General features: G+C 43.3%; 42 protein-coding genes, 2 tRNA genes, 5 pseudogenes and 2 riboswitches (1 of these 51 cut by a window edge). Of the genes and pseudogenes, 26 read left to right on the top strand and 23 right to left on the bottom strand.

All coding sequences use genetic code 11. From position 1 onward, the window contains the following. From BQ8014_RS14345 to BQ8014_RS14320, 7 genes are all read left to right on the top strand, one after another. A protein-coding gene (locus BQ8014_RS14345) for a TQO small subunit DoxD (protein WP_080904944.1) crosses the window boundary here: on the top strand, positions 1–429 show its 3' end. Its footprint begins 600 nt before the window's first position; only the last 429 of its 1,029 coding nucleotides appear in the window; its start codon lies off the left edge, out of view; it ends in the stop codon at positions 427–429. Positions 430–439: 10 nt separating this feature from the next. Next, a complete protein-coding gene (locus tag BQ8014_RS14340) occupies positions 440–811 on the top strand; it encodes a hypothetical protein (protein WP_080904943.1) in 372 nt (123 codons plus the stop codon). An 11-nt stretch (positions 812–822) separates the two neighbouring features. After that, positions 823–1,029 (top strand): DUF6132 family protein, encoded by a 207-nt coding sequence (locus BQ8014_RS14335; protein ID WP_080905980.1) that lies wholly within the window; start codon positions 823–825, stop codon positions 1,027–1,029. 37 nt (positions 1,030–1,066) lie between these two features. Then, positions 1,067–1,561 (top strand): thioredoxin, encoded by a 495-nt coding sequence (gene trxA, locus BQ8014_RS14330; RefSeq protein ID WP_080904942.1) that lies wholly within the window; start codon positions 1,067–1,069, stop codon positions 1,559–1,561. An 86-nt stretch (positions 1,562–1,647) separates the two neighbouring features. Next, on the top strand, positions 1,648–2,226 hold the full coding sequence (locus BQ8014_RS19560; RefSeq protein ID WP_200814402.1) for an AraC family ligand binding domain-containing protein: 579 nt from the start codon (positions 1,648–1,650) through the stop codon (positions 2,224–2,226). After that, complete coding sequence (locus BQ8014_RS20105) at positions 2,180–2,548, top strand: helix-turn-helix domain-containing protein (RefSeq protein ID WP_200814401.1); 369 nt, start codon at positions 2,180–2,182, stop codon at positions 2,546–2,548. Before BQ8014_RS19560 ends, BQ8014_RS20105 begins: the two co-directional genes overlap by 47 nt. A gap of 151 nt (positions 2,549–2,699) precedes the next feature. Beyond that, positions 2,700–3,092 carry an OsmC family protein gene (locus tag BQ8014_RS14320; protein ID WP_080904941.1) on the top strand — a complete coding sequence of 131 codons (393 nt, stop codon included), beginning with the start codon at positions 2,700–2,702 and terminating at the stop codon, positions 3,090–3,092. Positions 3,093–3,262: 170 nt separating this feature from the next. On the opposite strand, the gene BQ8014_RS20100 is transcribed toward BQ8014_RS14320, so the two are convergent. The 4 genes from BQ8014_RS20100 to BQ8014_RS14310 form a co-directional block, all read right to left on the bottom strand. Then, positions 3,263–4,027, bottom strand: coding sequence for an RHS repeat domain-containing protein (locus tag BQ8014_RS20100; protein ID WP_369808802.1), 765 nt, complete (start codon positions 4,025–4,027; stop codon positions 3,263–3,265). Positions 4,028–4,153: 126 nt separating this feature from the next. Next, complete coding sequence (locus tag BQ8014_RS20095) at positions 4,154–4,351, bottom strand: hypothetical protein (protein ID WP_369808801.1); 198 nt, start codon at positions 4,349–4,351, stop codon at positions 4,154–4,156. Further along, the gene (locus BQ8014_RS20090) at positions 4,348–4,671 is read right to left on the bottom strand and encodes a hypothetical protein (RefSeq protein ID WP_369808800.1); all 324 of its coding nucleotides are present in this window, start codon (positions 4,669–4,671) and stop codon (positions 4,348–4,350) included. Before BQ8014_RS20090 ends, BQ8014_RS20095 begins: the two co-directional genes overlap by 4 nt. 193 nt (positions 4,672–4,864) lie before the next feature. Next, positions 4,865–5,266, bottom strand: coding sequence for a hypothetical protein (locus BQ8014_RS14310; RefSeq protein ID WP_080904940.1), 402 nt, complete (start codon positions 5,264–5,266; stop codon positions 4,865–4,867). A gap of 363 nt (positions 5,267–5,629) precedes the next feature. On the opposite strand from BQ8014_RS14310, the gene BQ8014_RS14305 reads away from it, so the two are divergent. The 4 genes from BQ8014_RS14305 to BQ8014_RS14290 all read left to right on the top strand — a co-directional run bounded on the left by BQ8014_RS14305 (position 5,630) and on the right by BQ8014_RS14290 (position 15,706). Beyond that, positions 5,630–7,078 (top strand): DUF3945 domain-containing protein, encoded by a 1,449-nt coding sequence (locus BQ8014_RS14305; RefSeq protein WP_080904939.1) that lies wholly within the window; start codon positions 5,630–5,632, stop codon positions 7,076–7,078. A 151-nt stretch (positions 7,079–7,229) separates the two neighbouring features. Continuing rightward, positions 7,230–9,323, top strand: a complete 2,094-nt coding sequence (locus BQ8014_RS14300) for a type IA DNA topoisomerase (protein ID WP_080904938.1) — start codon at positions 7,230–7,232, stop codon at positions 9,321–9,323. Between the two features lie 253 nt (positions 9,324–9,576). Continuing rightward, positions 9,577–10,017 carry a DUF1896 domain-containing protein gene (locus tag BQ8014_RS14295; RefSeq protein ID WP_080904937.1) on the top strand — a complete coding sequence of 147 codons (441 nt, stop codon included), beginning with the start codon at positions 9,577–9,579 and terminating at the stop codon, positions 10,015–10,017. Beyond that, a complete protein-coding gene (locus tag BQ8014_RS14290) occupies positions 10,004–15,706 on the top strand; it encodes a helicase-related protein (protein ID WP_080904936.1) in 5,703 nt (1,900 codons plus the stop codon). The genes BQ8014_RS14295 and BQ8014_RS14290 overlap by 14 nt, the downstream gene beginning before the upstream one ends. Before the next feature lie 20 nt (positions 15,707–15,726). On the opposite strand, the gene BQ8014_RS14285 is transcribed toward BQ8014_RS14290, so the two are convergent. Together BQ8014_RS14285 and BQ8014_RS14280 are read right to left on the bottom strand one after the other, a co-directional pair. Continuing rightward, positions 15,727–16,104, bottom strand: coding sequence for a helix-turn-helix domain-containing protein (locus BQ8014_RS14285; protein ID WP_234998053.1), 378 nt, complete (start codon positions 16,102–16,104; stop codon positions 15,727–15,729). A 65-nt stretch (positions 16,105–16,169) separates the two neighbouring features. Beyond that, the gene (locus tag BQ8014_RS14280) at positions 16,170–16,508 is read right to left on the bottom strand and encodes a helix-turn-helix domain-containing protein (RefSeq protein WP_080904934.1); all 339 of its coding nucleotides are present in this window, start codon (positions 16,506–16,508) and stop codon (positions 16,170–16,172) included. A 346-nt stretch (positions 16,509–16,854) separates the two neighbouring features. Between BQ8014_RS14280 and BQ8014_RS14275 the strand changes: the two genes are divergently transcribed. Continuing rightward, positions 16,855–16,938 (top strand) — tRNA-Leu (locus BQ8014_RS14275). Positions 16,939–17,161: 223 nt separating this feature from the next. Here the strand turns inward: BQ8014_RS14275 and BQ8014_RS14270 are convergent. The 3 genes from BQ8014_RS14270 to BQ8014_RS14260 all read right to left on the bottom strand — a co-directional run bounded on the left by BQ8014_RS14270 (position 17,162) and on the right by BQ8014_RS14260 (position 24,194). Continuing rightward, positions 17,162–22,780 (bottom strand): alpha-2-macroglobulin family protein, encoded by a 5,619-nt coding sequence (locus tag BQ8014_RS14270; protein WP_080904933.1) that lies wholly within the window; start codon positions 22,778–22,780, stop codon positions 17,162–17,164. A gap of 112 nt (positions 22,781–22,892) precedes the next feature. After that, the gene (locus tag BQ8014_RS14265) at positions 22,893–23,381 is read right to left on the bottom strand and encodes a dihydrofolate reductase (protein WP_080904932.1); all 489 of its coding nucleotides are present in this window, start codon (positions 23,379–23,381) and stop codon (positions 22,893–22,895) included. Between the two features lie 18 nt (positions 23,382–23,399). Further along, positions 23,400–24,194, bottom strand: coding sequence for a thymidylate synthase (locus tag BQ8014_RS14260; RefSeq protein ID WP_080904931.1), 795 nt, complete (start codon positions 24,192–24,194; stop codon positions 23,400–23,402). 306 nt (positions 24,195–24,500) lie between these two features. Between BQ8014_RS14260 and BQ8014_RS14255 the strand changes: the two genes are divergently transcribed. After that, positions 24,501–25,634 carry an aldose epimerase family protein gene (locus BQ8014_RS14255; protein ID WP_080904930.1) on the top strand — a complete coding sequence of 378 codons (1,134 nt, stop codon included), beginning with the start codon at positions 24,501–24,503 and terminating at the stop codon, positions 25,632–25,634. Positions 25,635–26,072: 438 nt separating this feature from the next. Here BQ8014_RS14255 and BQ8014_RS14245 read toward each other — a convergent pair whose 3' ends face one another. The 3 genes from BQ8014_RS14245 to BQ8014_RS14235 all read right to left on the bottom strand — a co-directional run bounded on the left by BQ8014_RS14245 (position 26,073) and on the right by BQ8014_RS14235 (position 29,866). After that, entirely contained in the window at positions 26,073–26,771 is a 699-nt protein-coding gene (locus BQ8014_RS14245) for an ABC transporter ATP-binding protein (RefSeq protein WP_080904928.1), read from the bottom strand. Positions 26,772–26,784: 13 nt separating this feature from the next. Further along, positions 26,785–28,263: a DUF5687 family protein gene (locus BQ8014_RS14240; RefSeq protein WP_080904927.1), complete on the bottom strand. Its 1,479-nt coding sequence runs from the start codon at positions 28,261–28,263 to the stop codon at positions 26,785–26,787. 85 nt (positions 28,264–28,348) lie between these two features. After that, complete coding sequence (locus BQ8014_RS14235) at positions 28,349–29,866, bottom strand: hypothetical protein (protein ID WP_080904926.1); 1,518 nt, start codon at positions 29,864–29,866, stop codon at positions 28,349–28,351. Positions 29,867–30,260: 394 nt separating this feature from the next. Here BQ8014_RS14235 and rbsK point away from each other — a divergent pair, with 394 nt between their 5' ends. The 5 genes from rbsK to BQ8014_RS14210 all read left to right on the top strand — a co-directional run bounded on the left by rbsK (position 30,261) and on the right by BQ8014_RS14210 (position 35,442). Further along, positions 30,261–31,184: a ribokinase gene (rbsK, locus tag BQ8014_RS14230; RefSeq protein WP_080905979.1), complete on the top strand. Its 924-nt coding sequence runs from the start codon at positions 30,261–30,263 to the stop codon at positions 31,182–31,184. Between the two features lie 17 nt (positions 31,185–31,201). Next, positions 31,202–32,755, top strand: a complete 1,554-nt coding sequence (locus BQ8014_RS14225) for an ADP-ribosylglycohydrolase family protein (RefSeq protein ID WP_080904925.1) — start codon at positions 31,202–31,204, stop codon at positions 32,753–32,755. Positions 32,756–32,766: 11 nt separating this feature from the next. Then, complete coding sequence (locus BQ8014_RS14220) at positions 32,767–33,789, top strand: nucleoside hydrolase (protein WP_080904924.1); 1,023 nt, start codon at positions 32,767–32,769, stop codon at positions 33,787–33,789. 3 nt (positions 33,790–33,792) lie between these two features. Further along, entirely contained in the window at positions 33,793–34,794 is a 1,002-nt protein-coding gene (locus BQ8014_RS14215; RefSeq protein ID WP_080904923.1) for a GRP family sugar transporter, read from the top strand. A gap of 204 nt (positions 34,795–34,998) precedes the next feature. After that, on the top strand, positions 34,999–35,442 hold the full coding sequence (locus BQ8014_RS14210; protein WP_080904922.1) for a cold-shock protein: 444 nt from the start codon (positions 34,999–35,001) through the stop codon (positions 35,440–35,442). A gap of 43 nt (positions 35,443–35,485) precedes the next feature. Here BQ8014_RS14210 and speA read toward each other — a convergent pair whose 3' ends face one another. Together speA and BQ8014_RS14200 are read right to left on the bottom strand one after the other, a co-directional pair. Next, the gene (speA, locus tag BQ8014_RS14205; protein ID WP_080904921.1) at positions 35,486–37,381 is read right to left on the bottom strand and encodes a biosynthetic arginine decarboxylase; all 1,896 of its coding nucleotides are present in this window, start codon (positions 37,379–37,381) and stop codon (positions 35,486–35,488) included. Positions 37,382–37,752: 371 nt separating this feature from the next. Then, positions 37,753–41,043 carry a TonB-dependent receptor gene (locus tag BQ8014_RS14200; RefSeq protein ID WP_080904920.1) on the bottom strand — a complete coding sequence of 1,097 codons (3,291 nt, stop codon included), beginning with the start codon at positions 41,041–41,043 and terminating at the stop codon, positions 37,753–37,755. Positions 41,044–41,451: 408 nt separating this feature from the next. Between BQ8014_RS14200 and BQ8014_RS14195 the strand changes: the two genes are divergently transcribed. Next, positions 41,452–41,538 (top strand) — tRNA-Ser (locus BQ8014_RS14195). A gap of 101 nt (positions 41,539–41,639) precedes the next feature. On the opposite strand, the pseudogene BQ8014_RS20085 reads toward BQ8014_RS14195, so the two are convergent. From BQ8014_RS20085 to BQ8014_RS19550, 3 genes and pseudogenes are all read right to left on the bottom strand, one after another. After that, positions 41,640–41,708: pseudogene (locus BQ8014_RS20085) on the bottom strand ((4Fe-4S)-binding protein); the annotation flags it as partial. Between the two features lie 40 nt (positions 41,709–41,748). After that, positions 41,749–42,468 carry a pirin family protein gene (locus BQ8014_RS14190; RefSeq protein ID WP_080904919.1) on the bottom strand — a complete coding sequence of 240 codons (720 nt, stop codon included), beginning with the start codon at positions 42,466–42,468 and terminating at the stop codon, positions 41,749–41,751. Next, positions 42,449–42,721: a hypothetical protein gene (locus BQ8014_RS19550; protein ID WP_080904918.1), complete on the bottom strand. Its 273-nt coding sequence runs from the start codon at positions 42,719–42,721 to the stop codon at positions 42,449–42,451. The genes BQ8014_RS14190 and BQ8014_RS19550 overlap by 20 nt, the downstream gene beginning before the upstream one ends. 332 nt (positions 42,722–43,053) lie before the next feature. Between BQ8014_RS19550 and BQ8014_RS14180 the strand changes: the two genes are divergently transcribed. Genes BQ8014_RS14180 through BQ8014_RS14160 form a run of 5 tightly spaced genes read left to right on the top strand, consistent with a single transcriptional unit; the run spans position 43,054 to position 50,614 of the window. Next, positions 43,054–44,331, top strand: a complete 1,278-nt coding sequence (locus tag BQ8014_RS14180; RefSeq protein WP_080904917.1) for a TolC family protein — start codon at positions 43,054–43,056, stop codon at positions 44,329–44,331. Between the two features lie 5 nt (positions 44,332–44,336). After that, positions 44,337–45,428 carry an efflux RND transporter periplasmic adaptor subunit gene (locus BQ8014_RS14175; protein ID WP_080904916.1) on the top strand — a complete coding sequence of 364 codons (1,092 nt, stop codon included), beginning with the start codon at positions 44,337–44,339 and terminating at the stop codon, positions 45,426–45,428. Positions 45,429–45,432: 4 nt separating this feature from the next. After that, complete coding sequence (locus tag BQ8014_RS14170) at positions 45,433–48,531, top strand: efflux RND transporter permease subunit (protein ID WP_080904915.1); 3,099 nt, start codon at positions 45,433–45,435, stop codon at positions 48,529–48,531. Between the two features lie 35 nt (positions 48,532–48,566). Then, complete coding sequence (locus tag BQ8014_RS14165) at positions 48,567–49,259, top strand: response regulator transcription factor (protein WP_080904914.1); 693 nt, start codon at positions 48,567–48,569, stop codon at positions 49,257–49,259. Then, positions 49,256–50,614 (top strand): HAMP domain-containing sensor histidine kinase, encoded by a 1,359-nt coding sequence (locus tag BQ8014_RS14160; protein ID WP_080904913.1) that lies wholly within the window; start codon positions 49,256–49,258, stop codon positions 50,612–50,614. The genes BQ8014_RS14165 and BQ8014_RS14160 overlap by 4 nt, the downstream gene beginning before the upstream one ends. Positions 50,615–50,744: 130 nt before the next feature. Here BQ8014_RS14160 and BQ8014_RS14155 read toward each other — a convergent pair whose 3' ends face one another. Next, on the bottom strand, positions 50,745–51,950 hold the full coding sequence (locus BQ8014_RS14155; RefSeq protein ID WP_080904912.1) for a clostripain-related cysteine peptidase: 1,206 nt from the start codon (positions 51,948–51,950) through the stop codon (positions 50,745–50,747). 525 nt (positions 51,951–52,475) lie between these two features. Beyond that, positions 52,476–52,676, bottom strand: a riboswitch (cobalamin riboswitch). Between the two features lie 246 nt (positions 52,677–52,922). Here BQ8014_RS14155 and BQ8014_RS14150 point away from each other — a divergent pair. Beyond that, entirely contained in the window at positions 52,923–53,180 is a 258-nt protein-coding gene (locus BQ8014_RS14150; protein WP_139785133.1) for a hypothetical protein, read from the top strand. A gap of 57 nt (positions 53,181–53,237) precedes the next feature. Here BQ8014_RS14150 and BQ8014_RS14145 read toward each other — a convergent pair. Both BQ8014_RS14145 and BQ8014_RS19765 read right to left on the bottom strand, forming a co-directional pair. After that, positions 53,238–53,798 (bottom strand): annotated as a pseudogene (locus BQ8014_RS14145) (DUF1080 domain-containing protein); the annotation flags it as partial. Beyond that, positions 53,764–53,893 (bottom strand): annotated as a pseudogene (locus tag BQ8014_RS19765) (AGE family epimerase/isomerase); the annotation flags it as partial. The pseudogenes BQ8014_RS19765 and BQ8014_RS14145, both read right to left, overlap by 35 nt. 826 nt (positions 53,894–54,719) lie before the next feature. Beyond that, a riboswitch (cobalamin riboswitch) is annotated at positions 54,720–54,920 on the bottom strand. 246 nt (positions 54,921–55,166) lie between these two features. Between BQ8014_RS19765 and BQ8014_RS14135 the strand changes: the two are divergent. Next, positions 55,167–55,424: a hypothetical protein gene (locus BQ8014_RS14135; RefSeq protein WP_139785133.1), complete on the top strand. Its 258-nt coding sequence runs from the start codon at positions 55,167–55,169 to the stop codon at positions 55,422–55,424. A 57-nt stretch (positions 55,425–55,481) separates the two neighbouring features. On the opposite strand, the pseudogene BQ8014_RS14130 reads toward BQ8014_RS14135, so the two are convergent. The 3 genes and pseudogenes from BQ8014_RS14130 to BQ8014_RS14120 all read right to left on the bottom strand — a co-directional run. Continuing rightward, a pseudogene (locus BQ8014_RS14130) lies at positions 55,482–56,042 on the bottom strand (DUF1080 domain-containing protein); the annotation flags it as partial. Beyond that, a pseudogene (locus BQ8014_RS14125) lies at positions 56,008–56,767 on the bottom strand (AGE family epimerase/isomerase); the annotation flags it as partial. The pseudogenes BQ8014_RS14130 and BQ8014_RS14125, both read right to left, overlap by 35 nt. Before the next feature lie 39 nt (positions 56,768–56,806). Further along, a partial coding sequence (locus BQ8014_RS14120; protein WP_139785167.1) for an MFS transporter occupies positions 56,807–57,671 on the bottom strand: 865 nt, incomplete at its 5' end.

Raw genomic sequence — 57,671 nt, 5'->3', positions numbered from 1 at the left:
ATGACACTGTTTACTAACCAATACTTTCATAATGGTGTATGGGGTAAGCTGCATAATAAATCGGTAAAACCTATTGTCGAAATTTCGGATGCAAAGTTAGATGATGATAAATTATCATTCACCGTTTTCAGAGTCGAAGGAGCCGATGTATATGGATCTTTTCTGATTGGTATTCAGTTAAAAGACCAAGAAGGGAATGTAATAATGGATAAAGATGGTAAATCTTTGTCACAATTTTCGAAATCTGACATTGACAACTATTATGTAGCAAAGGTAGTACCGGGTAAACATAGCCTTGTCATTCCATTGGGAAGTAAAGCTGCTTTAGCTCTAAAGGAGGATAATTTACAAAATCTCCCTAAAGGAATCTATGATTTAACTCTTACCGATATCAGCGGTATTACATGGACACAGAGTATTCATCATTAAACTATCTGATATGATAAAAATGATTTTAATCAGCTCTCTGTTTTTTTGCTTTTTTAGCTGTCAAACATCTAATCTGGTTACAGAAACAGATCTGGCACATACTCCGGCTAGAAAAGGAGGAAAACATTATGTTCTACAAGTAAAGGGAGGGTATGACGATCTATATCAGGATGAGATTGAACGGGCTTCAAAATATTTACCGGGTGTCCGTTTTGCCTATTGGTTGCAGGGAGAGCAAATGTTACTTGTGGATTTTGATGAATCGAGAACAAACATTGATTCAATCAGTATTGCTATAGCCAGACATGGATATGATACGGAAAGGCATAAAGCTGATGACTTTGTTTATAAACGATTGGCATTTCAGTGCAGATACAGATAATTTATAATAATATGAAATATATAAAAAACAATTTAGCCTACATCATAGGCGGTATTATTGGAGCCATAGCCGGTTATTTATACTGGCGATATGTAGGATGTTCTACCGGAACATGCTCTATAACTGCATCTCCAATCAATAGCAGTATATACGGAACTATAATGGGAATTTTAGTAGGTGGATTTTTTAAGCAAAAGAACCAATCACAAGAACAATAACAAATACTTAAAAGATAAATAATTTAAAATTTACGATATGAAATCAATTATAATGACAATAGTATTTACTGCATTATTTGTAACATCTTGCAGTGCAAAAACAACAAAAGAAGAACCTGTATCAGATACTAAAAATGTTGAGAATAAAGTGAAAACAATTCACTTAACAAAAGCCCAGTTCTTGAAAAAGGTAGCGAATTATGAGACAAACCCAACGGAATGGAAATACCTTGGCGATAAACCTGCTTTGGTCGATTTTTATGCAGATTGGTGTGGTCCATGTAAAGTAGTTGCACCAATTTTAGAAGAGCTGGCAAATGAATACGATGGTGAAATATATATTTATAAAATAGATACAGAACAAGAGCAAGAGTTGGCCTCTTTCTTCGGAATAAGAAGTATTCCTTCATTATTATTTATTCCTATAAACGGGCAACCACAAATGGTTGCAGGAGCAATGCCCAAAGCTAACTTAAAAGATGCCATAGAGACAGTTCTATTAAAAAACAAGACTGTAGAAAATAATTTATAATAGGAATAATAAAGTGATAGAGTTGTGAAATTGGGCAACTCTATCATTTTATTCTCGAGATTAACTTAAATATTCACTGGTAAGAGATGTCTGCTAAATATATAAATAAAATAAAAGAACATCACCTTAATCTTTATCAACCTGATAAGCCTCAGTTTGAAATTCTTGAATTAGGTAATTATCTCAAAGAGCAAGGAGAGCATGCAACAGAAGCCCACATTCAAAGTTTTTATCAAGTTATTTGGTTTAGATCTGGAGATGGTAACCATACTGTTGATTTTAAGGAATATCCTGTTTCGGAAAATTCTATATTTTTTATTTCTAAAAATCAGGTACACTACTTTGATAAATATTCTGATTACACAGGAGTGTTGATAAATTTTAATGAGTCATTTCTCATACAACAAGACAGTGAAATTGAGTTCTTTCTCAGATGTAGTTTATTTAATAATCCTTATCAGCAACCCTTGTGTTGTATCCAGTGCAATATGGATTCTATTCTCAATGAATATTTGAGACAGATAGAGAGAGAACTTGCCTGTGAAAATAATTTTGGAAAAGAAGAATTATTACGGTCATATCTCAAATCATTTCTGATACAAATTCAGCGTAGAAGAAATGAATTTGAAAAAAAATGGAGAACAATCGTTTTTTCAAATAAATGAAAAACGGACTCAACTCATTCGATTTATTAATCTAATTGATGAGAATTATCAAAAGGGATTGACAATCACTGAGTATGCTCAATTGTTACATATTTCAACCCGTACATTGTCTGATCTGACCAATCAATTGTTAGGTAAAAGTCCTTCATTAATGATACAGGAACGCATTATCTTGGAAGCGCAGAGGATGTTGCTATATTCAGAACTCAATGTAAATCAAATAGAATATAGATTAGGTTTTGATGATCCGTCTTATTTTGTGAAATATTTCAAAAAGCACACAAAAGTATCTCCGTCCGAATTTAGAAAGTCAATCAGTTAAAGTCCCGTTCTAAGCACTTTAACGTACCCTTTTTCTATAAATATTTTATAGAATAGCTGGTCTGGTTTCTTGATTTTCATTTTCTTGAAATCATAAATTCCAGACCTTTGTATAACTAATTTTTTTAATAAAAGCAGTAAAAAAGAAAACTATGTCAGCTATAATTAAAACGACGTATGAAGGAAAATACCTTTCAACAACCAAGTCTCCTTTAAACAAAGAGCCTATTGCTGCGAATGCAGTTCAATTTACACCAGTCGATTTATTAATAAGTGCTTATGGAAGTTGCTTACTCGGCACAATTGACTATGCAGCTCACCTAAGACATTTTGAGATAAAGGATGTCCGAACAGAAATAACATATGAAATGAGTGAAGATAAATCAAAAATAGGTAGTATTCATATTAAAGTTCTTTTCTCCGATGATTACGAGGCAGATCAAAAAAACACCATAGAATTTGCTACAAAGGATCAATGTCATGTAGATAACAGTTTAGATAGTAACATTACCAAGGTATACGAATTTTTATATAACAATAAATAAATAGATAAATGAGAACAAAATTATTATTTTTATTATTAGCAATGTCTTTCTTGGCTTTGCCATATAATAGCATTTCCGCACAAGAACCCATTAAAAATGAAGCGACTTATACAGATAAATCAACCAAGTTTGCTCTAATGGTGAGTAATGTCGTACATTTCCAATCAGCTTTAAATACAGTTGAAGCAATGAATATTAAAAAAAATAATTTCACATTTGAAATAACTTACCTTCGGGTCATAATACCTCGCACCGTAATAGTACAAACCCGTTTCTTCATCCAACTCTTTGGCATTGAATAGGTATGGAGTGTTCCATTTATTGTTGCGTTCTTCGATGAACACTTCCCCGAATGGTACATACTCGATATGCTGTACTATCTCGCCATCTAAATTAGTAATTAAACTTGCGCTACCCAAATGATCGGAATGATAATAATACTGGAATAATTCAGGATTATCATTCTGGCTTGGATTGAAAGATTTCAGTTTCGGACTGTCATCACAGCAGAATCTGCCGCCATTCACGTAGTCATCATTATCCTTGCCATAATACGGTACTTCAAATGCAGCATAATTATCTTTTATCTGCTGCTGCGAAGACGTATATTTGTTCTTATAGTCTACCGTAACATTGCTGATACCTGCTCCTGCATATTCTATTCTTCTCGGGTCTTGCCCGTAAGAGTCCAAATCACCCAGCTTAGATACAATACGTTGGCTGCCTATATAGATATGTTTGGTGTACTGCCCGCCTTTGCTGACTACCAGATACGGATTGATATAAGCCGTAAAATTATTGGTCTCAGTTCTGGCATCGCTAAACACGTCATTCACATAGATCCCTTCGTCGTCACCGCTGGCTTTGACAACACGTTCGCCGGAAGCATCGTACCAGTAACCCGAAATAAAGCCGTTGTCGTTAATAGCCTGCAAACGGCTTTTTTCGTCCCGGCGCAGTTTGCGTTCATTGGCTTTTTCTTCTGCCTGCCCGTCCTGTTTCTCCCTTGCGGTATTTATATAAATCAGATTACCGTTAGCATCATACTCATAAGCATGGTCTTAGGTTATCTTATCCTGAGCTGCATCGCCTTCGGTACGGTAATTTTCGTCTTTCAGGTTGGCTATCTGATGAGGTTTCTGACTGTTGTAGTTATAGGTCAGGTCATAACCTGCTTTCAGGATTCCGTCAAACTGGATGCCTTGCTGCTGCACATGCTGTTTCTTGTCTGTAATGTTATGCAGGTTATCATAGCTCATGGCAAGGGTATAGGATGCCGATTTGTTTTCTGCTCCGCTATAAGTACCCGTTGCACTTTGCAGGCGGTGCAACCATCATAGTTATAGGTATGGTTCATTTGCCCTTCCATGCCTGTAACGGGTGCAGGTGCGGTAATGGTCTGAATACGTCCCAGATGGTCGATTGTGGTTTCCATCGTATAACCGTTCATATCGGGGGTAACGAGTGGAATACCATACCGGTAATCGTAGTCTTCCATTTCGGAGCGGTAGCCAAAGGCATCTTCTACACGTTCTACATACATTTCGTAGTCGCGGTCATACCTGTACGAAAAATACATACGCTGTCCTTTGCTGTTGGCAGGCAGGGTCTTTTTAGTGATATTACCGTATCGTATGTAATGTCGATTTCTGCTTTATTGCCTGCTTCATCGAGGGTCTGGATCACTTTGGTCAGGTGGTTGGCATAGGCAAGATCGTAAGCTGCTTCTGTCTGGCGGTAGAGTTTGCCATCCGAACCTTTGACCTGTACTTTTACAGGAAGTCCCAGTATATGCTTGGCTGTATTATTGGTATATTCAACCGACGTCTGGTAGTTGAAGCTCCTGTGCCCGTATTACCCAAAGTTCCCTTATCGCTGTACTTATAGCTCTTAAGATCTCCGAAATAACCGTTCAGATAATATTCGTAGTAGCTTTCATTGGCTGTCATACCGTCTGCCTGTCCTTCGTGCACTACTGATTTGGCATATTTCAGAGGGGTAAAGGCTATGGCACGGTCGGAACAGATAGAGTTATCCGAAACGAAGCTGTACGTATCTGCTGAAGCAGTTACTTTATAGCTGTGGTATTCGTTGACACTTTCTGTAAATTTATTGCCCGATGCATCTTCTACAACCGAATGTATTTGATTGCCTGTGGTATAAACCGAATTCACATCGTATTGCTGGATAGCTTTACGGTATACTTTATCCAGATCGGTAGATTCTGTATCGATGTTTCTTGGTAATCACTTTACTGAAACCTAAGAACTCGCGTTCGTGGCGTTTTATTATTTCTCCGTCAAAGCTCCCACAAGTGTTTGTTAGCTGAATTTGGCTTTCAGTGACAATATCAACTACTGATTCGCATTAGTTATATTCTGTTTTATCGAATGTAAAATAGAAAATATATTTTAATGCCACTTCCTGCCATTTCGACGCCACTGGCTGCCACCCCATTAATATATCGGATAAGCTTAATCTGATCTGACTATTTTCGTCCTGCATTTATATTGATGCAATAATTTAATAATTAAATTATGGACGAAAAATTAAAAAACAAAGAAACGCTTTTGGTCGTCGATAAAAGTGACGGCAATAAAGTAAAAGCAGTAAAGGGAGTAGATAATCAGGGTAATCTAGAATCTGTTGATCCAAAAGTAACCAATCAAGGTGAATTTATTCAAATTGATGAAAAAGCGGGTATTCTGGAAAACTTTTTCTCTAACCTCAAAAGGGAATTTCAAGACCCGACTCATTTCAATTTCTTCCGTTCTCCGATTGAGAAGATCGAGAATATTGCTTCTGCCTTAAAGGAAATGTTTAAAGATGAAGATGGTAATTCCGTTTTTTTATCCCAAAGCCGTGTCAATCCGGAGGACTTCAACAAACAGCAAAAGACACAAGACCAATCCCAAGAGTACAAACCTGTGGATGAAAGCCGTATCAATTGGGGACAGTTGGAAAAACTCGGCGTTACCCGCGAGATGCTGGAAGAGCAGGGAAATCTTAAAGCCATGCTTAACTGGCATAAATCACCGAACCTGATACAGGTAAACCCAACTTACGAAGGTATTGCATTTCAGGTACAAGCACGATTATCCTTTGAGGAAAACCCAGATGGCAGTATCCGTCTGAAAGCGGACAGTTATCAACCGGCTCCTACTTTGGACATTCCTTTTCATGGAGCGACATTGACCGACCAAGACAAAAAGAACCTGCTTGAAACTTCCAATGCCGGAAGAATCATTGAGCTTACAGGAAAGAACGGTGAGCAAATACCATCCTTCGTATCTTTGGATAAACTGACGAACCGACTCGAAGCGATACCTGTAGCCAACGTCGCTTTTAAGGATACACTCAAAGAATCCCCTCTTTCCTCGGAACAACTACAATCACTGTATGAAGGCAAAAAGACCTTAGTCGAAGGCATGATCTCCAAGAACGAAAAACCCTTCGATGGCTATGTCCAGTTCAATGCGGCAAAAGGATCTCTTGATTTCTCCTATGACGGACTGGACCGGAATAAATACAGACAGGATAACAGACAAGAACAACAGCAATCCCAAAACCAGGATTCTCAACAAAAAGTCCGCATTCCCACAAAACTATTGGGGGTGGATCTGGATGAAAAACAACAAAACTCACTTCGTGAAGGAAAAGCTGTATATGTTCAAGGCATGATGAAAGACGGGCAGGACCAACCTTTCAATGCCTATGTAAAAGTAAATGATGAAAAGGGCAAGCTCGACTTTTTCAGATGGAATCCGGATAAAGCACAGAAACAGGGAGCCGAGGTGAAACCTGCCGAAGAAAGCAAAACACAAGTTGCTGTCAATTCACAGGGTAAGACCAGCGAGAACCTGAAAAATGTAAAAGAACCTATAAGGCAGGGCCAAATCTCTCCGACACAACAGCAGGCAGAGAAACAAAAGGAAACGCAGCGTCCTACCCGCACTGTAAAAAAGAGTGGCGGAGTAAAGATGTAAATTTCAAGTTCTGCTATAAATCAATTTATAATTATAATAAAAGGTTCCACAGGTCATAGTGACCAACGTATAAATAAGTTAGGATATTTAATCTTGTCTTTTTCATTAATAAAACGGTCTGTGACCGCCACTAAAAATCCATAATAAAAAAATGAAAGTAGTCATCGCAGAAAAACCATCAGTAGCCCGTGATATTGCGGCTATTGTTGGAGCTACCAGCCGTAAAGACGGCTATCTAGAAGGAAATAACTATGCCGTAACCTGGGCTTTCGGCCATCTGGTCGGGCTTGCCATGCCCGAAGAGTACGGTATCAAAGGTTTTCAAAAGGAGAACCTGCCCATATTGCCGGACGACTTTAAGCTAATCCCCCGCCATATAAAAGAGGGTAAAGAATATAAACCCGATCCGGGGACAATGAAACAGCTCAAAGTCATTCGTGAATTATTTGATAAGTGCGAACGTATCATTGTCGCTACCGATGCGGGACGAGAAGGTGAGTTAATATTCAGATACATCTATAATTATTTGGCTTGCAAGAAGCCCTTCGACCGCCTTTGGATCAGCTCACTCACCGATCAGGCTATCCGTGGTGGCCTGCAAAGCCTGCGGCCGGGATCGGAATATGATCATTTATATTACTCAGCCAAAGCCCGTAGCCAGGCGGATTGGCTTGTGGGTATTAATGCCTCACAAGCTTTGTCCATATCCGCCGGATCGGGTGTCTGGTCTTTAGGCCGTGTCCAAACACCGACATTGGCAATGGTCTGTTCACGCTATCTTGAAAATAAAGATTTTGTATCGCAGAAATACTGGCAGCATAAACTCAATCTATCTAAAGAAGGAAATGTATTAAGTCCTGTTTCCGAGGATAAATATAATGACCGTATGGAAGCGGATAACATAGCCGGACAGATATCTCAGAATGGAATAGCGACAGTAAAATCCGTAGAGAAAAAGACGGTAAAACAGGAACCGCCACTTCTGTATGACCTGACGGCTTTGCAGAAAGAAGCCAACAGCAAACATGCCTTCTCTGCCGATAAGACCCTATCCATTGCCCAAAAGTTATATGAGGGAAAGCTAATCACCTATCCCCGTACCGGGAGCCGTTATCTATCGGCTGATGTATTTGAAACTGTTCCAACATTACTATCTGGTTTCAATGAACACAGCTTGTATGGTGAAACGGTAAAACAACTAAAAGACCTGAATAACCGCAGTGTCAACGATGCAAAAGTAACCGATCATCATGCCATTATCCTGACGGGAAACAAGCCCGGCAATTTATCAGGCGATGAAAACTTAATTTTCGATATGATTTTCTGTCGCATGCTGGAAGCATTTTCTACCACTTGTATTAAAGAACAGACAACTGTCCGTTTCGAAGTGCAGGAAAAGATATTTTTAACCAAAGGAGCGATTATCAATCAGGCAGGCTGGAGATCGGTAAGCGGCGTAATGGCTGACGAGAACGAAAAAGATGACAACAATACCCTGCCACCACTTAATGAAGGCGACCAGTGGAATATAGATTCAACTGACACTCTCGAAAAGCAAACTAAGCCACGACCGTTACACACGGAGGCCAGTTTACTTTCAGTAATGGAGACCTGCGGAAAAGAACTTACGGATGAAGCCGAACGCGAAGCTCTTAAAGAATCAGGCATTGGTACACCCGCTACCCGTGCGGCTATTATTGAAACGCTTTTCTCCCGTGAATATATTGTCAGGGATAAAAAATCCCTTGTCCCGACCAATAAAGGATTGGTCGTCTATCTGGCTGTCAAAGACAAGAAGATTACTGATGTCGCCATGACCGGATCATGGGAGAATGCCTTAAACAAGATAGCTACAGGAGAAATGAATGCCGCCGACTTCCACAAAGGTATTGAGGTCTATGCCGGACAGATCACAGCCGAACTTTTGGCTATGCATCTGGAGCATAAAGACGAAAAAGTCAAATACATCTGTCCCAAATGCAAAAATGAGAGTGTCGTATTACTGCAAAAAGTCGCTAAATGCAAGAATGAGGATTGCGGCTATGTCATTTTCCGCAATAAGAGCGGCAAAGACCTGAGTGATAAACATCTCATCGACCTGCTGACCAAAGGTAAAACCTCCCTGATTAAAGGCTTTAAGAGCAAAGCCGAAAAAACCTTTGATGCCTGTTTACGGCTGGATGATACGTTAAAACCCGTATTTGAATTTGATAATACGGGTAAAAAGAAGAGCGGGAAAAGATAAACCGATGTGCATATTGTTATCAACTATTTGTAAATAACATTATCTTTGCCACTAAGAATCATAGTCATTACGAAATTGTTTTTTGTTTTAACTATGGATTTTTAGTGGTGCACTCGGAGAGGGATCTCCGGGTGCTTTACATTTTACCCTCTTCTCTTTGTCGTAAATTACAATTATCTCCTTCTACATTTTTTGTAATCGTAAATTTTGTATAACAAAAGAGGCTGTGCCTCCCACTAAAATCCATAAACATATGAAACAAGAACAATCCCGCGGCTTGTCTTATTACAGGCTGTCCCTACTTTCCTTTTTAAAAGAATCTCACCCTGAATTATTATCAGATTCTGATTTTATCACAACCAGAAGCGATTCGGCAGCCGAAGCTTACAGCCAGGCTATACAATCCGGGCTCAGCCATATCTATGCGGAAGAGACAGCTAATCATGTCCTCTATGAAGGCTTACATTTCTCCCTGCTCGATACATTAATAACTATCCTGTGGAATGAATTTTCCGTCGAAATCCCTGAAGGTGAAGCCAGGGACTTCGCCCTGTTGCTATTGCCACGCTGTTCTGACCTACAGGAAAAGTATGCCTTACCCGATGACTTTCTAAACTCTCCCGATTTTGATCTGCTGTACACAGAGTTAACCGGTTTTATCTCACTCTATATCGAAGAAAATGGCTTACAATAAGAAAGAACGACTGAGAGCCAATATAGATGCGATCAAAACCGTATTCATATTGGAAAAGGAAGGACGTCAGCCAACCAAGGAGGAGCAATCTTTATTGAAGCAATATGCGGGATTCGGAGGACTTAAATGTGTCCTGAATCCTGCAAACTCCCTGGCTGATACAGCGTATTGGGCAAAATCGGAACTGGAGCTGTTCCCTTTAGTGGCAGAGTTGCACCGTGTCCTCAAAGAGAACACCGCAAACGAGAATGAGTATAAACGGTATGTGAACAGCATCAAAAATTCTGTGCTGACAGCGTTCTATACTCCTCCTGAAATTGTTACTGCTTTATCTGAAACGTTACGGGATAGTGGTATCACCCCGACACGAGTGCTTGATCCGTCAGCAGGGACAGGTGAATTTGCCCATTCATTTTTTGAAGCGGCAGACCATAAGAATGAGTTGGTCTGCTTTGAAAAAGATCTTCTTACAGGTAAGATGCTATCAGCACTCACTCCTGGACATAAAGTGAATATCGAAGGCTTTGAAACCATCGAAAGCCGTTATAACAACTACTTTGATGTGGTATCAAGTAATATCCCCTTTGGAGAGATGAACGTATTCGATGCCGCCTTTATGAAACAAGACCAGTTGCATAAAGATTCTATCCGTGCCATCCATAATTATTTTTTTATCAAAGGCGTTGAATCGCTTCGGGAAGGTGGACTTTTGGCCTTTATCACTTCACAAGGAGTCATGAACTCCCCCAACAATACGCCCATACGTGAATGGCTGATGCAAAATACAAACCTGGTATCTGCCATCCGCTTACCCAATAATCTCTTTACGGATTATGCAGGAACGGAAGTCGGCAGCGATCTGATCGTACTGCAAAAGAATACGGGAAAAGATCCGAAGCTAAGCTTCTGGGAAAATCTCTTTGTGGGCACAAGCCAATCCGAACTGACAGGCATCTATACGAATGACTACTTCTACAATCATGGAAGAGTAGTACAGACCAAAGCATCCATCGGTACTGATCCATACGGCAAGCCTGCACAGGTTTTTATCCATGAGGGAGGAATCGAGGGCATGGCTGCCGATATGCGGAAAATGCTGGAAAGTGATTTTAAAAGTTACCTGAATTTGGATTTGTACAATGGCCGTGCCGTTATACAAAAACAACCGGAACCCAAAGCTGCTATATTATTCAATGAGGAAGTAAAGAAAGAGGTTGTAGAAAATAATTTAGAAACTTCCGGGCAAGATAAATCTATCTATCCCGATGACCTTGATCCATTCTGGCAGGCCGTTGAAGATCATTTCATCCCTAATGAGAAGGAATCATTGAATAAAGAAGAGGAAAACATCAGTAAAGTACAACCTCCCGAAAATAGATCGAATGAGGAATCCCGAAACACTCTTTTTGATGATAAACCCCAATCCGTGAAGCAGGAGACATTGGAGATCGATGTCTCCTCCCAACCTGTAATGAGCCTGTATGACTTGTTCGGGTTTACACAGGAAGAACGCTCACAGGTGAAACCTGTACGGGGAGGCAAGAAAAAGGTTATGCCCCCCAAAGGAAAACCCGTGCAACTCAGTATGTTTTCATCCAACGGGCAAGCTGCTCCCAATAATAGCAAAGCAGCATATCCCGTTTCCGATGCACGGAAGGACGAACAGCAGGAAGCCTTACGACAAGAAGAAAAGAAGCTGTCTTTTGAGCTTCGCCCTTTTACGGGAGAACTCAAAGAGTATCACAAGCAGGGATCATTAGTCGAAGACCAGGGACAAATTGGTTATTTAAAGGAACGTTATCGGGATGGAGCCGAATTCCAGCCATTAGACCTACCCTCCAGCCAACGCTCTAAAATCAGCCGTTATATTGAAGTCCGGGACTTTTACCATGAGCTGTATAACCATGAGGCAAAGCACCTGACGGTACATGAATCTCTTCGGGGTAATCTGAATCTCGCTTATGATAATTTCGTGCGTCGTTTCGGTAACCTGAACGACAAGAAAAATCTGGATGTTATCAAGATGGATGCGGGAGGAAAAGAAATTCTTTCCATAGAACGCTCCATCAACGGCAAACTGCAAAAAGCCGATATCTTTCACGGGCCTGTTGCTTTCAATCCGAACGAATTGAAAGTAGCCGGGACTTCAGATGAAGCCCTGATAGCATCCCTGAATAAGTACGGAGAAGTCCATCTGGAGTATATGGAATCCCTGATCACGGATAAAAGCAGGGAAGATCTGATTGCAGACCTGCACGGACGTATCTATTTTAATCCGCTTGTCCAAAATTACGAAGTATCCGATCGCTTTATCGCCGGAAATGTTATCGAAAAAGCGGAAGCCGTTGAACGGTATTTACAGAACCATCCCGATGACCTTCCGGCGCAAGAATCGCTAAAAGCCTTACAGGAAGCTACGCCCGAACCTATCAGGTACGAACAACTTGATTTCAATTTCGGGGAAAGGTGGATTGATATGTCCCTCTATGAGGACTATATCAGCAAACTGTTCGAAGCTGATGTTACAATAGATTATTATGCGTCCCGTGACGACTTTACGGTAAAGGCAGATAAAAGTAACCTGATCATCAACGAGAAGTTTGCCGTTCAGGGAGAAAGCAAGCTCTATACAGGAATGCACCTGTTAAAGCATGCACTGCTGAATACAACGCCCAATATTACCAAAACAATCAAGGTAAGCGATCCTGAGACAGGGGAATTAAGAGATGCTAAAGTACCTGACGGACAAGCCATACAAATGGCGAATACCAAGATTGATGAAATCCGTAACGGCTTCAGCGATTGGCTCGATCAGCAGTCTCCCGAATTTAAAAACGATCTGGCGGACAGATACAACAGGAGATTCAACTGCTTTGTACGTCCGCAGTATGACGGATCGCACCAGTCCTTCCCCGGATTGGACTTGAAAGCGCTCGGTATCCCTGATCTGTACCAGTCACAAAAAGATTGTGTCTGGATGATCAAGCAGAACGGAGGCGGGATCGGAGATCACGAAGTGGGAGCAGGCAAAACCCTCATTATGTGTTGTGCAGCCTATGAGATGAAACGTCTGGGAATGGCAAACAAGCCGATGATTGTCGGGCTAAAAGCCAATGTACATGAAATAGCGGCCACATTTAAGACTGCTTACCCCAATGCAAAGATACTTTATCCCGGCAAAGAAGATTTTACACCATCCAAACGGGTTAAAATCTTCAATGATATTAAAAACAACTCTTGGGACGCCGTTATCCTGACACACGACCAGTTCGGCAAGATACCGCAATCACCCGAAATGCAGCAACAAATATTCGAAGCAGAACTCGAATCGGTGGAAGCAAATCTCGATGTATTGCGCAGTCAGGGTAAGGAAGTATCCAGAAGGATGCTCCGGGGATTGGAAATCCGCAAACAAAATCTGGAGGTCAAGTTAGATAATCTGGCCGATACGATTAAAAACCGTACCGATGATGTGGTGGATTTTAAGATGATGGGCATCGACCACCTGCTCGTAGACGAGAGTCACCAGTTCAAAAATCTAATGTTTACCACCCGTCACGACCGTGTGGCAGGGCTTGGAAACCCTGAAGGAAGCCAAAGGGCACTCAATATGCTCTTTGCCCTGCGCACCATTCAGGAACGCAGCGGAAAAGACCTCGGAGCAACATTCTTATCCGGTACAACGATCAGTAATTCGTTGACTGAATTATACCTCTTATTCAAATATCTTCGTCCCAAGGCATTGGAAAAGCAGAGTATTAGCACCTTTGATGCATGGGCAGCTGTTTTTGCCAAAAAGAGTACCGACTATGAGTTTTCCGTGACCAACCAGATCGTACAGAAAGAACGTTTCCGTTATTTTATTAAAGTGCCGGAGCTGGCGGCTTTTTATTCTGAAATAACTGATTTTAGAACAGCTAAGGATATTGGGATAGACCGTCCCGAAAAGAACGAGATACTGTACAATATTCCCCCGACACCACAGCAGGAAGTGTTTATTGAAAAACTAATGAAATTTGCAGAAACGGGAGATGCCACACTCTTGGGACGAGCAAAGCTGACGGACAAAGAAGAAAAAGCAAAGATGCTGATCGCAACCGACTATGCCCGTAAGATGTCGCTCGATATGCGGATGATCAATATGGCATATGGCGACCATATCGATAACAAAGCCTCCCATTGTGCTGCTAAGATAGCGGAATACTACAATAAATATAATTTTCAGAAAGGCACACAGTTCGTGTTCTCAGACCTGGGGACTTACAAACCCGGAGAATGGAATCCATATAGCGAAATAAAGCGTAAGTTGGTGGAAGATCATAAGATACCCGCCCATGAGATACGCTTTATACAGGAAGCCAAGACAGATAATGCGAGAAAGGCTCTGATCGCAGGGATGAATGAAGGGCGTATCCGTGTAATATTCGGTTCCACATCCATGCTCGGAACAGGCGTAAATGCACAAAAGAGAGCCGTTGCCATTCATCATTTAGATACCCCCTGGCGGCCTTCCGACTTGAACCAGCGGGATGGAAGAGCCATACGCAAAGGCAATGAGATAGCTAAGTTATATGCTGATAATAAGGTAGATGTATTGATATATGCTGTAGAAAAGAGTCTTGATTCGTATAAATTTAATCTGCTTCAAAACAAGCAGTTGTTTATCAATCAGTTAAAGACAAACAATATGGCGACACGGACGATTGATGAAGGTAGTATGGACGAAGGATCTGGCATGAATTTTTCGGAGTATGTCGCTATTCTTTCGGGTAATACCGACCTGTTGGAGAAGGCAAAGCTGGAAAAGAAGATTACCTCTCTGGAGAGCGAACGGCAAGCATTTAATCGCAGTAAGTCTTCTGCTATCTATAAATACGAAGATGCTACCCGCTCGATTGACAGCAATAACGAGATGATCTCCCGTATGACAAAAGACCTTACAACTTTTAACGATAAGGTACAGGTTGATAAGGAGGGAAATAAGCTGAATCCGGTCACTTTGGATAATTTCAAGAGTGACGATCCGAAAGCTATCGGAGAAAAACTGAATCAACTATCGGATAATGCGCGTACCAACGGTGAGTATTTTAGGATCGGAGAGCTATATGGCTTTAGAATCCTTGTCAAAACGGAAGAAAGCCAGAAAGAAGGATCGATATTTAAAGATAACCGCTTCTTTATTGAAGGGGAGGGCAATATCAAGTACAGTTATAACAATGGGCATATCGCTGTTGATCCGCTTCTGGCATCAAAGAATTTTCTGGGTGCGTTGGAAAAGATACCGAACCTGATGGAGAAATATCAGTCGGATAATCAAAAGTTGGAAAAAGATATTCCCATACTCAAAGAAGTGGTTGACTCCGTTTTTCGTAAAGAGCCGGAATTGAGGGAGCTCAAATCTCAATTAGACTCTTTGAACAGGCAGATTAACCTAACGTTGTCCAATAAGGATAAGCAGCAGGAAGAAGTGCTAAACAAAGAGACTGATTCTGTAGAAGTAAATCCATCTCAGAATAAAATGCCTCCTTTAGAAACTATATCGAATGAACGCTCCGGGCAACCCATGAGTATAAAAGAGATTATAGATGCGAATAAGGACCGTATTATAATTGCTTCGGTAAATAAACCAAAGGATAATGAGGATACAGGTGATATAAAAAAGAAGGTATCCAAGGGGATAAAAATGTAGTGAAAAATCCCGCCTTGTTATCACAACAAAACGGGACGCAATGAAAGAATGTAAAAACCTAAAAAAAAGAATAATGAACAAACCAAATCAACCAATATTAATAAACTATCAACAATCTCTTCTTCTAAATTATCTGAATCATTTCCTTTATCTTTCCCAAAATTCAGACGTATAAAATTACTGACATCCGACTCCTTGTAAAAAGTTTTCTGGTATAGAGTATAATAGGGTAGCTCTCCCGAAGAACGATATCGTTGCAATGTCCGTTTAGAAATATTCAACAACTTACATAAGTCATAATTATCGTAAAGAAGCTCACCGTCAAGGTAGCATCGTTGTTTAGCCATACTAACCAGCGTCTTGTCAATTTTATCCAGGCGCTTAATTATGTATTGCATTTTTTTTTCGAAAAGTTCTCTTTCTATAAACATAATATTAGGCTTTAAAATGCGAAGTAATATCTCTATTCCCGGAATCTCAGTGAATAGTTCCTTTTAAAATCATCTATCGTAACAGGATCGGATTTGATAATCCGTTCATCCAGGCAACGCTCTATTTCTGAGAGCCGATATAAACATCGGCCACGAAGCATAGAATAGCTTATTATATTCTCCTTTCGTAAGCGTTGTAATGTGCGGGTACTGATGCGTAATAATTCAGCCACCTCATTACTATCCATCCAGATGTCATTATCAGAGTCTTTACCTTTAGATTGCTCCGCTTTTACAACAAAGCTTGCAATCCGGTCTATTTTTGCTGCCAGCTTTTTGAAAGCTTCACTGTCAATTGTTATAACTTCCATATTTGATTAGTTTTGTTTTCATACTGCAAATATGGAATGATTTGAAAAGGTAGTTTTCATACTCGCTAGCGACTCGCCTAATTTTTTTTGAAAATGTTTGTTTGATCTTAGCGATACAAGGAAAAAGAAAGAAAAGTGATTTAAGATTTGTGTAATTAAAAAAAAGAGACTAATTTTGAACCCGAAAAGAAAAACAGGTTGCCGGAGGACGCTTGCATGACAATTTAAGACAGAAATAAGTAACTAAATCGCTACTTAGTCTTTAAGTTAATTTGGAAAAACGTTTATCTTCAACAATATAGCGAATAAGGGTGAGAGTCCCGTCTTTCGTTCTTTCTCACATGATGCTCGAATGGTGGAATGGTAGACACGAAGGACTTAAAATCCTTTGGCCATTACGGCTGTGGGGGTTCAAGTCCCCCTTCGAGTACAGTGCAAGGCGCCAATAATCTATTCTATAGATTATTGGCGCTTTTTTGATTTATCCTTCTTGTTTAATATTTACACAACATATACGTATATACCTGTAAAACCAATCGGAAAAAGTAAAACAGTCGGATGACAGCTATCATTTGTAGGCAATAGAGCTTTTGTGAAACCTTCGCCCAAGCAATCCCCCCAAATCCATGTCCGGTCTTCTCCTATAAAATAAATTACTTGTTTACCGTTACTTCCGTACCTTGACTATGGGCGACATATTCCGGGGCATAGAGGCATTGGATCGTACTCAGGCCTCCGGAATAACGGCCTGCACGGGAAACGTCCGCTGTATATTCGAGGACGAATGTTCCGGCCGGCAGACGGTCGAAGAAAAAGTTTTCAGACACGTCGCGGGGCGAGCGGTAGTAAGATACTCCGTCACGGAACTCCGTACGGGATAATTGCTCCGTCGGTTCCATGCATCCGGGACGTAAATCCTTCAGATGTACATAGCTGAGCGCCGTGTTGTTGCGTACGGTGAGCCGGACGACAACGCGGTCTCCTACTTTCAGAGAGGCGTTCGGAGCCAGCGGCACAATCTTGCGTCCTTTGCCGTCGACCTGCTCGATAAAGAGCTTGCGGTCGATACTAAGGTCTTTTCCCTGGCGAACGACTTCGGCGATCGGTTGGTTGTATTGTACATAGAGCGCTCCCCAAGCCGGCGCTATTCCTTGCTTGTGGATCTTCAGCACTTGTACGGATGCCGTTTCCGGGGCGACTTCTATCGCCTGTTTGAAATAACCGGTTCCAACTTCTCCCTTGGAAGAATCATAGGTTTTTCCTCTCCAATCGACGGTGCAGACATTGTTTTCACTGAGCCAATCCGAGCCGGTCAGCAATAAGGCATAAATCGCGTTCTCCGTACCGGGAACGGAGTTCCAGTCCTGTGTCCGCTTTTGCGTCAGCAACCATTGCTTCAACCGGTCGGTATCCTTGCGGTTGGGCGCTAACTGGTGGAAAACAGCAAGGAGAAGACAATGCGTGTCGATGGGAGAGAAGAAAAAATCTGTGCTTTTACGGTTGTTTGCCCAATACATGCCCATCTCTTCCGAAACGGTTGCCGTCTTGCGCAACCAGGCTAGGATTTGCTGTGCCGTTTGTTTTTCTCCGTTACGGTGCAGCAATAAAGCTGTTTGCGCCTTTCCGTAAAGCGAAGCCTCTTTCCAACCGGTGGCGGCTTGAGTCGTATAATGACGGTTTGCCGTCTTTGTTTCCTGGTCTTCAGGTATATCCCGGTAGAAACTGCGTACGAAAAGATAATCGAGTTGTGTGGGAGAGATTCCGCCGTTTGCCTTGGCACCGGCTTTTTTGACTTGAGCGTAGTCTTTGCAAATCTCACGGTCGAGATATTGCAAGGCGCGGATCTGCATTTCCCGCTCCTCCTGATTATATTCAATAGCATTCAGTTCGGTAAGCTGCGCCATTCCCCGAAGAATATGCAGCGTGATGGAACGGTTGCCGTTAAAGCCTTCGAACCATCCCCAGCTACCGTCGGGACGCTGTTGTTCAAGTATTTTTTGCCGTGCCGCCGCTTGCAAGCTTTCGGCGCGGTTGAGGTCGAAGAGGAGGGCGAGACGTTGTTTTTGTTCCGTCTCATTCTGCGCTTCCAATACCCAGGGCGTTTCTTCGAGAAGAATATTTTTTAGTTCCTCGTTCTTCTGCAAATTGGAGAGCAGAGTCTCCGAACTGCCGCCTTGGGCCTGCCATTGGGTAATCATCTGGCGAATCTTGGGGTGGCGGTTGGCGATGGAACTCGCCAAGGCCTGGCTATAATAAGAAGCAAACCAGGAGATGACATTGGGATTGGTCGGAGCAGCCAGGGTCGGAAGTGCCTGTACAGCATACCAAACCGGATTGCTCGCCAACTCGAAAGTCAGCCGGTAAGGAGCAGGAACCGAAGGTTCGACCAGCGTCTTATCCCCTTGCCCGGTCAGGTAGAAAGGTTTGCTTTCCGTCATTTTGATTTCACGGGAGATAACCGGAAGCAAATGCTGTTCTCCGTCGCTGGCGGTTTCCGAGTCGGCTACGATGCGGCATCCGATCAAATCGATTCCCTCCGGCACTTTGACTGTCCAGGAGAAGGCGCTGTCTTTCCCCTTATCCAATGTAAAGGATTGTTCTTCTTTCCCAAAGCCCGGTATCGGCTGTTCCGTTGCCGGATCAAACCATTCGATCCAGACTTTCCCGCTAAGGTTGTCTTCCGATTGGTTCAATAACTGCGTATTAATGCTCATCTCATCGCCTTCGCGAAGGAAGCGGGGGAGATTGGGAGTAACCATTAACGGTTTCCGGGAGATCAATTCTTTTGTCAGATAGCCGTGTTTTAAATCCGTCGTATGCACCAAGGCCTGTAGTTTCCAGGTCGTATTACTTTCCGGTAGAGTAAAGGTGAAAGCGACTGATCCGTCTGCATCGGTTTGCAAGGACGGATAGAAGAACGCCGTTTCATTGAAGTTCTGCCGTATCTGTGGTTGGGCGGAACTTGTCGCCCCGGAAGCGTCCCGGAGAGATCCATTCCCTATAACCGTTTCTTCCTTTAATACTTGATCGCTTTCCTGCTGTATAAAAGAATGGGTTTGCAAGTCGGCCGTTCCGGCTAGCTTTTCCGTCATTCCCCTTACCATTATTTTCGAACCGGCATTGTATCCCATATTCAATACTCCTTGCCAATCCAATTGATAAAAACCGATAGCGGGTACAGTCAGGTTGGCGTAGTTGGACGGGGAGTCTGTCGTTGCATAGCGGTTTTGTAGATTTACGCTTTCCGAAAAGGCTTGCAAATAGAAAGAAGGTTGTATCCACGGATTGAAAGACCAGGTGAACGGCTTGATCTGATCCAAAGACGCGTCATAAAGGCCTGCCAGCAATTCGGCGGGTACTCCCGTCGAATCCGCATTCAGTATTTTGAATTTCCATGTTTCCTTGCTGCCGGGTAATAACCGGTCACGAAAGGTCTCCGGTTTGATGGTTAACGTACGGTTCGGTTGTTTTTCCCGGATTTGCATTTGTCGGTTGGTTAGTTTCCCGTCCTTGATCAGCGAAAGGGAGGCAACCAGTCCTTCGGAAGTTTCTCCCGGATAAAGAAAATGTAACGTACGGTTCTCATTATTCAATTCGAAGATCTCACGCTTCAGGCATTTTTTAGAGGAAAATAATTCATATAGTATATACGCCTTTTCGGAGCTGCCGAAGGTAAGCGCTATTTCTTCTCCCGGCAAGAAGTCCGTCTTCCCGGGTGCAATCCAAAGTGTGGAAAAGACCGGAGGCCTTGCATCGTCCGCACCATATAGTACGAAGTCCTGTTGCGCCTTAACCGTCCGGTTTCGGCTGTCTTTCGCTTCCAGTTTCATCCGGTAGGCGCCGGAAGGAAGATGGGAGAAGATTTCGCGCCCCAGCGGAACGCCGGTTGTGAAGGAGGCTTTGATCCGGATTGCTCCCTCTTTCTGTTCTTTTCCCGGTTTCCCCTTCAATTCATAGACCAGAAGATCACCGGAAACAGTAGGATTTCCTTCATTGCTGGCGGTCTGCGCCTTAACAGTAGCCTGCGCCGTTTCTTTCGCCATGGTGGAAGGCAGGTCTATAGAAAGGATGAATCCGGTTTCCCCAACGGCAAAGAAAGACTGTTGTTCCTGGGTTTCCCCTTTACTGTCTGTCAGGCGCGCAATGAGTTCATATTGATAGAAGGTGGGAAAGGAGAATGTGCCTTCGCCTTCTTCTTTTCGGGGAGTGAAGGGGATGGCGAAGCGTCCGTCGCTTTCGATGGCGGCTTGTCCGGCTGCTACCTGTACTTCAGCGGAGCCGCCGAAATAATCGCGGAAAAGCATTGGCCGGCGGAGAATCTGGTATTCGACGCTGCCGTTATTCAAAGTGGCGCCGGAAAAGGTCTTAGCCGTTCCTGTCAGTTGCAGCAGATCGCCAAAGGCCGCCTCGCCTTTCAACGGGTCGATGGCCAATAGGAAGCTCGGCCGTTTGTATTCTTCCACACTGAAATAAGCATATCCGCCGGTCGTCTCAAAGCTGAAGGTTCCGTTCAGCAGGCCTGCCGGCAAGGTAAATTCCCCCTCGAAGGAGCCGTAGTCCGAGCTGGTAAACTCTTTTCGCGTCACTTCCTTGCGATTCGCATCCCGGAGGGTGACGGTGAATGCCTGTCGGGTTAGAAGTGACGACACGTTTTTATTCCTTTTGTAAGCAATCCCTTTGAAATAAACCGTCTGTCCGGGACGGTATAGCGTCCGGTCGGTCAGCAAAACGACTTCTCGCTGTTCTTTATCGCCTGACGTATCGTAAGACATATAGTTGGTGAGCGGGGTAATGGCAGATGCTGTATCCCCTTGCGCGCAGACGCGATAATGGGTCCATTTCTTCGTCACATCGAACAGGGCTATTCCATTGCCGCTGGTATATAGGGTATCCTGGGGCAGCCATTTCCTGTCTTTATAGATATAACCGATAACCGCCGTTTTGTCGAGAGGTCTCCCCGATTGATAATCCGTCACGTAGACGGAATTGAGTTTGCCGGGTATCGAGCGGGAGACGGAGGCCAGGCGGCTGACACTGAACGTACTTTGCGAACGAAAGCCTTGCTTCTCCGGCGTAACGACACATTCATAAAGCCCCGGCGTATGGAGGGTTGTCGTAATGACCGTATCTTCGGTCAGATAGGCCTCCCGGGAATTCAGGAAGACGGTAACCTGCTTGACCAGTTTCCCTAGATCTTTTTCTCTCTCTTCCGTTTCATAGCGGATCGGATCGGTCGGCAAGCGTTTGCTTTTATATATCCGGATGGTCAGATTTGAAAGATTTTTGTACTGAATGCTCAGTTTCAATTCTCCCCCGGGATAGACATTATTGTTATTGCTCATGGAGAAAGAGGGAGCCTGCAGGTCGCTCAGGGTATTCTTCAGGCTGCTTGTCCGGTCATAGTCCGGGAAAAGCCTGATACCCTCCGTACAGATCTCTACCTGGCGTGTAAGGACGGAATCTTCCGATATGCCGGAGAAGTGGTAGCGGTTGAGGAGTTCGACTTGTGCAATCCGGATTTCGTTGGAAAAATCCTCTTTCCGATGAAGCTGCAACAAGCTGTCCAAAGCTTCGCTCTGTTCTTTCAATATATCTTTTGTATAGGGGCGTTGGGCGTATTTATATTCCAGATAGCTTAATTCTGTGAAGAGTGCGGCTCGCTGGTCCGGTTGGCCTTGGCGGAATTGGCGCCAGGCTTGGTAGTAGGCTTCTTCCGGCTGGATGTTAATTGCCCGTTGTGACAGGAAATCGAAGAGGGTGGGATAGATATATTCGGCATTGGCGGTGTCCGCAAGGAGTTCCTGATAGCCGCTGACCGGAGTTGCCTGAAGGATGACGGCCGGCCGCAAAGAGGCTTGCAACTCTTCCCGTATTTTATCGGTATATAGATTGGCAGTCCATTCCCGGACATCTTCCGGGACATATCCGGAAATCGGAGTGCGCCGGTCGACGGTCCACCGGTTCTGCTGATAGTAGCTCTGGTACATTTCAGCAACCATGGAGTGAAGGACGGCGATGGCGGAAGAGTCCGTACAGGAAGCGGTGAAGTCCTCCAGTTGCCGGATCAGCCGGGGGAATTGTTCGGTATCTTTCTCCAGTTCTTCTTTCATCTGAACTATTTGTTTCTTGATCAGTGCGGGAATCTCTTCCTTTTTAATCGTTTCGGACCAGGAAGCGGCCTGTGATACGGAGCGTACCCGGCTCCATCCGGCCAGTGCAATACCCAAACATAAGAGTATCAGAAGGCTTAATCCTATATGCTTTACATTCATCTCATCTGTTATTTAAATTTATGTTCTGAAAAGAAAGATGTAACCAATCAGCAAAAAGCTGGAAAGGAATTGTTTATTTATAAAATGAAAACAAAAGAGCGCAATTTTTCACTTATTTCCTCATATAGGTAATAAAGGAAAAAGGGTAGGCATGCCTGTCATCTGCCGGAAAATCCCGGCGTTCCGTTTCGTTCCATTCTTCCGGATCGAAAGCCGGGAAAAAGGTATCCGCCTTGGGGAAAGCATGATAGACGCGCGTGAAGTCGATTCGGTCGGCTAACTTCAGTCCGGCCTCGTAGACCGAAGCTCCTCCGATCAGGTAAACTTCTTTGTCCTTACTGCAGTTCTCCAAGGCTTCTTGCAGCGAAGGGAAGACGGCGCAGCCCGGAAAGGCGGCGCCCGGTTGGCGGCTCAGGACGATATTTTTCCGATTCGGGAGTGCCCCTTTCGGAAGCGATTCATATGTGTTGCGTCCCATGATGACCGTATGGCCGGTTGTCAGTTCCTTAAAACGTTTCATGTCGAGCGGCAGGTGCCAGAGCAACCTGGAATCCTGTCCGATGGCACCGTTATCAGCTACGGCGACGATAATGGAGATCATAGGCGGTGGTTTTTTTATTTATATGGCCACATCCCCTTTGATATGCGGATGAGGATTATAGTTTAGCAATTCAAAATCTTCATATCGGAAGCTAAAGATATCCTTTACTTCCGGGTTGAGTTTCATTTGCGGCAACGGACGCGGTTCCCTTGTCAACTGAAGTTTTACCTGCTCCAAATGGTTGAGGTAGATGTGGGCATCTCCCAATGTATGCACAAAGTCGCCCGCCTGCAATCCGGTCACCTGCGCCATCATTTGCAATAGGAGGGCATAGGAAGCGATATTAAAGGGAACACCCAGAAAAATATCGGCGCTCCGCTGGTATAATTGAAGGCTCAACCGGCCGTTGGCCACATAAAACTGGAATAGGGCATGGCAGGGGGGGAGGTGCATGTTCTTCAGATCCCCTACGTTCCAAGCGCTGACGATGATCCGCCGGGAGTCCGGCTGTTCGCGGATCATCCGTACCGCCTCCGAAATCTGGTCGATCGAACCGCCTTCATAATCGGCCCACGAACGCCATTGATGCCCGTAGATGGGGCCCAAGTCGCCTTTATCGTCCGCCCATTCGTTCCAGATGCGAACGCCGTGATCCTGAAGATACTTGACATTCGTATCTCCCTGGAGGAACCAAAGCAGTTCATAGATGATGGACTTGAGATGCAGCTTTTTAGTTGTCAACAGCGGAAAGCCCTGACCGAGGTCAAAGCGCATCTGATGCCCGAAAACGCTCAGCGTACCTGTCCCGGTACGGTCTTCTTTCTTAACTCCTTCGTGGAGCACCCGCTCAAGCAAATCCAAGTATTGTTTCATCTTTCTATTTTTTCTTCTCTTACAAAAGTACGAAAGGGATTGGAATTTGCAAAAAAGGACTGTCCTTCGTATACAAAATTCAGCTAGCCGATTGCAATCATTCGGTTAACTGAATTTTCAATGGGTTTCGGAATGATTAATTTTTCTACTATACGCTTGAAAAGGTAGGTTCGATGTCTCACTCTTCGTTAAAAAAATATATCTTTGCGGACAGGTTGCCGGAACCGGATGTTTCTTCCTGTCGGATAAAGGATTGGAACGGAATTATAAGATCGGATAAATTTTGCAAATTAAAATAAGAGTATTATGAAAAAAATGATTTTTGGTGCTTTGGCTATCTGTCTCATGGTGGCTAGTTGTGGAAAGAAGGAAGAGGCTACGAAATCGGGCCTGTTGAGGTCTAAGTTTCAGACGGAAGTAGACGGTAAAAAAACGGACTTGTTTGTGTTGACAAATAAGAACGGGGCGGAAGTCTGCATCACGAACTATGGGGGACGTATCGTTTCCATTGTGGTTCCGGATAAAAACGACAAACCGACGGATGTCGTTCTGGGATACGACAGTATCGCCCAGTATATTTCGACCGATGGTAATTACGGCGCCTTGATCGGACGCTATGGCAACCGGATTGCGCAAGGTAAGTTTACACTGGACAGCGTCCAATACCAATTGCCGCAGAATGACAACGGATTGCATTGCCTGCACGGAGGCCCGGAAGGTTTCCACACGCGGCTTTGGGATGCTAAACAGGTAACGGATCAGTCACTTGAATTGACTTACCTCTCCAAAGACGGCGAAGCCGGATTCCCCGGTAACCTGAATGTAAAGGTCATTTATTCTCTGACCGACGACAATGCGTTGGATATCCAATATGAGGCTACAACTGATAAAGCTACAGTGGTCAATCTGACTAACCATACTTATTTCAACCTTTCCGGTAATCCGGCGGAATCGGTACTGGATCAGTTGATTCAGATCAATGCGGACAAATATACGCCGGTGGATAGCTTGTTGATTCCTACGGGCGAATTGGCTTCGGTAGACAGTACTCCTCTGGATTTACGCCAGTTGACTCCGATCGGCGCACGTATCAATGATGATTTCGACCAATTGAAGAAAGGCAACGGTTATGACTTCAACTGGGTATTGAATGCCGGCGGCGATATCAATGCGGTAGCTGCCAAAGCGGTAAGCCCTGCCAGCGGCATAGCCTTGGAGGTTTATACCAACGAACCGGGTATCCAATTTTATACCGGCAACTTTATGAAGGGAGACGACAAAGGCAAAGGCGGGGTAGTCTATCCTCACCGCGGCGCTTTCTGTCTGGAAACGCAACATTTCCCTGACAGTCCTAATCATCCGGAATTTCCCAGCACGGTACTCCGTCCGGGAGAGACTTACAAGAGCGAATGTATCTACAAATTCTCCATAGAGGAATAAGGCAAAGTTACTTCAAACAAAAAAAGAGGACATCTTCGGGTGCCCTCTTTTTTGTTTAATGTTAAGTGTTCCTTTTATTAAAGCTTCGCCGGCAAAAAACGAAGCATGCTCTTTTTATGCCAAGATATAGGCAAAACATGGCCGCGGCAGTACCTTTTTGTTTTATTGGTAGTAACGATCTAATTTTCACCGGCCGGTGGAAGATCTTCGTACGATCGGTGAAAGATCTTCGCATGGCCGGTAAAAGATTTTCGCATGACCTTGAAAAATTAAAGAGTCAGTGCAAAATATACAAAACCAGTACGTTGAAGTACTCAAAAGTCAACGCACAAATCATGTTTTCCCTTGCAGCAATTCAGAATGTCCTTTGCTGAATCCTATCTAAAGTATATAGGGCATTTCACCCCTACGACGCCGATGGCATACGGTCAAAAGAGTTCAGGATACCGCAAAATAGGATTCCAATTCTTTGAGAGTGTCGGTATTCGTTTGCAGGTCGTTGACTATTTTTCCCTTTTCCAGGATTACGATCCGTTTACAGACATCGGTAACATGATTGAGGTCGTGACTGGAAATGAGCATCGTCATGTTGGTGCGCTTTTGTAATTCCTCGAGGAAACGTTTCAAACGAATCTGGGAAGAGGGATCCAAAGCCGTAAAGGGTTCGTCCAGGATGAGTAGCTGAGGATCACCGATCAGGGCGGCGGCAATTCCTATCTTTTTCTGATTTCCTTTGGAAAACTCCCGGATCAGCTTTTTATTCCCTAAAATCTCTCCATTGAATATGTCCTCTATGGAGGCAAGGAATGCGTTGAGATCGCTTTCGGTGATATGATGCAGCTTGGCCACAAAATTGAAATACTCTTCCGGAGTCAGAAAGTCGATCAGGAAGCCTTCGTCCAGAAAAGAACCGGTAATTTGCTTCCAATTGTCATTCCGGGCCACCTTCTGCCCGTTAATCAGGACTTCCCCGGTTGTGGCGGCAATCAGGTCGAGAATCAGGCGGAAAAAGGTGGTTTTCCCTGCGCCGTTATTTCCGACGAGTCCGAAACTTTCACCGGCTCCGATACGTAAGTCGGGGAGGTTTAATACGGTTACTCCGTTATATTCCTTCGTAAGATCAATCGCTTGTACCATATTTATTGATTATTTATTCGCTTTCACGGAATCCTTGTGCAAGGGCATATTTCCGACGGTTAAATTGATTCACACAGAGTTGTATCAGCTGTCGGTGGAACAGTATGCCGAGAAGTCCGATACTTCCGACTGTCCCCAAGGCGACCGCCGGGTTGAAGAAAGTCGCAAGCAATTGGACGACAATCCATGGAAAAAAGAGCATCGGAAGCATAATCAGGAAGTTTTTGATAGTCGTGCCCTGGTAGTTCATTGCCGAGCTTTTCGACAGGTCGATTCGTTTCGTATTATAAGTTGCAAAGAAGACCAGGAAAAAGATGTTCACCCCAAGATTGAAGAGAAGAGCCGCCAGGTGCAGGTACAGGATCCTACTCCCGAAAAAGAAATAGGGGGTTGTCAGTATAAAACAGGCAGTGCAAAAGGAAGCCAACAGGTAATAGTTCGCCTCGATATAGCTTTGCACCGGGATGTTTTTTGTCATTAGGCTGTCAAAATAGGATCCGTCCCAGCTGATTACCCATTGGCCGAACATCAGCATGAGTAATCCGGTCACAAAGGTAGCCGCAAAGAAAAGCATGCCGTAATTGGTCGCCATCTTCGGATCCCGGTAGAAAAGGAGGCCGTAAAACAAGAAGAAGAAGGAGAGGTAAAGGATTGATTTTGTCCGTTTATGACGGAGTATGAGTTTGATTTCCAATCCGATCAGGTCTCCGATGATTCCGAAGCGATCCAGGAAAGAGAGTTGGGTCAACCGAATCTCCTCTTTCTTTTTGTTGAAAGACTCGATGTAATAATTCCGGGCGAAGAACCACCGGTTTAATAGGTAGGCGAAACCTACCGCCGCCAAAGGAACCAACCACCCGAGAGGATGCTGGAGCGCCGTTGTGAAAATTGCTTCGGAAACTTCCCCAAGGGAAAATAGTTTGAAATATTCCAAAGCGATCAATCCGCCTGCAATTGCCAGCAGGATGATCAAGGAGAAAATATTGGAACCGAATGCCCGTTTCAAAAAGGCGGCGGTCAGCGAATCGAACCAAATGATAAAAATGGCCCCCAATACGAAGCGGAAAGCTGTGGCGCCGTCATAATAAACGGCAGTCGAACGAATGGCAAAAGGGATGGCCAGCAATAGAGTCAAGTAGTTTACCGGATTGAAAAGAGGTTTGATCAATAGGTAATTGACCAGTGTGTCGCGCCGGATCGGCAAGGCCTGTAATGATTGTAAGTCCAGCGTGCTTAGCGACTGCATGGTAAAACGGGCAATCAAAGCAAACAGGATCACATAGAGCATCGAAGCATTGACCAATTCGGTCGGATTATACGGCCCGGGAACTTTTTCCAGCATAGGGCCGAGGGCCAATCCCGTGATTAATAAGGAGGCAGCCATATATAACCCGAAAAATCCGAGCATGATATTGACTGCCAGGTTCTTGTAGAATGCCTGGCTGCGGATGGCTTTCTTTCCGTCTTGTTTCAGTAAATCAAGAAGTAGCATAAAGAAATCTGTTTGATTATTTTTTACGAGGTAAATATAAGATAAATTATGGAAATATAAGGTGTTGCCGAATCACTACTTTCTTTTAACCGGCGGCTTTTCCTATAAGTATTTCCGCTAAGGGGCGGCGGGTTAGTTTGTGTTCGATCCAGGAAGTGAAATCGAATACTTTGAGTAACTGACGCTCATATTTGCTGCATTCAATCTTTTGAATTGTTTTTTGATATTGCTGCCATAGTTTGGCGCGTGATTTTTCATAAGAGGGCAGCGGATAGGATTGAACAAATTTGAAGAGCAGTTTCTCGGTCTGATAGCTTTGCCTTTCGTAATTGATATTTCGTTTGATTGAAAGTATTTCGTTTTCAAAGAAGTCGTAGTTGCCTGATTCCGCTTGTAAGAGGAGGTTAATCAGGCGGACAAGTTTGTAAGACGGAAAAGGGGAAAATAGTTTTCCTGAACTGAAAATTCGCTTCATGCATTTGCGTGCAAAGGGAAGCTTCCCTATACACATATAAATAATAACGGCATTCAGGTGTAATTTTAATTGGTTTTCCAATCCGAGGAGAGAAATCTTCTCAAACAGTTCTTCTCCTTCTGTATCCAGTAAACTCTTTGCCTCTTCAAAATGACCGCTATGAACCAAGCGGGACGAATCATAATGATATCTCATGGCTTTCACCTCCAATACGAATCCTGTCGGATAATCCTTTTGTTCCATATCCTTTAACTTGGATAGGAAGAAAGGCATCTCATGGTATAGGCCGGCGACCAAAAGGCTGTCTAAAATTCCTTGGATGGCGCTCCGGTAATACATCGGCGGATTCAGGATCAGATGGGTATTTTCCTCAAAAAGAGTGATCAATTCCCGGTAATAACGGATAGCGGACTTAATATTTCCTGAATTCAGATAATAAGTGGCTTGGAAGAGGAGGTGTAGCTTTTGGGCCTCGAATCCCTGGTAAGAACTATTGGCAATCAAATAGAGTTCACTCAGCACCAGGTCGTTCAAATCTTCTTTTTGTTTATTGGTACGGGAATATCCCTTATACATCAGCCGGTATTTTAATATATCATAGAGTTGCAAATGCTGATTGACGTTTCTCAAGTATTTGATCACTTCATTTACTTTCATTTGTTTGCTCACTAATTCCTGTTCGCTGACGCCTTTAAAATTGAGAGCGCTCAGGTACTTTAATTTGATGCGCCGGGTCAGCAGGATGAGCGGACCGTTTTCGAACGTGACCGCCAGTTTTTCCGCCTTTGCCAACTCGTTGAAGGCCTCTCCGCTGAGTTCCCTTTCAAACAGAATCTCCGCTTTAGAGATGTGGTTAAATATTTTTGTTTGTATGTTTTGTGTTTCCCGTAATTTAACCAGGCAATCCAAGATAAGTTTATACAGATACTTGACAGCCATATCCAGGCTTTTGTCTTTCTGCCTGAATTGAAGGCCGATCTCTTCTTCGGAATATCCGGCATCCAGCAAGTCGAAAAGCAGCCTGTAAGCTTTATCCCCGGATTGTAATCCGGAATAGAGGCGAAAATATCTCTTTTCTGATTTGGAAAGAGATTTTATAAGGATAAGAAGCGGCTCCGTTTTATTCATTTGATCGTGCTTTCATATTATTAAATGCAAAGTAATGATTTTAAGTGGATAAATCCGAACTTTACGTTTAATAATATGATTTTTTATTCGAGGATTTATCCACTTAAAATCATTGCCTTCCATGTGTATATTTTTGTCTATATCAGATAATTATAGGTTTATAGGCTTTTCTGAATATCATGGAAAATAAAAAACCGTTTGCTTGTTAGCGTCAACAAAAAACGCGATTTGGGTTTCTCCAAGAATTATGTTTTTCTCTGATTTTTTTATTTTTAAGTTTCTTATTTTTGTGATGTTATAAGATGATTATTCGTTCTAATTTTACCCTATTGAATTTAGGCTATTTTCACCTTAATCTTTAATCTATTTAATGTTAATAAATAAATCGAATGAGATGAAAAAACGACAATCTTTTAAAATATTGGTTGTAGGAAGCAGTAATACCGACATGGTGATTCAGACGAAACATCTGCCTCGCGCAGGGGAGACCGTCATCGGAGGTACCTTTTTTATGAATCCGGGAGGCAAAGGAGCGAATCAAGCCGTTGCAATCGCACGATTGGGAGGCAAAGTTTCGTTTATTTGTAAAACGGGCAGCGATATTTTCGGGCATCAATCCCAACAGCTTTTCGAAGAAGAGGGTATTGACACTTCCTATATCTTCTCGGATTCGAGGAATCCTTCCGGCGTAGCATTGATTACAGTCGATGAGCGGGGAGAAAATTGTATCGCTGTGGCTTCGGGGGCGAATGCCAACCTGCTGCCTGCAGACTTGGCTTACGCTGAGGAAGTGATAGGGCAGGCGGATTTTATCCTGATGCAATTGGAGGTTCCCATCGAAACAGTCGAATATGTTGCAAAGATTGCTTATGAAAAAGGGAAGAGGGTGATCCTGAATCCTGCGCCCGCGCGGCCTTTGTCTAAAAAATTGCTCAGCCATCTCTCTATCATTACCCCGAATGAGACGGAGGCCGAAATAATATCGGGCGTCAAGATTACGGATCTGCATTCAGCGGAGAAAGCTGCGTGCGTAATAGCCGGTTTGGGAGTCGAGCAGGTGATTATCACCTTGGGAGCCAAAGGCGCACTGGTTTATAATCCTCCTCAGGTGGAGCTTGTGCCTGCCTACCGGGTGGAAGCTGTCGATACCACGGCGGCAGGTGATGTGTTTAATGGAGCCTTGGCAGTGGCGCTTTCGGAAAGCAGGACGTTAATCGATGCCGTCCGTTTTGCCTGTAAGGCATCCGCTATCTCTGTAACGAGGGTAGGAGCGCAATCTTCCACTCCCTACCGGAATGAAGTCGATCTATTTAGTTAATCAATATACATATTGTTATGAAGAAAAGAATTTTATATTTTATTGCTTTGGCTATTTTCCTACTGAATGCCATATGCTGTACTTCCTCTTCTGAAAAGGGACAAAAAGGGTTGCCTGCCGAAAAGACGCTTTCAAAAGAAGTCTTGCTGGATAAAATCAAAGGAGGGTGGGCCGGCCAAACGATCGGCTGCACCTATGGAGGGCCTACTGAATTCCGGTATAACGGGACCATGATTCAGGATTACGTTTCGATCGAATGGCCGGACGGGTATATAAAGTGGTGGTATGAGAATTCGCCGGGACTTTATGACGATGTCTATATGGATCTGACTTTTGTCAATGTCTTCGACCGCTTAGGCCTGGACGCTCCGGTCGATTCCTTTGCAATGGCCTTTGCCACGGCCGGATATCCATTGTGGCACGCCAACCAGGCGGCGCGCTATAATATCCTGCAAGGCATTAAACCTCCTGCTTCCGGACATTGGCTGAACAATCCCCATGCAAACGATATCGATTACCAGATTGAAGCGGATTATGCCGGTTTGATGTCTCCGGGCATGCCGAATACGGCCTCCGAAATCTCCGATAAGATCGGGCATATCATGAATTACGGAGACGGCTGGTATGGCGGAGTCTATGTCGGCGCCATGTATTCGCTTGCTTTCGTGTCGGATGATGTGGAGTTCGTGGTTACGGAGGCTTTGAAGACAATTCCCACGCAAAGCGCATTTCATCAGTGCATGCAGGATGTGATCAATTGGCATAAGCAGTTTCCCGATGATTGGAAAAGCGCCTGGTTCGAATGCCAGAAGAAATGGACGGAGGAAGTCGGTTGTCCGGATGGAGTTTTCGTTCCTTTCAATATCGACGCGCTCATAAACAGTGCTTACATATTGATCGGACTGCTTTACGGTGAGGGCGATTTTTATAAGACGATGGATATCGCCACCCGTTGCGGACAAGATTCTGACTGCAATCCGGCTTCTGCCGCCGGAATATTGGGGACTATACTCGGTTACAGCAAGATCCCTGAACGCTGGATGAAGAATCTGAAAGAGGTAGAAGACCTTGATTTCGCTCATACGACCATTTCATTGAATAAGGCTTACGGGATGAGCTTCGAACAAGCTTTGAAGGTCATCAAAAGGGGAGGAGGCAAAGTAGACGGAGACAAAGTAACCCTTGTTTGCCAATCCCCTGTCCCCGTCGCTTATGAAAGCGCTTTTCCCAGCCTGTATCCTGTCCGCCGGATGGGTGTCCATAAACAGATCAATGAGGTGGGAGAAGTCTCCTTCGAAGGAACGGGAGTCGTTTTCGGCGGTTCCGTACGTGCGGACGATCCTAATTATGTGGCTAAAGTAGAGATGCATATCGACGGCCGGTTGGTGGAGACAGCCAATCTTCCGGCTTCTTATCTTGCACGCCGGCACGAATTGTTTTGGAACTATCAACTTCCCCAAGGGAAACATATAGCCACGTTTAAATGGCTAAATCCGACAAGCAAAGCGTCCGTCCAATTTGGCGATGCCATTGTCTATTCGGATATGCCTGTTCAGAAAAATCATTATTAAAAAAGAGAATCATGAAAACCGATTTGTTCTATGCCTTTGTTTGCCTTTTGCTGTTTTCTTGCAGCAACAACACTTTGAAGAAAGACGTGAAAAATTCAGAAAAGGAAGTCTCTCCTGTTTCCCTGATCCTGGACACCGACTTGGGTCCGGATTATGACGATGTCGGCGCGATGGCCTTGCTTCATGCGCTCGCAGATAGCGGGAAAGCAAATGTGTTGGCAACGCTCTCTTCCAATAAAGATGAAAGGGTGATCCCTTGCATTGAAGTGTTGAACGCCTATTTCAATCGTCCGGATCTGCCGGTCGGTGCGCCCAAAAGCGAGGGGGGAGCTACGCTTACCACCTGGCATAAGGTGAAATGGACCGAGGCGTTGCCTGCCAAGTACCCCCATCGGACGGCAAAGACTTCGGATGCCCCCGACGCCGTGGAGGTGTATCGCAAGATTTTAAGCGGACAGCCGGATAGCAGCGTGGTAATCTGTACTATCGGCTTTTTTACTAATCTGAAGGATTTGTTGCTGTCCAAAGCCGATACATACAGTCCTCTTGACGGCAAAGAGCTGGTTGCCCAAAAAGTGAAACGCCTGGTTTCTATGGCCGGGCTGTTTCCGGAAGGCCGGGAGTTCAATGTCTATAATGATGTGCCGGCTGCGATGGAGGTGATGAAAGAATGGCCCACCGAAATAGTATTCAGCGGTTTTGAGATTGGGAATGCTGTCTTTACAGGGAAAAAACTGGTAGAAATGCCGGTTAAAGATAGTCCGGTGAAGGAGGTCTATACCCTGTGTTTTGCCGAAGGAGATCCTAACGGGCGGATGAGTTGGGACCAAACGGCGGTATTAGTCGCCATAAATGGTTACGAACCTTATTATATGAGTGAAAGGGGAGTAATGACGGTCCATGAAGACGGTTCCAATACCTGGAAAGCGGATGCGAACGGAAAGCAGATCCGCTTGATTGTAAAGATGCCTCCGGCGGAAGTCGCCTCTGTCATTGAAAACTATATGATGCATCAACCGACCTTAAAGAAATAAATTATGTTCATCATACAAGATTATTCGCTAGCGATTCTTTTCTGTGTCATCACCATGCTCTGCTGGGGTTCATGGGGGAATATGCAGAAACTTGCCTCCAAGAGTTGGAGGTATGAATACTTTTATTGGGATTATGTGATCGGAATCGTTTTCTGCTCTCTGCTTTTTGCTTTTACCTTGGGAAGTATCGGAACGGGAGGGCGCAGTTTCCTATCCGACCTTTCACAGGTAGACGCCGTCAACCTCGGCAGCGCTTTTCTGGGAGGCATCATCTTTAACGCTTCCAATATCCTGCTGTCCGCTGCCATTGCGATTTGCGGTATGTCGGTCGCCTTTCCCGTCGGCGTCGGCCTGGCTTTGGTGTTGGGTGTGTTGATAAATTATTTTGGAGCGGCAAAAGGAGACCCGACATTTATCTTTGCCGGAATCGTTTTGATTACGATCGCTATTCTGTTGAATGCGCTCGCCTATCAGAAAATGTCCGCACAAGCGAAGAAAGTACCGACGAAGGGCATTTTGATCGCCATTGCCGCCGGCATTATCATGTCTTTTTTCTATCGTTTTGTGGCGGCTTCCATGGATCTGGACAATTTCGTTTCTCCGGCAGCGGGCAAGCTAACGCCTTATAGCGCGGTCTTCATCTTTGCTTTAGGCGTCTTTGCCAGTAATTTCATCTTTAACACGATCGCCATGAAACGGCCGGTGGAAGGAAAACCTATTCCTGTTTCAGGCTATTTTAAAGGAGATTGGCGGACGCACCTCATTGGTATTGCGGGCGGATGTATTTGGTGCGTAGGGCAGTCTTTCAGCCTGATCGCTTCGGGTAAGGCCGGCGCGGCGATATCTTACGGGTTGGGACAGGGCGCTACCCTGGTGTCGGCTTTATGGGGTATTTTGATCTGGCATGAGTTCCGGAATGCACCGGCGGTTTCGAACTGGCTGAACGTCGGTATGTTTGTTTTATTCATTACCGGATTAGGTTTTCTGATCTATGCCGGCGCCTGATTTTTTCAGATAAAAGGGTAGCCTGTTGCCTCCTGGTCTGTTTTTCTCCGACTCAGTTTCGGAGGAAAATGACCGGATAGGAGGAAAAACCGATATAATTGCTTATCTTTGGTAAGTGAGGCTATAACTCTCCCGTTAAGTCACATATCCATGCGTGGTGGCGGGAGGGTTATAACTACGGTTTAAAATCAGAAATTATTATAAATGGCAAAATCAAATTCATTTAACAAGAGAGAACTGGAAAAGAAAAAACAGAGTAAACGACTGGAGAAACAGCACAAAAAGGAAGAACGGAAAGCCAAAGGCAGCAGTTCTTTTGAAGATATGATTGCTTATGTCGATGAAAACGGAGTGATAAGAGATACTCCTCCGGATCCTGAAAAAAGGGAAGAAATCGAATTGGAGGAGATCGTCATATCGACTCCCAAGAAAGAAGAAGCAGATGAACCTGAATTTTATACGGGGAAAGTCGATTACTTCGACCGTTCAAAAGGATTCGGATTTATTAAAACGGAAAACGGCTCCGACAAATACTTCTTTCACAAAAGTCAACTCCTCGATGATGTTTCGGAAGAAGATAAGGTTACGTATGAATTGGAACGGGGATTGAAAGGTTTAAACGCAATTAATGTCAAATTGCTAAAATAAAGAAGGAGGAAGCCAAAGGCTTCCACCTCTTATCTCTGTAGTATCAGTGTTCCAGATAAGTATATCCGTAAAGTCCCGAACGGTAGTTGGCAAGGAATTCTTTTCCTTCCTCCAGCGTGATCTTACCGCTTTTTACCGATTTTGTTACCCATGTCTCCAATGTGCGGACTAACTTTTTAGGGTTGTATTGTACATAATCCAACACTTCGGCAACCGTCTCTCCGTCAATCACCTGGTCGATCGAATATCCTTTCTCGTCAACTGAAATGTGGACGGCATTCGTGTCACCGAAGAGGTTATGCATATCCCCCAGTATCTCCTGGTAGGCGCCTACCAGGAAGACGGCAATATAATAGCTTTCCTTCGATTTTAACGAGTGAACGGGCATATAATGGGCCACATTCCTTGTCGAGATAAAATTGGCGATTTTACCGTCCGAATCGCAAGTTACATCCTGTAAAGTCGCCGTCCTGTCCGGTTTTTCGTCCAGCCGCTGAATCGGCATGATCGGAAAGATCTGGTCGATAGCCCAGGAGTCGGGCAGGGACTGGAACAGGGAGAAGTTGCAGAAGTATTTATCAGCCAATAGCTTGGAGAGTGCACGGAAATCGTCCGGTATATGCTTCAATCCGGAAGCTATTTGATTGATTTCACGGGTGATCGACCAGTACAATCGTTCGATTTGCGCCCGCGTTTTCAGGTCTACGATCCCATGGCTGAACAAGTCCAGACCTTCTTCCCTGATTTGCTGGGCGTCGTGCCAAGCCTCCAGCATTCGGTTCTGGTTCAGGGAGTCCCATATACTGTATAATTCCTTTACCAATTCATGATCTGTCTCATTCACTGCCTCTTCGTCGTCCCATTCCGGTAGGGAAGCGGTTTCCAATACCTCAAAGATGAGGACGGAGTGGTGAGCCGTCAGCGCCCGCCCACTTTCCGTGATGATGTTGGGATGCGGAATGCCGTTCTTGTCGCTTACGTCTACGAGGGTGGAAATCGAGTCGTTGACATATTCCTGAATGGAATAGTTGACGCTGCTTCCGGTGCTGGACGAGCGGGTCCCGTCATAATCGACGCCCAAACCACCGCCAATATCAACAAACTCTACCTGAAAGCCCATGTTATGCAATTGCACATAAAATTGCGAAGCCTCCCGCAACGCTGTTTTGATACGTCTGATTTTGGTTACCTGGCTTCCGATATGGAAGTGTATCAATCGCAGGCAATCTTTCATATTCCTTTTTTCCAGAAAATCGAGCGCTTCGAGCAGTTCGCTGGAACTTAGTCCGAACTTGCTGGCGTCACCTCCCGAATCTTCCCATTTGCCACTGCCGGAGGAAGCCAGTTTGATGCGTATGCCGATATCCGGTTTGACGTTCAATTGTTTGGCCATTTTGGCAATCAGTTTCAATTCGTTCAGTTTCTCAACCACAAGGAAGATCCGTTTGCCCATTTTCTTTGCCAGAAGGGCCAGCTCTATATAACTTTCGTCTTTATACCCATTACATATAATCAGCGATTCGGAGTCCGGATTAATGGCTATAACCGCGTGAAGTTCAGGCTTGGAGCCGGCTTCCAATCCCAGATTGAATTTTTTGCCATGGCTGATCAGTTCTTCTACTACCGGTTGCATTTGATTGACCTTAATAGGATAAATAATGAAATTTTCTCCTCTATAGCCATATTCTTCCGCGGCCTGTTGAAAACATTTGGCTGTTTGCTCGATCCGGTTGTCCAATATATCGGGAAAACGAACAAGCATCGGAGCGCCGACATCGCGTAATTGCAGTTCGTCCACCAGTTCCTTTAGGTCGACAGCCGCGCTGTTTTCCCTGGGAGTGACCACCACATGACCTTTTTCATTTATACCAAAGTAAGAGGTGCCCCACCCGTTGATATTGTAGAGCTCTTCTGAATCTTCAATACGCCATTTTCTCATTGTCCAATCTTTCTACATTAAATAAATAGCACTCTTTTGAATTAAAGTGCAAATGTACGGCTATTTATAGATTGTACAACAATTCTTTATTGTAAGATTCATAAAATATCCGAACATTCCGCTATTGTTAATCAATAGCGGAAAAGTAATTTTATTATATACTGATTTTCAATCAGATATATATCTAATCCGGATTGAATCGAAAGTGATGCAGTAAAGATTATCTTCTGGGCGGTGAACGGACTTGACTTCGTTTTTATTCATAACGGCAGGAATTGCAGCCAATTGAATACAAAAAAAGGACGTTCCCGCAGAAACGCCCTTTTTTACTATGACATAGTGATAAATTGTTAATTAGAGATGTATCTCTTTCAGAAGAAATATTTTATACCGAACTGTGCTTGCCAACGAGAGACGGAGCCTACTTCGTTTTTAAATGTCTTATCCAAAACTTCTTTGTTTTGCAAAGGCATTGTAAAGCCTGGGGTATAATTGTTTGCAGCGGAAGGAGCCTGTGTCATGCTGAGGAATTGGTATTGCGGAGAACTACTATATCCTAAGACAGTTGTTTCCTGTACTCCCCAATCTTTGTTCAGGAGATTTAAGAAGTTTGCAATATCGAAGCTGAATCGTAATGTGTGAACCTGTCCGTTTCTCAGCGGTAATTTAATATCATGGGATATATTTACGTCCAGTTGATGGGCATAGGGTGTAACCGCTCCGTTGCGTTCTGCATATTCACCACGATGTTTCTTTAAATAATCATCTTGTTCTATGAAGGTGTTGATTTGATTCCAAATTTCATCTACGCTTCTTGTATCACCCGAGGCCGGTACGATGTTGATGTCCGATTTGTCTATGGGAATATAGATCAAGTCATTCATTGTTTGTTTATCTCCGTTTACATCTCCATTATAGGTATATGAATACCGGAAAGGTTGATAGATCTGATACACTGCGCCGAATGAGGTGGATGCATTTTTACTCCAGTTTGCGGTGTAAGAAGCCTGTAATAAGAATCGTGTATTGAAAGAGCCTGCAGTGAGTGCTACTTCTTCTGCATTCGGGTCAATGGCCGGACGATATTTCCAGGCAGAGGAGGCGACAGAAGATGTTCCGTCCGTTACGCCTTTAGACTGGCCGAAAGAGAAAGAACCATTCAAATACAGATTTTTTAATACGCCACTATTAAATGTTTTTTGAAGTTGAAGGGTCGTGTAAAGCGAACGTCCTTTACTTGTATTTTTCATTAAAACAACATTTTCTACTTTGTCAGAGATGAACATGCTATAATTCCCCGCGTTAGAATTATCTTTTCTAAAATAAGGGCGAGCTGATAATTCTCCTTCTTTTACATATGCTATAGGGTCGTTTAAGCCTATATTTTTATGGTATATGGCATTAATGTCTTTGTTATATAATACCTCGACTGTTGCAATCCAACCATCACCGAAAGAATAATCAACTGCAATATTCGTTTTCCACAATTGAGGATATTTGAAATCTTTATCCGTTACTGCCATATCCATTCTCGATGATGAAATATCTGCTGCCGTCGGTTGGTATTCTGAAATTCCGTCGAATGGACGGCCTGCTGATAAATTTCCAAATAACAAACCGTTATTTCCTGCCTGATTGCTTAACCAGACATAAGGGGGAGTACCTGAGAATATACCTGTTCCACCACGAACTTGCAAAGTCTTATCATTAAAGACATCGTAGTTGAACCCTAAGCGGGGAGATAACAATAATTTAGTCCCGGGATATTTCGATACATCTATTTTGGTGCCTCCCTGGAAAGTGATAGCCTCAGCCTCCGGGTTTCTTTCCAGGTCTGTGGTGAAAATAGGCATATCGACCCGCAGTCCGTACGTCAGATTAAAATTGGGAGTTATAGCCCATTTGTCTTGTGCGTAAAAGCCTAAAGACAATACGTCAACATAGGCATAAGGAAAGGAACCTCCGATTGCATATTTCTGGCCGAAACTACCTTGAATTGAGGTTGTGGTTGGCCTTGTTGTCGGATCTGAACCTGCATTCTTCCAATCGAAATACTGGTTTACATCCGTATAAAAATCCTGCAAGCTGCTGTATCTCCAAACTCCGGCAAAAGAATAGGCATAACCGTTTTTGAATTTACGGTAATCGCTTTGCGTACCGACTGTAATCTGATGGTTATTCAATACCCATGTTAAATTATCCTGGATTTGGTAAATATCAGAATTCAACAAGTTGTTGTAAGAGTTTGCTTCCGTTCCGAAAGTAGTAAAAGCACTTCCATCTTTCATGATATCTACTTGTGGGAAAAATCCTCCGTCCATATCACGCTTATCTCTTATTGCGGAATACCCCACCTTCAATGTATTGGATACATTGTCGCTAAGTGTAGAGACCAAATCCGCCATGACGATATTGAAATCATTATTTGTACGATAGAAAGTGGATGAATAGGGGATTGCGTAACTGTTCGGCCCACGTCCGTTGGATGGAGCGCCGGAAGAACTCGGATTGTTTGTGTTAAATGAGTTCAAATAGTAATATTTAAAACTCAATGTGTTTTTGTTATTAATATTCCAGTCTAAACGAGCTGTGATACGATCCGCTTCTGTTGGGGTACTCGTTACATTATATGAGCCGGGATTATAATTGAATTTGCTTTGTAGAAAGTCGGAAATTTCTTGTAATGTCTTTTCATCTGCTATGGAATATTGTCCACTCACTGCCTGGCTTTCATCCTTACGGGGGCGATAGGTGATCGGAGTTTCCTGGCGATCGAATTCCGCATTAACATAGAAGAACAGCTTGTTCTTTATAATAGGACCGGACAGGCTGACTCCATATTGATGATTGGAGAACTCATTCACATTTACGATTTCATCTTTTGCTCTCCATCCGGTAAGTGACGGGCTTTTTGTATACATAGAGGCGGAGGCATGCCATTCATTAGATCCCGATTTGGTAACGGAGTTAATTGCCGCTCCTGTAAAGGCGCCGTTCCGTACGTCATAAGGGGCGATCATTACCTGTACCTGTTCCAATGCATCCAAAGAGATGGGTTCAATGCCGGAAGCTCCCAAGGCCGAGGATAATCCGAACGAGTTGTTGAATGAGGCGCCGTCGACCGTTACATTATTAAAACGGTAAGAAGTACCTGCAAAATTTTTTCCGCTGCTCATCGGTGTCAGTTTGGTAAAATCATCCAACGAGCGATTCAACGTCGGAAGTTTATCCATTCTATCCCGTGTGATAATTTCCTGTGCACCTGTTCTGTTGGAAGAAATGATTGCATTTTTATCGCTCACTATGATTACTTCGCTTAAGGTTTGTGAATCTTCCTTTAATGTTGAATTTAAAGTGTAATTCTCACCTAATGAAAGATGAATATCGGTAATCACCTCTTTGTTATATCCTACATAACTAATTTCGACGGTGTAAGGACCGCCGATACGTAGATTCTGCAGTGTATAGTTCCCATTTGAATTGGTTGCAGTTGCATAAACTGTACCTGTTGGTGTATGGACCGCCTTTATCGTAGCTCCAATCAAGGGCTCATTTGCCGAATCCTGAAGCTTACCGCTTATATTCGCTGTCGTCACTTGGGCAAAGGTTTGGGAAGTGACTCCCATTAAAAGAATAACCAATAAAAGTTTAATTTTCTTCATAACTTTTTTCTCTTTTAAAGTTTAGTAATGCAAAACAATAATATTAAAGTTTCCTTTCTGTTAAGCCTGTGTTATTTTTTTGTTAAGTGATTGTGTGAAATTCGCTTGCTTTGATGTTAATACTTGTGTATTAAACTCGTATGAAAAATGGATTTAAAAACCGCTACAAAGGAAGTAAAACCCTCATTTGTATGCAACAAAATGCCTTTAATTAACATATACATTTCTGCCTGAAATTGTTTATTTTTTTTGAAAATTAAGTAATACTTTTTATGGATACTTTTCAGAATGAGCAGAATAATTGTATCGATTGATAAGGTGCGGTAAAATCTCAGGGAAAGCGTTGTAAATTTGAAAATATAAATCTATCTTTGCATCGCCTTTTTAGGAACTCAGCTAATGCGGCATGGAAGTGTGGGTGAGTGGCTGAAACCACCAGTTTGCTAAACTGACGTACGGGTAACCGTACCGGGGGTTCGAATCCCCCCGCTTCCGCTTAAGGAGACGTCTTGTTATTTGGCGTCTCCTTTTTCAGTATATTACATACTGAATAACAATAGTGTTCCATATGATACCTTTGAATTATTCGTGTTAAGCTAAATAAGCGTTTTGACACAGATTCCGGAATGCGTGCAGATTTCGGGCTTCCAGAAAGTGGTGATTTCACCGTTTGTCTATTCTTTCATATGCTTAAGGGATTGATTTTTATTCGGGGAATTCCATCGGAACATCCATCAGGAGTATTTCCGAATTTTCGAGCGCTTCCACTTCAAAGTGATCGGTATCATATACACCGAATCCGTCGCGTTTATCCAGGACCTGATCGCCGATTTTGGCTTTTCCTTCAATGATAAAAACATAGACGCCGTTACCCGGTTTCCGGATGCGGTATTCTTTTGAGACGCCTTTATTGAAATTGGCCAGGGAGAACCAGGCATCCTGATGGATCCACACACCGTCATCGTCAGGATCCGGTGAAACGATCTGCTGGAAGTCGTCCGGTTTGGCATTGTCGGCAACGACAATTTTGTCATACCTTGGTTTGACGCCTGTTTTATTGGGGATAACCCATATCTGGAGGAATTTAACGGGGGCGCTTGCATCCGCGTTTTCCTCACTGTGCATAATGCCCGTCCCGGCGCTCATCACCTGTATTTCACCTTTGCTGATGATATCCTGGTTACCCATATTGTCACCGTGGTGTAATCTGCCTTCCAGCGGAATGCTGATAATCTCCATGTTTTTATGCGGATGCCTTCCGAATCCTTCCCCACCCGCAACGGTGTCGTCGTTCAAGACCCTCAAAACGCCAAAGTTCACGCGTTCGGGATCGTAATAGTCGGCAAAACTGAACGTATGAAACGAGTTAAGCCATCCATGGTTGGCATGCCCCCGGCTGCCTGCTTTATGTAAAACTGTTTTCATATAAAATAATTCTAATGATAAAATGATGATGCGTATTTTTTCTGTAACATTTTTTTTTATTGTATTGTTCCGATAAATTTAAGCATTGTGAGTAAGGATAACGGAGAAAGATATAAGACATTATACCCTTATACTCTTTTTCTTCGTCAATGACAAGTGCTGTTTCTGAAAAACAGTCGGCATAGGTATTACTATCATAATTCTTCTGCGCTGTTAGCAAGTCTAAAAGGACTTTCGGTAATTTCAAATCCATTGTGCTTATTCTTTAAGGTCACTGTCCAAAAGTCGTGACTTATACGGAAAAAATCCAGTGCACTCAATTTTATAAATGAGTATACTTGACTTTATAAATGAGTATACCGGATCAATTCATTGAGTGCACTGGCTTTTCAGGGTAGTGCAGTGCCTTTTTAGACACTTCTCTGTTTGCTTTTCAGAGGCGATTACCCCGAACCCAAGTTAAGAAGTTTATGCGAGAATCAATCTACACGAAGACAGTTTGGCTTTCTAATCTATTTCTAATATACTTCAAAGATTTCTTTAATCTTTGAACCCTATTTTTGCGGAAAATATAGTTTTCAGACAATGAAAAAATATCTGTTTCTCATAATAATAGGCTTTTTCTTTATCCAAAACGCTTTTGCACAAGAGCAACAAATACTCAAACTTACCCCGGAACAAGTGGAAACGGTATTCCTCCGACAAAATCTGGAACTGATCGCTGAACAGATGAACATTGACTTGGCAGATGCGGAAATAGTACAGGCAAAATTGTGGGATAATCCCGAACTGTCCATCAGTTCAGTAAACTTGTGGAGTACGGAAAATCAGCGGAAAGAGTTGGAAATGGGTTCCTTTCCGAAAAATACGCAGTTTAGCATAGCACTTAGTCAGTTGATACAGACTGCCAATAAGAGAGGGAAATTGATCAATCGGGAAAAAGTATCCAGGGAAATTACGGTCCGGGAATTTGAGGAAGTCTTGCGAGGGCTGAAAGTGGAACTGAGAAAGTTAATCCATGAGATGGAGTACTTGCAATCTTATCAGCAAATTTTATATAATCAACAACGGTCGTTGGAACAATTAATTGCAGCCTACAGCAAACAAGTGTTACAGGGAAATATAGCGAAAAGCGAGTTACTCCGCCTTCAATCCTCTTCTTTAGAGTTGGAGAACGAGAAGAATGAACTGCAAACAGATCTGAATGCACAACAGAAAGAACTCAAATCCTTATTGAATGTCGATCCCTTCGTTTGGATCGAAATAGAGAAAGACAGTAAAGAATTGATCAATCCGGATCATCTTTCGCTCGCCAATCTTTTGGAACAAGCCACAGAGTCGCGTCCGGATCTAAAACGTCAGCAACTGCAAGTCCGATATTATGAAAAGGCGTTGACATATGAAAAGTCACAACGAATTCCGGATATGACGTTGAATGCCGATTACGATCGGCAAGGGGGTGTCTGGAAAGACTTTGTCGGATTCGGGGTTAGTTTTGATTTACCGTTCCTGAATCGGAATCAAGGGAATATCAAGGCGGCAAAGATAAACCGGGACCGGAGCGAATATCTTGCCCGGCAACAACAGAACAAGGCTCAGCATGAAGTCGTTGAAGCGTTTAGTAATTATGTACAGGCCTACCGGTTCTATAAAAAGACCCATGAGAATGAGTTGCTGACCGAGTTGGACAGTATGCTGGATATCTATACGAAAAATTTGCTGAATAAGAATATAAGCATGTTGGAATATATTGATTTTATGAATGCTTATAAAAGTAACAAACAGACCGTATTTCATTCTGCTAAAAATCTGCAAATACTTTTTGAAGAACTTCAATATACAATCGGTACCGATATAAAATAAATACGATGATAAAAAGACGAATTTCCTTATTGACGCTACTCTCTATCACTTTTCTGCTCTCTTGTTCAGGTAATAGGGAAACGGATAAAACAGAGAATAAAAAAGAAATCGCCCAAACTTTCCTCGCCAATGTGAAGACAACAAAAGCGGTTCTGAGCAATCAGGAAGAAGAGTTAATGCTTGCCGGAAAGGTAACGTACGATCCCGATAAAGTGATCCATTATGTGCCTTTGATCAGTGGAATTATTGATCGTACTTATTTCTCTTTGGGTGATAAAGTGCAAAAAGGACAGCCTCTTTTGGATATCCGTAGTTCGGATCTCAGTTCGCTCCGGTCGGAATATATCTCCTCCGAATCGGATCTGAAAATAGCTCAACGGGAACTACAAACGGCCCAAGCGATGTATGACGATCAGATGTTGTCGGAAAAAGAATGGCTCGAAGCGCAAGCGAAAGTGAAACAAGCGCATGCCGCTTTCGACAAAGTGAAAAATGATCTGTCTTCCTATGGTTCGAACAAAGAAGACGGTACTTTCTTTATCAAAGCACCGATGACCGGTTATATTGTAGATAAGAAAGCCTCTTCGGGTAGTCCGGTCTCAGCCGATGGTGAGCCTTTGTTTGTAGTTGCCGATTTATCTAATGTATGGATCATAGCCAATGTGTATGCCGGTAATCTGCTTTTTGTCAAAGAAGGTATGGAGGTCGACATCACGACGCTTTCTTATCCCGGCGAAGTGTTTACCGGTAAAATCAATACCCTGTCCCAGGTCTTTGATTCGGACGAGAAGGTACTGAAGGCAAGAATCGTGATGCCCAATAAGGATTTGAAGTTCAAGCCTGAAATGCCGGTGGTGATTAGGTTGAAGAATGAAACCCATCGTAAATTGGTGGCTATCCCTACCGATGCATTGATTTTTGATGATGACCGCTATTTTGTCGTGGTAGAAGAATCGACCGGTCATTTCAAGATCAAAGAGGTGACATTGCAGGGGCATCATCATCAAACAACCTATCTCCGCTCAGGCTTGAATGAGAACGAGCAGGTGGTAATAAAAGATCAATTGCTTATTTATTCAGGGCTTAAAGAAAATTAAGATAATGCATAAGTTCGTAGAAAATATAATAGCCTTTGCGCTTCGTAATCATATACTGGTTCTTTTTATGACCGGAATCTTATTTATTGCCGGAATAATCTGCTATCTCCATACCCCCATAGAAGCCTATCCCGACGTAACTAATACACGTGTCCGGATCATCACCCAGTGGGCGGGACGAAGTGCCGAAGAGGTGGAGAAATTCGTTACACTACCTATCATGCGCGAGATGAATACGATTCCCCGCAAGACAGATGTTCGCTCTACGTCCTTGTTCGGTTTATCCGTTGTTACAGTAATTTTCGAGGATGGAGTGGATGATTTTTTTGCCCAGCAATACTCTTCCAACCGGATGCAAGGGCTTGAGTTGCCAGAGGGAGCGGAGCCTTCCATCGAACCGCCTTCGGGAGCTACGGGCGAGATATACCGTTATGTATTGAAAAGCGATTTGCCTATCCGGGAGGTTGCTGCAATCAATAAATGGGTCGTCGAGCGCGAATTGCTCTCCGTACCGGGCGTTGCCAGTATTGCGAGTTTCGGTGGTGAAGAAAAGATGTTTGAGATTAAGGTAAATCCCAATGAGCTTGCCAATTACAATCTTTCCCCTCTGGAAGTCTATGAAGCCGTATCCAGGAGTAATATAAATGTAGGCGGGGACATTATCCAAAAAGGGAGCCAGGCTTTTGTAGTAAGAGGGATCGGCCTGCTTGAAAGCGTGGAAGACATTGAAAATATACTGATCGAAGTAAAAGGAGGCACTCCGATCCGGATTAAACAGGTGGCTACGGTGGATGTTTCGTCCAAACCCCGTCTGGGACAAGTCGGCCTCGATGAGGCGGACGATGTGGTTCAGGGGATTGTGATTATGCTCCGGGGACAGAATCCAAGTGAAGTAATCAGCCATCTGAAAGAAAAAATTACGGAACTAAACGAGCGAATATTACCCAACGATGTCAAAATAGAACCTTTTCTGGACAGGACAACTTTAGTGGAATCTACGGTGCATACAGTGATCAAGAACTTGTTGGAAGGAATCATTCTGGTTTCCATAGTTGTGTTCATATTTCTTTTCAACTGGCGAACGACTGTAATTGTTGCCACTGTAATTCCACTATCGTTCCTGTTTGCTATTATCATGCTGCGAATACAAGGACTTCCGGCAAATTTGATTTCGATGGGAGCTTTAGACTTCGGGCTTTTGCTGGAGGGAACTTTAGTCATTGTCGAGATTATCTTTGTGGCGATGGAGAAGCGGACGCATGCCATCGGTGACCGTTTTACCCATTCCATCAAGAGCGGGCTTATCAAGAAGAGTGCCGGAAGCGTAGCCTCTTCTATTTTCTTTGCACAAATTATCCTGATGGTGGCTTTATTCCCGATTTTTTCTTTTCAGAAAGTAGAAGGCAAGATGTTTTCTCCTTTAGCTTTCACCTTGGGATACGCTTTGCTGGGGTCCCTGATCCTGTCACTTACCTATGTGCCTGTGATGTGCAAGGTATTGCTCATTAAACCGATTAAAGACAAAACAAACAAAGTCAGTCGTTTTTTTACCCGTTTGATCTATCGTTTATATGAATTTAGTTCCCGTTACCGAAAGGGAACGATTCTGGCCTTTTGTATCCTGTTAACGGTTTGTACAGTACGTTTTTGTTTTTGGGGAACCGAGTTTATTCCGAGCATGAACGAAGGAGCCATTTATATCCGCGCGACTTTACCTAATAGTGTTAATCTGGATGAGTCGGTGAAGATCACAAAAGAGATGAAAAAGAAGCTTCGCCGGTTTGATGAAATACAATTTATTCTTTCTCAGACCGGTCGTCCCAATGACGGTACAGATCCGACCGGGTTTTTTAATATCGAATTTCATGCACAATTGAAGCCCGATAAAGAGTGGAAGCGGAAAATAAAGAAAGAGGAGCTGATTGATGAAATTAAAGATTCACTGGATATTTATCCGGGCGTTATTTTTGGATTCAGTCAACCGATACAGGATAATGTGGAAGAATATGTGGCCGGAGTGAAAAGTTCGTTGGTGATCAAAATATTCGGAGATGATCTCAAACAACTGGAAAGGCTTGCGGATCAGACGGCTGCCACGATCAAAGACATCCGTGGAGTAGAGGACGTGAATGTCTTTCGGAGTATCGGATTGCCGGAATTACAGATCAAGCTGGACGAATCACGTATGGCTCGCTATGCGGTGTCGATGGCAGATGCGCAAACGGTGGTTGAGATGGCCATTGGGGGAAAGGCGGCCACCACCTTCTATGAAGGGGAGCGTACGTTTGATGTGCAGCTTCGTTTCCAGAAAGAGTACCGCGATAACGAAGATAAAATCGGAAATATACTTATCCCGACTATGGATGGTAAATATGTCCCATTGAAAGAGATCGCCGATATTTCGTTTATTACCGGGCCGACTTTTATTTATCGCGACGGCAGTAGCCGGTATGTCGGAGTCGGGTTTAGTATACGGGATCGGGATTTGGGCTCGACTATTGCCGAGGCGCAACAGAAAGTATCGAAGTCGGTGAGACTGAAGACGGAAAACAAACTGGTTTGGGCCGGTGAATTTGAGAGTCAGCAACGCGCAACAGGCCGATTGATGATGATTGTACCCGCCGTGATCTTGTTGATCCTGTTTTTATTGTATCTCAACTTCGGTACGGTAAAAGACACTCTGATTGCTGCAAGTACGATACCATATGCATTTATCGGCGGATTTATCTCCCTGTGGCTTACCGGTACGGTCTTCGGAATATCAGCAGGTATCGGGTTTATTATTCTTTTTGGCATCACGGCCATCAATAGTATTCTGTTGATCGTTTTGATGAAAAGTCAAATGCAACATTCCCATAATCTGCGTCTGGCGATCGATGAAGCGGTCAGTAGCCGGGTTCGTCCCATGTTGATGATTTCCCTTATGGGTTCAATGGGCTTATTTCCTGCCGCCCTGTCGGTGGGAATGGGATCGGAGATACAGAAACCATTGGCTATTATGATTGTAGGAGGTATCCTTATTTGTATGATCTTGTCGTTTACCGTTTTGCCTCAAGTGTTCTATTTTGCTTATCGAAGAGATAAGAGGCTAAAGAAAGAATAAAATCGTTATTTTTACAACGATTAAAATGCTTCGGAATGGAATTACTCTTGGTGGAAGACAATAGACGGATCAGTGAGTTTCTGGTAAAAGGACTGGAGGAAAGCGGCTTCTCGGTTGTTCTTACCGAGACCGGTACTGAGGCGCGTAACTGGATTTATAAAAAGGAATGGGATTTGATTCTGTTGGATCTGCTATTGCCTGAAATAGATGGCTTTGAGTTGTTGCAATATGCGCGTTATAAAAAGATACAGACCCCTATTTTGGTACTCAGCGCGTTGGGAGAGCCGGATGACAAAGTGAAGGCGCTGGACTACGGAGCCGACGATTATCTGTCAAAGCCTTTCCATTTCAAAGAATTGATTGCCCGCATCCATGCGCTTACACGTAGGGCAAGGCTTAATTATGCTACCTCTTCCGAAGTGCTTCAATGCGAAGATTTAAAACTTGCGATAGACAACCATCGCGTAGAAAGGGGAGGCAGGGAGATTAAACTCACGCTGCAAGAGTTCAAACTCTTGAAACTTCTGATGGAAAATAAGAACAGAGTACTGTCGCGTGCGCAAATACTGGATACGGTGTGGGGTATAAACTACGACTCGAACACCAATGTGGTGGATGTCTATATATCCTACCTGCGGAGTAAAATAGATCCGGACGGTTGCAGTCGCCTGATCGAAACCGTTAAGGGGCGTGGATACCTTATACGGACTAAAGAAGAACCGGAATGAAAGTGCAAACACGCTTGAGCCTCTTTAGCTCGATTATCTTTGGGATAATCTTTATTGTCATCTCCGTCTTTATTTATGCTTTGTATTTTCAGAATGCGAAAAGAACGATTTATGATAATTTAAAGAAAACATCCTATATCACGGCTCTTTTCTATCTGGAAGAGGATGAACTTAACAAAAATGAATTTGCAGAAGTTAAGACTCAATTCAGTGAATTTGTGACGAATTCCTATTATCAGATTTGCAATGAAGGGGATAGTATCAGCTATGGTTCCTCTTTTCTGAAAGTATCGCCCCAACGGTTGGATGCGATTCGAAAGAAAGGAAGTTCTATTTTTTCAGAGGATGATTTTCTTTGTTATGGAATCTTTTATGAAGATAATCAGGGTGATTTTGTCGTCGTAACCGGAGAGAAAAAGGAGACTTTGTATGAACAATTAAACGCTTTGTTGTGGATCTTACTCAATGCGCTGTGGATCGGTATGGTAGCCATTGTTCTTTTGAGTCGATGGGTCGCAAACATCGCTTACCGTCCTTTCCGAAAAGTGATCCAACAGGTCAATAATATTTCAACTCATAATCTGGAAGTCCAAATAGAATTGCCGGATACCAAAGATGAATTGCAGGATTTAATAAATACCTTCAATGAATTGTTGACAAAGATCTCGGATACCTTTATCATTCAGAAGAATTTTGTCAATTATGTTTCTCACGAGTTCAGAACGCCTTTGGCCTCAATGCTTGGAAACCTGGAGGTCTTTTCCATTAGAGACCGCACTCCCGAAGAATATGACCGAATGTCGCAGAAGTTGATTCAGGAGATTCATCAACTGGAGGAAATATTAAATACACTTATTGTCGTTTCCGATCTACGGAAAGAGGCGAATGATCTGTCTTGCTTTCGTATGGATGAACTGATCTGGCAGATCATCGGGAAAATAACGGAACGCGATCCGTTGTCCAAGATTGTCGTGAACCTGGAGATTACTCCCGAGGATGAGCCATTGCTCTATGTTCAAAAGAATAGGGTGCAGATGTTGATGGCTCTTTTTAATTTAATAGAAAATGCAGTTAAGTATTCGCAGGGGAAGGCTGTTGAGATCCGTATCTATAAAGAAAACGAGACGCTTTGTCTTTCTATTGAGGATAAAGGAATCGGTATTCCGGAAGATCAACTAATAAATATCAACAAACCATTTTATCGGGCCGGAAATACAACTCAAATTAGAGGTGAGGGGATTGGCTTATCCATAGCACTCAGGATATTAGAGAAGAATCGTACGGAATATACGATCGACTCGGAAGAGAACCGGGGTACTACTGTGTTTCTAAAATTTAAAGAAGAATTGTCGTAGGTAAAATAGTTGTATATTGGCTTCCAATTTGTCTTACATCATAAACAGCCATCTAAAAACCGTCCGAAAGACGATTTTTTTGTTGTGCTTACCGCTGTTTGTTTATAGAATAGCCTATGATTCGCGAATTTCATCGTTCATCATTGTTTACGTAGAGTTGGCTCCATAACATGCTACTAAAGTAGTAGGCGTATTCGGGAGTGGATTTCCAGCGGGAGAGAGGGACATAGACACTTAGCCCGCTGTAGTGGGCCGGATCGATTGTGAAGTCGATGAACTTGGCGGTGGCGGCTTTGTAGGGAACGGTACGGTTCAATTGGGCGGTGAATGCGTTATATTGCACGTCGGTGCTGTTGGCACGGATGTAATCGGCGAGATCGAAAAAGACAGCGGGTACGTTTTTCGTATGGTAAATCTGGAAGGAGCTAACATCGCTGTTTTCCACCTCGGAGAGCTTTCCCTGCAGGATCTCCCGGCATACGCCGTATAAAGCGTCCAGTTCCCGGGCGTCGATCAGGGAGATTGTGGCCGAACGCAATTGTCCCGATTTGGCATTGTAATGATTATAATAGATTCGGCAGGCATCTGCCAGATCCTCTTTGGTCCCGAAGAGTTTGGGCAGTACCTGCTCATAAGGCATGCCGGAGGCCTCGTAACCGGCTTCGGCAAGGACTTCCGCCGTAGAGGCGATGAAATAATCGCAGGTGTGGCGGAGCTGGTAAAGGGCCTCGACGTTTCCCATAAGGCAAACGTCGAATAGGATAAACTCGGCCGTCCGGTCGGGGAGCGCCTTGGCCATCTGGTCGATCTCCATTACGCGGGAACCTCCCTGTGTTCCCGTCTGTTCATCAATAGCAAAATAACGCGTATGGGGGAAATCAACGGCCTCTCCTTTCTTCAGCTCGGCGGATTTAGTTGACGAATGGTTGATGGGAAGCCATCCCATGGCATGCGACCAGAGGATCAACCCGAATCGTTCATTGGGAACCTCCTGTTTGGTATCTTGAATAACAGTAGCTAAAGTTCCGGCTTCCGCCGAGTTCTGTTCTGGATAGCTTTTCAGGAGGATTTCGTTACCCTCCGAATCGATTCGGAAGAGGCGGGGCAAGGCGTCTCGGTCATCCAGATAGACGACGACGGTTCCTGTAGATTCCTTGATTCCGGCTTTTAGTTGGTCGAGCGTATAGGAGACTTCCGAAGTCATCTTTTTCTCCTCAGCTGCCATATAGACCAGCAAGGTATAGGGAACGGAGACGGGCGCATCCGGTTCATTATCGTTACACCCCGGGAGAAAGCATAAAAGGATGATTCCTATCAGATATTGAATTTTCGACATGCAAATTCATTTAGAATAGATGCGCAAATTTATTAAAATCAAACGAATAAACCAGTACATTCCGATCAATAAAGTAGAGAATCCGGATTTTCATCCGGTAGAATGGCTTTCGGTTTCTATTGGAAAGCTATTCTTGTCGGATATGTTTATAAATCAGAATTTTTATATACGTTTGCATTCAGCCTATTTTCCATAAGAGGACATTTGTGCATCAACCTTAAAGAGAGCCATAGGAAAGGATTTACCCCATGTTCCCTGCAGGCCCCCAAGAGAGTAAAGATGATGGCGGCATAAAAAGCTGCCTTATGGGATCACCGGGGTAATGAAAATAGAAAATTAAAATTCCTTTCAATAAAAGAGAAAAGCACAAACCAGCCACGGAGCTCATCCCGCAATGCTGATCTGTACTTCCACTTCTAATTATTTATGGCAGAATAATTAAAGCATAAGTTACAGCCTCTAAAAATGCAAAAATGAATAAAATCTTTATTCTTTGAATGTCTCTTGCAGCTTTTCCTCGAAGCCTCCAGTTGCTATGTATGTTGCTGGTCTTCTGACTTGCTTTCGTTTCGGACGGCCTTCCCGAAGTTTACCTCCAGTGGCAAAAGTAAATATCCGATCGTTATATAAAGCTTACAGCAGCGGGACTGTCCGGGATTTGCACCCGATTCCCATTTAATCCTTCCCATCGGAAGACAGGTTGGAACAACATATGTTACAAAGATAAATATATTTTAAAACAAACAAATCTCCTTTCCACTATTTTATAAAAAACGGAAAGGCTCCAACACTATTTAACAATCCGGGGCAATCCGGAACAACATTTAAATTATTTAAGTATTCGTTTACGCCATTGTTCCTTTTTTTTCATACATTTGAGGCAATAAATAAGAAGAAACACGGTTTTAAATTTTCAGCGTTCAATATGTTACGTAATGGAATAAGTCAGTAATAATAAAAATAATTTCTAAGATGGATTCCAACCCTCAAAAACCAATGGGATTCCCTGTCCCGACCTACCAATGGAATGCAAAAAACATTGCTATTCGGGTATTTACCTACCCTCTTTGTCTGTGTGTACTTTTTCTAGGTATCTATGCACTCCTCAATCCTCCGAAAGTGAAATGTGTTTTTGCCGGGATAGGAACCATGATCGCCGTATCGATCTATTTATATGCGGATGTCCGGTTCCTGCTGTTAAGTAAAAAAAGAAAGGGCCTCCATTCTTAACGGCAAGGCTCTTCCAAGGTAAAAATCAATAATGGTTTTGCATGAATCTATATCATTTTATTCTAAAATCTTTATCTTAATATTGCGGAACCAGACGTCATTCCCGTGATCCTGAAATCCGATATATCCTTCCCGTTTTACTCCACCGCAGTTGGACATCAAATAATAGGCATCTGCCCATTCCTTCACACTAAATTTACTATTATCAAGCATTTTAATCCATTCGGGAGTCCATAGCGTGTATTCTACGACTTTTTTGCCATTCTGATAATGAGTAACTTTCCCATTTTCAACTCTAATCTTCGCCCGATTCCATTTTCCGTAGGGTTTTGCATTTTGAGGTTTTGCCGGAATTAAATCGTACAAGGACATCGATTTCCGATTTCCGTCTGTTCCCAGTTTGGCATCCGGATGATTTTCATTGTCCAGAACCTGAGCTTCCCGAGCCGAAGCAACGGCATATTGATTCGGGATTTCCTGTATTAAATATAATATACCGGAATTCCCTCCTTTGGATATTTTCCATTCCAGTTCCAGCTCGAAATTTTTAAACGTATGGGAAAAGATGAGCTCTCCACCTTCACTCCCTTGCCCAGATCCATAATAAACCACATGGCCTCAATGGAATGCCCGGGATTGACAACACGCCCGTCAAAAGAATCGGACAGTTGCCCGTCCGTAGTTACATTTTCAATGATAATACCGTCCAGCTCCGNAGTTCTGTTCTGGATAGCTTTTCAGGAGGATTTCGTTACCCTCCGAATCGATTCGGAAGAGGCGGGGCAAGGCGTCTCGGTCATCCAGATAGACGACGACGGTTCCTGTAGATTCCTTGATTCCGGCTTTTAGTTGGTCGAGCGTATAGGAGACTTCCGAAGTCATCTTTTTCTCCTCAGCTGCCATATAGACCAGCAAGGTATAGGGAACGGAGACGGGCGCATCCGGTTCATTATCGTTACACCCCGGGAGAAAGCATAAAAGGATGATTCCTATCAGATATTGAATTTTCGACATGCAAATTCATTTAGAATAGATGCGCAAATTTATTAAAATCAAACGAATAAACCAGTACATTCCGATCAATAAAGTAGAGAATCCGGATTTTCATCCGGTAGAATGGCTTTCGGTTTCTATTGGAAAGCTATTCTTGTCGGATATGTTTATAAATCAGAATTTTTATATACGTTTGCATTCAGCCTATTTTCCATAAGAGGACATTTGTGCATCAACCTTAAAGAGAGCCATAGGAAAGGATTTACCCCATGTTCCCTGCAGGCCCCCAAGAGAGTAAAGATGATGGCGGCATAAAAAGCTGCCTTATGGGATCACCGGGGTAATGAAAATAGAAAATTAAAATTCCTTTCAATAAAAGAGAAAAGCACAAACCAGCCACGGAGCTCATCCCGCAATGCTGATCTGTACTTCCACTTCTAATTATTTATGGCAGAATAATTAAAGCATAAGTTACAGCCTCTAAAAATGCAAAAATGAATAAAATCTTTATTCTTTGAATGTCTCTTGCAGCTTTTCCTCGAAGCCTCCAGTTGCTATGTATGTTGCTGGTCTTCTGACTTGCTTTCGTTTCGGACGGCCTTCCCGAAGTTTACCTCCAGTGGCAAAAGTAAATATCCGATCGTTATATAAAGCTTACAGCAGCGGGACTGTCCGGGATTTGCACCCGATTCCCATTTAATCCTTCCCATCGGAAGACAGGTTGGAACAACATATGTTACAAAGATAAATATATTTTAAAACAAACAAATCTCCTTTCCACTATTTTATAAAAAACGGAAAGGCTCCAACACTATTTAACAATCCGGGGCAATCCGGAACAACATTTAAATTATTTAAGTATTCGTTTACGCCATTGTTCCTTTTTTTTCATACATTTGAGGCAATAAATAAGAAGAAACACGGTTTTAAATTTTCAGCGTTCAATATGTTACGTAATGGAATAAGTCAGTAATAATAAAAATAATTTCTAAGATGGATTCCAACCCTCAAAAACCAATGGGATTCCCTGTCCCGACCTACCAATGGAATGCAAAAAACATTGCTATTCGGGTATTTACCTACCCTCTTTGTCTGTGTGTACTTTTTCTAGGTATCTATGCACTCCTCAATCCTCCGAAAGTGAAATGTGTTTTTGCCGGGATAGGAACCATGATCGCCGTATCGATCTATTTATATGCGGATGTCCGGTTCCTGCTGTTAAGTAAAAAAAGAAAGGGCCTCCATTCTTAACGGCAAGGCTCTTCCAAGGTAAAAATCAATAATGGTTTTGCATGAATCTATATCATTTTATTCTAAAATCTTTATCTTAATATTGCGGAACCAGACGTCATTCCCGTGATCCTGAAATCCGATATATCCTTCCCGTTTTACTCCACCGCAGTTGGACATCAAATAATAGGCATCTGCCCATTCCTTCACACTAAATTTACTATTATCAAGCATTTTAATCCATTCGGGAGTCCATAGCGTGTATTCTACGACTTTTTTGCCATTCTGATAATGAGTAACTTTCCCATTTTCAACTCTAATCTTCGCCCGATTCCATTTTCCGTAGGGTTTTGCATTTTGAGGTTTTGCCGGAATTAAATCGTACAAGGACATCGATTTCCGATTTCCGTCTGTTCCCAGTTTGGCATCCGGATGATTTTCATTGTCCAGAACCTGAGCTTCCCGAGCCGAAGCAACGGCATATTGATTCGGGATTTCCTGTATTAAATATAATATACCGGAATTCCCTCCTTTGGATATTTTCCATTCCAGTTCCAGCTCGAAATTTTTAAACGTATGGGAAAAGATGAGCTCTCCACCTTCACTCCCTTGCCCAGATCCATAATAAACCACATGGCCTCAATGGAATGCCCGGGATTGACAACACGCCCGTCAAAAGAATCGGACAGTTGCCCGTCCGTAGTTACATTTTCAATGATAATACCGTCCAGCTCCGGCCGGTAAAACATATCCATCACTTCATGAATGCAAGTCTCCATCAGACTTAACAAATATTCTTCACTTAACAAATGCTCTATTTCAAGCCCGAGATTACACAGGATCATCGGTAAGGCGAAGTTTTTAAGATCCCGTGTACCCGGATAAACTTTATTCCACTTTCCTTTGGGATTATCCACCTTCGACAATATGATATCGAAAGTCCTGCGGGCAATATCTGCATATTCCTGACTTCCGGTAGCGACGCTTACTTGCGCGAACGCCATCGTCGCAAAAGTGTAGGAGAAGATATTATAGGGCTCAATCAGTGGATCCCCCTTCCGGTCCAATGAAAAATACCAATTAAGGCAGCCGTCATGACCGTGCTTTTTTAGGAATTCCGCTCCTTGTATCGCACAGTCCAACCATTCCTGCCTTTTCTCCACCTTGTTATAAAGCATGGCAAACATCCAAACCTCACGACCCTGAAGCCAGATGAATTTATCCGTATCATAAACCGATCCGTCTCTTTCAAGGCAGGTAAAATACCCTCCCTCTTCTTTATCCTGGGAATTTTGAAGCCAAAAGGGAAGTACATTCTCCAGCAATTCTGATTTATATTGCTCTTCTAATTTTTTGAAATCCATGTCTTTTATGATTATATAGTGTTTCGTGTTTTATGAAATTTATTTCTCCCAATACTTCTCTATCTCCTCCAACGTTTTTCCTGTCGTTTCGGGCATCAGTTTCCATACAATCAGCATATATGGAATGCACATAAGGGCAAAGAGAATAAATGTCCCCTGCGGATGGAGATTTTCCAATAGCCAGGGAGTTAATTGCCCTATCAAATAGGTACCAATCCAAAGTGAAAGTCCTGCGATAGACATCGCCAGTCCACGAACCCTAATCGGATACATTTCCGATAACAAGACGAAAATAACGGCGGAGATAGAACCCGCACAGAAGAAGATATATAAGAGGAAGAATATTAACAGGAAAATATTCGAAATCCCTAATCCGGTGCCCAAAATGAAGTAAAAGGCGATCAACAGCAGCGAGAGGATCATCCCGGACACGCCAAAATAGACTAACTTTTTGCGTCCGATCTTATCGATAAAGAACATGGCGAGAATCGTGGTCAGTACATTTACCAAACCGACAATAACCTGATAAAATAAGGAATCGCTGCCTGAAAGCCCACTGCTCTCGAAAATGGACGGGCCATAGTAAAGAACGGCATTGACACCCATAAACTGTCCTAATATAGCTATTGCCGCCCCGATAAGTACAGCCTTTCGGATACCGGGTTTAAAAAGCTCCCGCCAATGTACCCTTGGTTGGTTTCCTATAGCACTTTTGGTTTCATTCATTTCGAATGCACCTTTTTCATTCGACCCGTAGATATGGTTCAAAATAGGCAATGCTTTTCCTTCATTCGCTTTCAGAATGAGCCATCTGGGACTTTCAGGAATAAAAAACAGTACGATTAGAAACAAGATCGAAGGTATAGCTGCCATCCCCAACATGCTTCGCCAAACTTCCGTATGG

The organism is Parabacteroides sp. Marseille-P3160, from assembly GCF_900162725.1.
In the GTDB taxonomy this organism is placed as follows: Bacteria; Bacteroidota; Bacteroidia; order Bacteroidales; family Tannerellaceae; genus Marseille-P3160.
Note: the sequence above shows the minus strand (reverse complement) of the source record. Positions and strands in the feature narration are given on the sequence as shown.

Coding starts and splice junctions, on each gene's coding strand:
- BQ8014_RS14290 (WP_080904936.1), top strand. CDS start 10,004: ATGGCTTACAATAAGAAAGAACGACTGAGAGCCAATATAGATGCGATC.
- BQ8014_RS19560 (WP_200814402.1), top strand. CDS start 1,648: ATGTCTGCTAAATATATAAATAAAATAAAAGAACATCACCTTAATCTT.
- BQ8014_RS14260 (WP_080904931.1), bottom strand. CDS start 24,194: ATGAAACAATACTTGGATTTGCTTGAGCGGGTGCTCCACGAAGGAGTT.
- BQ8014_RS14255 (WP_080904930.1), top strand. CDS start 24,501: ATGAAAAAAATGATTTTTGGTGCTTTGGCTATCTGTCTCATGGTGGCT.
- BQ8014_RS14245 (WP_080904928.1), bottom strand. CDS start 26,771: ATGGTACAAGCGATTGATCTTACGAAGGAATATAACGGAGTAACCGTA.
- BQ8014_RS20105 (WP_200814401.1), top strand. CDS start 2,180: ATGAATTTGAAAAAAAATGGAGAACAATCGTTTTTTCAAATAAATGAA.
- BQ8014_RS14165 (WP_080904914.1), top strand. CDS start 48,567: ATGGAATTACTCTTGGTGGAAGACAATAGACGGATCAGTGAGTTTCTG.
- BQ8014_RS14295 (WP_080904937.1), top strand. CDS start 9,577: ATGAAACAAGAACAATCCCGCGGCTTGTCTTATTACAGGCTGTCCCTA.
- BQ8014_RS14285 (WP_234998053.1), bottom strand. CDS start 16,104: ATGCAATACATAATTAAGCGCCTGGATAAAATTGACAAGACGCTGGTT.
- BQ8014_RS14215 (WP_080904923.1), top strand. CDS start 33,793: ATGTTCATCATACAAGATTATTCGCTAGCGATTCTTTTCTGTGTCATC.
- BQ8014_RS14175 (WP_080904916.1), top strand. CDS start 44,337: ATGATAAAAAGACGAATTTCCTTATTGACGCTACTCTCTATCACTTTT.
- BQ8014_RS14170 (WP_080904915.1), top strand. CDS start 45,433: ATGCATAAGTTCGTAGAAAATATAATAGCCTTTGCGCTTCGTAATCAT.
- BQ8014_RS14335 (WP_080905980.1), top strand. CDS start 823: ATGAAATATATAAAAAACAATTTAGCCTACATCATAGGCGGTATTATT.
- speA (WP_080904921.1), bottom strand. CDS start 37,381: ATGAGAAAATGGCGTATTGAAGATTCAGAAGAGCTCTACAATATCAAC.
- BQ8014_RS14265 (WP_080904932.1), bottom strand. CDS start 23,381: ATGATCTCCATTATCGTCGCCGTAGCTGATAACGGTGCCATCGGACAG.
- trxA (WP_080904942.1), top strand. CDS start 1,067: ATGAAATCAATTATAATGACAATAGTATTTACTGCATTATTTGTAACA.
- BQ8014_RS14225 (WP_080904925.1), top strand. CDS start 31,202: ATGAAGAAAAGAATTTTATATTTTATTGCTTTGGCTATTTTCCTACTG.
- BQ8014_RS14210 (WP_080904922.1), top strand. CDS start 34,999: ATGGCAAAATCAAATTCATTTAACAAGAGAGAACTGGAAAAGAAAAAA.
- rbsK (WP_080905979.1), top strand. CDS start 30,261: ATGAAAAAACGACAATCTTTTAAAATATTGGTTGTAGGAAGCAGTAAT.
- BQ8014_RS20090 (WP_369808800.1), bottom strand. CDS start 4,671: ATGTATTTTTCGTACAGGTATGACCGCGACTACGAAATGTATGTAGAA.
- BQ8014_RS14180 (WP_080904917.1), top strand. CDS start 43,054: ATGAAAAAATATCTGTTTCTCATAATAATAGGCTTTTTCTTTATCCAA.
- BQ8014_RS14160 (WP_080904913.1), top strand. CDS start 49,256: ATGAAAGTGCAAACACGCTTGAGCCTCTTTAGCTCGATTATCTTTGGG.
- BQ8014_RS14300 (WP_080904938.1), top strand. CDS start 7,230: ATGAAAGTAGTCATCGCAGAAAAACCATCAGTAGCCCGTGATATTGCG.
- BQ8014_RS20095 (WP_369808801.1), bottom strand. CDS start 4,351: ATGAGCTATGATAACCTGCATAACATTACAGACAAGAAACAGCATGTG.
- BQ8014_RS14150 (WP_139785133.1), top strand. CDS start 52,923: ATGGATTCCAACCCTCAAAAACCAATGGGATTCCCTGTCCCGACCTAC.
- BQ8014_RS14240 (WP_080904927.1), bottom strand. CDS start 28,263: ATGCTACTTCTTGATTTACTGAAACAAGACGGAAAGAAAGCCATCCGC.
- BQ8014_RS19550 (WP_080904918.1), bottom strand. CDS start 42,721: ATGGATTTGAAATTACCGAAAGTCCTTTTAGACTTGCTAACAGCGCAG.
- BQ8014_RS14135 (WP_139785133.1), top strand. CDS start 55,167: ATGGATTCCAACCCTCAAAAACCAATGGGATTCCCTGTCCCGACCTAC.
- BQ8014_RS14200 (WP_080904920.1), bottom strand. CDS start 41,043: ATGAAGAAAATTAAACTTTTATTGGTTATTCTTTTAATGGGAGTCACT.
- BQ8014_RS14320 (WP_080904941.1), top strand. CDS start 2,700: ATGTCAGCTATAATTAAAACGACGTATGAAGGAAAATACCTTTCAACA.
- BQ8014_RS14155 (WP_080904912.1), bottom strand. CDS start 51,950: ATGTCGAAAATTCAATATCTGATAGGAATCATCCTTTTATGCTTTCTC.
- BQ8014_RS14280 (WP_080904934.1), bottom strand. CDS start 16,508: ATGGAAGTTATAACAATTGACAGTGAAGCTTTCAAAAAGCTGGCAGCA.
- BQ8014_RS14270 (WP_080904933.1), bottom strand. CDS start 22,780: ATGAATGTAAAGCATATAGGATTAAGCCTTCTGATACTCTTATGTTTG.
- BQ8014_RS14340 (WP_080904943.1), top strand. CDS start 440: ATGATAAAAATGATTTTAATCAGCTCTCTGTTTTTTTGCTTTTTTAGC.
- BQ8014_RS14305 (WP_080904939.1), top strand. CDS start 5,630: ATGGACGAAAAATTAAAAAACAAAGAAACGCTTTTGGTCGTCGATAAA.
- BQ8014_RS14220 (WP_080904924.1), top strand. CDS start 32,767: ATGAAAACCGATTTGTTCTATGCCTTTGTTTGCCTTTTGCTGTTTTCT.
- BQ8014_RS14190 (WP_080904919.1), bottom strand. CDS start 42,468: ATGAAAACAGTTTTACATAAAGCAGGCAGCCGGGGGCATGCCAACCAT.
- BQ8014_RS14235 (WP_080904926.1), bottom strand. CDS start 29,866: ATGAATAAAACGGAGCCGCTTCTTATCCTTATAAAATCTCTTTCCAAA.